Raw genomic sequence first — 57671 nt, 5'->3', positions numbered from 1 at the left:
TCATCTTCCGCACCCGTGAGTTCGAGCAGATGGAGATGGAGTTCTTCGTCGAGCCCGGCACCGATGAGGACTGGCACCAGTACTGGATCGACGCCCGTACCCAGTGGTACCTCGACCTCGGCGTCAAGCCGGAGAACCTGCGCCACTACGAGCACCCGAAGGAGAAGCTCGCCCACTACTCCAAGCGCACCGTGGACATCGAGTACAAGTTCGGCTTCCAGGGCTCCGACTGGGGCGAGCTCGAGGGCGTGGCCAACCGCACCGACTTCGACCTGTCCGCCCACGCCAAGCACTCCGGCGAGGACCTGAGCTACTTCAACCAGGCCACCGGCGAGCGCTATGTGCCGTACGTGATCGAGCCCGCGGCCGGTCTGACCCGCTCCCTGATGTGCTTCCTCGTGGACGCCTACGACGTGGATGAGGCCCCGAACACCAAGGGCGGCGTCGACAAGCGCACCGTGCTGCGCCTCGACCCGCGTCTGGCCCCGGTCAAGGCCGCCGTGCTGCCGCTGAGCAAGAAGCCTGACCTGCAGAACGTGGCTCAGAACCTGGCGAACGACCTGCGTCAGAACGAGTGGATGATCGACTACGACGAGTCCGGCGCCATCGGTCGTCGCTACCGTCGTGAGGACGAGATCGGCACCCCGCTGTGCGTGACCGTCGACTTCGATACGCTCGACGATCAGGCCGTGACGATCCGTGATCGCGACACCATGAACCAGGAGCGTGTGGCGCTCGACAAGGTGGCCGACTACGTGGCCGCCCGCATCGGCGAACACCGTACGCACGTGCCGCTCAAGCCGGTGTCCATGGGCGGCGACGCCTGGCCGGACAGCGTGCACATTCAGGAGGCCGGCGGCCTGTACTAAGCGGCCGCCGCTATGCCGATCGGTGCGAACGGTTTGTGTGATCGCACTGGTCGGCGTTGATCGCATAGTGGCCTGGTCGTGGGAAGCGCCTGCGTGTTCCCCACGGCCATGACATCGCAAGACATCGCATGACATTCGACTGGTGGGGTGCGCCCGGAGGCGCTTCCCGCCAGTTCGTTTCATAGGCGTTTTCTCGCGGACCGCGGGAGACATCCGAGAAAAGGAACCATGGAAGCAGAAGCAACCGTCAGCAGCATTCCCGCCGCCGAGCCCGCCGGGGTGGCCGAGTCCGTCGCGTCCGCCGTGACCATGCCGCCGGTGGACCTTGGCCCCGTTCACGTCGCGACGCCGGTGGTGTTGTCGCCCATGGCGGGTGTGACGAACTGGCCGTTCCGCGTGCTGTGCGAGGAATATGGTCCCGATGGTCTGTATGTGGCCGAGATGATCACGGCGAGGGCGTTGGTGGCGAGGAATCCCAAGGCCCTGCGACTGTGCCGTTTCGCGCCGAGTGAGAAGATCCGCTCCCTGCAGCTGTACGGCGTGAGCCCGTCGATTGTGGAGATGGCGGCTCGCATCGTGGTCGACGAGCATATGGCCGACCATGTGGATCTGAACTTCGGCTGTCCGGTGCCCAAGGTGACTCGTCGGGGTGGCGGTTCCGCGCTGCCGTGGAAGACGGAGCTGTTCCGCGAGATCATCCGCCGCGTGGTGAAGGTGTGCGCTCCGGAGAACATTCCGGTGACCGCAAAGATCCGCGTGGGCATCGACCATGAGCATGAGACGTTCCTCGAGGCCGGCCGCATCGCCCAGGAGGAGGGCTGCGCCGCGGTGACGCTGCATGCGCGCACCACGGCCGAATACTATGGCGGGCATTCCGACTGGAGTCGCATCGGCGAGCTGGTGGATGAACTTGACATTCCCGTGTTCGGCAACGGCGACATCTGGAGCGCCGAGGACGCCCTCGCCATGGTGCGCCAGACCAGTTGCGCCGGTGTGGCTATCGGTAGGGGGTGCCAGGGTCGTCCGTGGCTGTTCGCCGATTTGAAGAACGCCTTCGCCGGTTCGCCTGAGCGGGTGAATCCCACGTTGGGTGAGGTGGGACAGGTGATGATGCGCCACGCGACGCTGCTCACCGAGTTCTACGACGGCGACGAGACCATGGCCGTGCACGATCTGCGCAAGCATGTGGCGTGGTATCTCAAAGGGTTCCCGGTGGGGGGTAGCACGCGCCGAGCGTTCATGGAATGTGAAAACTTGGAGGATGTTCGTCGGCGCATCGACGAGCTCGATCCGAGCATTCCGTTCCCCGAGGCGGCGGAAGGCAAGCCCCGAGGCCGCGTACGCTATGCGAAAAAGGTTCATCTTCCCTACGGATGGCTGGATTCCCAGGAGCTGACCGAGGAACAGCGTCGGGACGTGATCAGCGCGGACCCGTTGGACGCCTCGTACTGATCAAAAGCGCGTACACGCTATAAAATAAACACGTTTAGACGGTAATACTGCGATAGAGTTAGACATAACCGTGAGTGACAGGAGCATACAGTGAGCGACATTGCCCAGGCTGAGAACTTCAGCGATAAGACCCTCATCAAGGTCGTCGGTGTGGGCGGAGCCGGCGGCAACGCGGTGAACCGCATGATCGCGGAGGGCCTGCAGAACGTGGAGTTCGTTGCCATCAATACGGACGCCAAGGATCTGCTGCGTTCCGATGCCGATGTCAAGATCTCCCTTTCCGATGCGTCCAGCCGTGGCCTTGGCGCCGGTGCCGACCCGGAGAAGGGCGCCAAGGCCGCCCAGGACCACCAGTCCGATATCGAAGAGGCGCTCAAGGGCGCCGATATGGTCTTCGTTACCTGTGGCGAGGGCGGTGGCACCGGTACCGGCGCCAGCCCGCTCGTGGCCCGCGCCGCCCGTCAGCAGGGTGCGCTCACCATCGCCGTGGTCACCCGTCCGTTTAGCTTCGAGGGTCCGCGTCGTTCCGCGTCCGCGGATTCCGGCATCGAGAACCTGCGCAAGGAAGTCGACGCCCTGATCATCATCCCGAACGATCGTCTGCTGGACCTGTCCGATCGCTCCGTCAGCGTGATCGACGCCTTCAAGACCGCCGACTCGGCACTGCTCGCCGGCGTGCAGGGCATCACCGATCTGATCACCATGAACTCCTACATCCACGTGGACTTCTCCGATGTCACGGCGATCCTCAAGGACGCCGGCACCGCACTGTTCGGCATCGGTTCCGCGCGGGGAGAGGACCGCGCCAGCCAGGCCGCGGAGATCGCCATCAGCTCCCCGCTGCTCGAGGCCAGCATCGAGGGCGCCCACGGTGCGCTGCTCAACATCGCCGGCCCGACCGACCTCACCCTGCAGGAGGCCAACGAGGCCGCCGAGCTGGTGCGCGAGGCCATCCACCCCGAAGCGCAGATCATCTGGGGTCTGGCGCTCGACGACTCCTATGGCGACGAGGTGCGTGTCACCGTCATCGCCGCCGGCTTCGACGCCAAGAAGGGCGTGGAAAGCTACCGTCCGGCCGACCGCTCCGACGTGAAGGTGCCCCAGCTGCCCGAGCTGCACCTGACCAACGGCGCCGTGCAGTATGCGCAGAAGCCCTCAGGCGAGGACCAGCAGCCGGCGCATAAGGCCGCGGCTCCGGCTCCGGCCCAGCAGGCCGCTCCGCAGCAGCAGCCGATCCAGACTCCCGCGGCTCCGGTGAACCCGGTGCATCAGGCTCCGCAGCAGCAGACCCCGGCCCACACGGCCATGCCGTCGTCCACGACCATGCCGGCCGTTCCGTCATATGACGATGCGACGAACGAGCACGTCGCCGTCCCGCGCACCCCGAGGATCCCCGATTCCGAACTGGGCGATCTGGACATCCCCGACTTCCTGCGCTGATCGATAGTACTGGAGGGTTATCATGGCCGGTTTCATGAAGAACGCGATGACGTATCTCGGCATGGCGGACGTTGTTGACGACGATGACGATGTCGTGCCCGAGGAGACCGTGGTGGACGAGTCTCCCTCGTTCGATTCGGATCGCAGCGTGACGCCGGCCGCTCCCACACCCGCTCCGGCGGCGGCCCCCAGCCGCTCCCGCACCACACCGTTCAAGGGACAGCTCAATCGGATCACCACAATCCACCCCAAGTCCTATGAGGAGGCACAGCTGGTGGGCCGCGCCATCCGCGACGGCGTGCCCGTGGTGCTGAACCTCACCGGCGTGGAGGAAAGCACCGCGTATCGCATCGTGGACTTTTCCGCCGGCGTGGTCTTCGGCGTGCGCGGATCCATCGAACGCGTGACGCCCCGCGTGTTCCTGCTCAGTCCGGCTCAGGTGAACATCAAGGTCGAGGAGACTCCGTCGTCCTCGAACTCCGACATCTTCGGCGCCTGAGCGGCACGAATCCGACCTCGCGGAACATCGAATTCCTAGCTCCCGTCCGTTTCCCATTCGGCGAACGTTCAGGGAGCGCGGGCCGGTCCCTGATACGGTGAAGGCATGAGTTTTGTTGTTCTTCTGCGCCTTCTGCTGAGTTTCCTGATCGACGCCTATATATTCGTGCTGTTTGCACGCATGATTCTCGATTGGGTGCGTGTGTTGGCTCCCCGGTGGTATCCCAGGGGAGTGGTGTATTCCCTGATCGACGTGATCTACCGACTGACCGAGCCGCCGCTGCGATGGCTCCGCCGCTACATCAAGCCGCTGCCGCTCGGCGCGATCTATCTCGATGTGAGCTTTATCGTGCTGTATTTCGCACTGGTGCTGCTGCAGGTGCTGATCTAGGTTCCGGGCCGTGCCGACACGGTCCGGCGCGAGCGCCCATGGCGGGATGCCGAAGGCCTGAATGAGGGGTGGGCGAAGACACCCCCGAAAGCCACGCGCAAATGGCGCAACGCCTAGACAGTCACGGGCTACGTGCTAGCATGGTTCCGATACGTAATTTCATAAGCTCCCTATGAGCTGAGAGTGAGGTTGGGATCTGCAATGGCCCTGTTGACACCGAATGATATTCGTAACCATATTTTCCAGACGGTACGTTTCAAGGAAGGCTACGACATCGACGAGGTCGATGACTTCCTCGATGAGGTTACCGAAACGGTGGAGGCACTGGGAAGTCAGGCTGCCCAGTCGGGTTCCACCCAGTCTCTGGGACCGGATGTGGCCGCGCTGAACGAGAAGATCTCCCAGCTGACCAACGAGAACAGCCAGCTGAAGGACCAGCTGGCCCAGGCCCAGCAGACCGCTCTGGAAGCCAAGACGAATGATTCCGAGCAGGTGCAGGCGCTGGCCAGCCAGAATGCCCAGCTGAAGAGCCAGGTGGATCAGCTCAACGCCCAGATCGACCAGCTGACCGCTCAGTCCGCCAAGAGCGACGGCGCCGCCAGCCAGCTCGAGGCCGAGCGTCGCCGTGCCTCCGAGGCCGCCAACCAGCTGCAGGCCGCCAACGGCCAGATCCAGACCCTGAACGGTCAGCTGCAGTCCGCCAAGCAGCAGATCGCCGCGCTTCAGCAGGCCCAGAACACCGCCAACGGCCAGAACAACGACCAGATCGCCGCGCTGAACCGCGAACTCGAGGCCTCCAAGGCCCGCGAGGAGCAGCTGCGCCAGCAGCTCTCCAAGGTCGAGCCCTCCACCGAGACCGGCAGCCTTCGCAAGATCGCCGGTGCCGGTGCCGGCGCCACCACCGAGCCCGAGCGCGCCACCGCCATGCTCGCCCTGGCCATGCAGCTGCACGACCAGTACGTCGATAAGGGTAAGGCCCAGCGTGACCAGCTCATCGCCGACGGCCAGGCCAAGCACGAGGACGTCATCCAGAAGGCCGACGCCTACTCCAAGCGCATCCACCAGGATGCCGACGCCTACTCGCAGCGCGTGCATACCGAGGCCGACGCTTACGGCAAGAAGACCCGCAACGATGCCGACGTCTACCAGGCCAAGACCCGTAACGAGGCTGACGACTACTCCGCCAAGACCCGCAAGCAGGCCGACGAGTACTCCAAGAAGACCCACTCCGAGGCCGATGCCTACAGCAAGCAGACTCGTACCGCCGCCGAGCAGTACGATGCTCAGGTGCGCAAGGACACCGAGGCCGAGGCCAAGAAGATCCGCGACGTGGCCGACGAGTACGATCACCGCACCCGCAGCGCCGCCGACGACTACGCCCAGCAGGTCAAGGACAAGCTGTACACCGACTCCAAGGTCATCGAGGGCAACATCGAGGGCCTCAAGCAGTTCGAGGCCGAGTACCGTAGCCGCCTGACCGAGTTCCTCGGCCAGCTGACCACGCAGATCTCCGACACGAACAACTACCAGTCCATGCAGGACTTCAACGGCGGCAACCGCTGATCGTTCCCGACTGTATGACTGAGAACACTGTCGCAAGACGGCCGCGTACCCGCGTGGCCGTCTTCGCATGCGTGGCCCTGGTGGCGTTGGTCCTCGACCGCATCACCAAGAACATGGCACTCGCCTCGTTAAATACCGATCATGACATCAGCGTGATTCCCGGACTGCTGTCACTGAGACTGCTGCACAATCCCGGCGCGTCACTGGGCATGGGATCCTCCACCACGTGGCTGATCTCCCTGCTCGCCATCGTTGCGTCGATCGCCCTGCTCGTGGCCGGCGTGATGACCACGGACAAGCGTTGGGCCATCTGCCTCGGCCTCGCGTTCGGCGGCGCCGTCGGCAATCTCATCGACCGTGTCATGTACGCCACCGGGTTCCTCGACGGCAGGGTGGTCGACTTCCTCAACTACGGATGGTCCGTGGGCAACGTGGCCGATATCTGGCTGATGGTCGCCGGTATCGGACTCGTACTGCTCATCGTCCTTTCCGTGCCGTTCCGGCCGACTCGGGAAGGAGCCGCCGACACCGCACCGCACGCATACGACAAGACGGAGGCGCGCTGATGCCCATCGTTCCAGCACCCGACGCCCTGATCGGCAAGCGTTTCGACGTGGCCGTGGCCAAAATGACGGGGGAATCCCGATCCAAGGCCAGCGATCTGATCACGACCGGACAGGTCAAGCTGCTCGGTCGATCCTGCGACCGATCGACCACGCTGCTCGCCGGCGACATGGTCGAATTCGACATCGTCAAGCAGGAGCGTCAACCCGAACCCATCGCCGACGATATGGCTATCGTCTACGAGGACGACGACGTGGTGATTGTCGACAAGCCGGTGGGTGTGGCCGCACATGCGTCCGTGGGATGGACCGGCCCTACCGTGTTGGGCAGTCTGCTGCATCGTGGCGTGCACATCACCGATTACGGCGCCGCAGGACGTCAGGGCATCGTCAGCCGACTCGACGTGGGCACCAGCGGACTCATGCTCGTATGCAAGTCCGAACTCGCCTACAAGGAGATGCGTCGGCAGTTCTCCGAACACGAGGTCATCAAGACATATCATGCCGTCGCGCAGGGAGATCTCGCCCAGGACAAGGCCACCATCGAGGCGCCGATCGGCCGCGCCAAGGTGTCTGATTTCCGGTTCACGGTCACGCCGAGCGGCAAGCCGGCCGTCACGCACTGGGATGTACTCGAACGGTTCGGCGAGGCCACGCTGGCCAAGATCAACTTGGAAACCGGACGCACGCATCAGATCCGCGTGCACTTCTCGTCGATCGGCCATCCGCTGGTGGGTGACCACATGTACGGCGCCAATCCGAAGCTTGCCGAGGAACTGGGACTCGAACGCCAGTGGCTGCACGCCATGGAACTCGACTTCCGGCACCCCCGCACCCGCATCTGGACGCATGTGGCCTCGCGCTATCCGGCCGATCTGCAGCATGCGCTCGACGTGCTGCGCGCGCGTCACGCCAGTCGTACGGACGGTGCGACGGACGATTAGACGAATGGGCCCGATATTCGCAGGGTGACGTAGCCGAGCACGAGCAGACTGAGTACGATGCCGACGATCGCCATCCAGCATCCTCTGGGCCGTAGCCCTGTCAGTCGATTGGGGAGTCGGCATGAGACCACACCGACGATGCCCGTGACCAGTGACAGCAGGCCGCCGGGCACCAGAAACAGACTCAGCAAGGCCACCACTATCATTTCGAGAGCGCCGTAGTCCGTATACGAATTCTGTCGGCGTAATTCCAGGAATAGGCCCGCGACGAACCAGACCGTCAGCATGCATGGTATCGCGGCGGCGAAGGATATGATCGAGCACACGGACCAGGGGCGGGGATTGGGAACCGGAGCGGTGGCGTAGGCGGTCATGCCGGGCTGCTGGGGCAGCGGCTCAGGCGCCACGTACGGTGTGGAGGACGAATGTCGGAAGGGCTGCTCCTCGTTGGACGCACCGGGCATGCCCGTGCTCGGTATGCCGTCCGGCATGCCGTCGTTGTGAATGGGTACTCGCTCGTAGTCGCTTTCGGGAAACGGGGATGGGAAGGCCATGGTCGGTCCTTTCGATGATTGCGTAGTCGTCTCCTGGGAATGGATCGGTCGATCCGAGGCTCCGTCGTCGGAACCGTCCACGCCATCGTCGCCCATGTGCGGACCCGGCCGCAAGAGCGGCCGGCCAATGTGGTCGAACGTGGGAAACGCCTGAAATCACAACGAAAACTGCTACGCCGAGCCCGTGAGGTATGGTGGAATCTATGGCTGAATCGGGAAAGAACTTCGTACAACTGCACAACCATACGCATTACTCGCTGCTCGACGGTGCGTCGAAGATCCCGAATCTAGTGAACCGGGTCAAGGAACTCGGCATGCCGGCCGTGGGCATCACCGACCACGGCAACATGCACGGCGCATACGAGATGTGGAGCACCGCGGTGAAGGCCGGCGTCAAGCCGATCATCGGCATCGAGGCGTACGTGACGCCTGAGACCGCTCGTCAGGACAAGTCCCGCGTGCACTGGGGCACCGAGGCGCAGCGACGCGACGACGTCTCCGGCGGCGGTCTGATCACCCACCTGACCATGTGGGCGGAAACCGACGAGGGACTGGTGAACCTCACCAAGGCCAGCTCCGTGGCCAACCTCGAAGGCCGCGTGATGCGCTACCCGCGTATGGACAAGGAGGTGCTCTCCACCTATTCGAAAGGCGTGATCGCATCCTCCGGCTGCCCGTCCGGCATCATCCAGACCAGGCTGCGACTCGGCCAGTTCGACGAGGCCCTGCGCGCCGCCGGCGAGATGCAGGACATCTTCGGCCGCGACAACTTCTACATCGAACTCATGGACCACGGTCTGAAGATCGAAACGCAGGTGACCAAGGACCTGCTGACCATCGCGAAGAAGCTGAACGCGCCGCTGCTCGCCACCAACGACTCCCATTACGTGCTCGAAGAGGACCGCGGAGCCCAGGACGCCATGCTATGCATCAACTCCGGCAGCCGGCTCGACGACCCCGACCGCTTCAAGTTCGACGGCTCCGGCTACTACATCAAATCCGCCGAGGAGATGCGCGAACTGTTCAAGGAGCTGCCCGAGGCGTGCGACAACACGCTCGAGATCGCCGAACGCTGCAACGTGATGTTCGACGACAACGAGGACGGCGCGTTCATGCCGCAGTTCGACTGCCCCGAAGGCTGGGACGAGACCTCCCTGTTCCTCAAGAAGGTGGAGGAGGGCCTCGAGAAGCGCTACGAGGGCAACGTGCCCGAACATGTGTCCAAGCAGGCCGACTACGAGTGCGGCGTGATCTGCCAGATGCAGTTCCCCGGCTACTTCCTCGTGGTGTCCGACTACATCAACTGGGCCAAGGAGCACGGCATCATGGTGGGGCCGGGCCGAGGCTCCGCCGCAGGCGCCATGGTGGCCTACGCCATGGGCATCACCGAACTCGACCCGCTCGAGCACGGCCTGATCTTCGAGAGGTTCCTCAACCCGGAACGCGTGTCCCTGCCCGATATCGACGTGGACTTCGACCCCGACGGCCGCATGCGCGTGCTCGACTACGTGGCAGACAAGTACGGCCACGACAAGGTGGCCCAGTGCGTGATCTACGGCACCATCAAAACCAAGCAGGCGCTCAAGGACTCCGCGCGCATTATGGGCTACGAGTTCTCCGTGGGCGAGCGCGTGACCAAGGCGCTGCCTCCGGCCGAGACCGGCGGCAAGGACATCAAGCTGCACGACATCTTCGATCCGAACGCCAAACGCTACGCCGAGGCCCGCGAATACCGCGAACTGTACGAATCCGACCCCGACGTCAAGCGCATCACCGAGGAGGCCATGGGCATCGAGGGCCTGATCCGCCAGACCGGTGTGCACGCCTGCGCCACGATCATGGGATCCGAGCCCATCACCAACACGTCGCCGCTCCTGGAACGCACCGACGGCACCGTGACCACCACGTTCGAATACCACACGTGCGAAACGCTCGGCCTGGTCAAGATGGACTTCCTTGGCCTGTCCAACCTTACGGTGATCCGCGACACGCTGCGCAACGTGGAGAACAACGGCAAGGAGCCGATCGACTACACCAAGATCCCGCTGGACGACGAGGAGACCTACAAGCTGCTCTCCCGCGGCGACACGCTCGGCGTGTTCCAGCTCGATGGCGACGGCATGCGATCGCTGCTGCGCACGCTGAAGCCCACCAACTTCAACGATATCTCCGCACTCATCGCCCTGTACCGACCGGGCCCTATGAGCATGGAGTCGCACACCAACTACGCCAAGCGCAAGAACGGACTGCAGAAGATCGAGCCGATCCACCCCGAACTCGACCAGCCGCTCAAGGAGGTGCTCGACGAGACCTACGGTCTGATCATCTACCAAGAGCAGGTGCAGTCCGCCGCGCGAATCCTCGCCGGCTACTCGCTCGGCAAGGCCGACGTGCTGCGACGAGCCATGGGCAAGAAGAAGCCCGAGGTGCTGGCCAAGGAGAAGGTGCCGTTCTTTGCCGGCATGAAGGAACACGGCTACTCCGAGGAGGCCGCCGAAGCCATCTGGGAGATCCTGGTCCCGTTCTCCGGCTACGCGTTCAACAAGGCGCACTCCGCCGCCTACGGACTGATCTCCTATTGGACCGCCTACCTCAAGACCCACTATCCGGTCGAATTCATGGCCGCCCTGCTGCAGGGCGCGTCCACCAACAAGGACAAGACCGCCCTCTACCTCGGCGAAGCCAGGCGCATGGGCATCCAGGTGCTCTCGCCCGACGTCAACGAATCGGTCTACGAATACTCGGCAGTCGGCGACGTCGTGCGATTCGGCCTGGGCGCCATCCGCAACGTCGGCGAGAACGCCGTCAAGGAGATCATCGAGGAACGCAACAGCCCGCGCGGCAAGTACGTGAACTTCATGGACTACATCAAACGCGTGCCGCTCGCCGCCCTCAACCGCAGACTCGTCGAATCGCTGATCAAAGCCGGCGCGTTCGACTCCATCGACCCGAACCGCCGCGCGCTCTTCCAGATCCACGAGACGGCCATCAACCAGATCGTGCCGCTCAAACGCAAGGAGGCCGAAGGACAGTTCGACCTGTTCGCCGACCTCGACGGGGGAGACGACGGCACCGACGACGCGATGGGCGACGCCGACGTGCAGATCCCCGACGTGGAGGAATGGGACAAGAAGACCAAGCTCAACTTCGAACGCGAAATGCTCGGCCTCTACGTCTCCGACCACCCGCTCAGCGGCATGAGCGCCGTGCTCGCCGGCCTGCGCGACATGTCCATCGCCCACCTGATCGACCGCGCCAAAACCATGCCCGACCGTGAGCAGGTGGCGCTCGCCGGCCTGATCACCGGCGTCGACCGACGCGTGTCGAAGAAGGGCAACCCGTGGGCGATCGTCACGATCGAGGATCTGGAAAGCTCCATCCAATGCATGTTCTTCGGCAAGGCGTACGAGTCGGCCGCCGCCGAAATGGCCCTCGACACCGTGGTGCGCATCCGCGGTCAGGTGGAGGTGCGCGACGAGACCGTATCATTGCGCGCCACCGAAATGGAGGTGCCCACGCTCGAGGCGGAGGACGAGCGTTCGCTGGTGATCATGCTGCCCGAGGCGGCCATCGATCATGCCCATGTGGAGCGTCTGGCGGGAATCCTGCACCAGCATCCCGGCTACTGCGAGGTGAAGCTCGCTGTCGTGGACGCCAAGGGCGGGGTGACGATGCTGACGCTCGGTGACGGGTTCCGCGTCAAGCGCGACACGTCGCTGTTCGGCGAGATCAAGACCGTGTTCGGTCCGGCCTGTCTGGCCGCCGCCTGACACATCGCCGCCCGACGGTCCGCCGTCGTATGGGCATATCACATGGTTACAATGGCGCACATGCGTGAAGAGGAAACCATGGAAAACACTGTACGAAACGATGCCGTGACGACCGTGACGGCATCGGACGGCGATGTCGACGCGGTCGGCGGCGCCCCTGCGGACGATCATGTGAAGACCGTCGCCGATCTGTTCGTCGAATGCCTGGTCAACGAGGGCGTCGAGGTGATCTACGGCATCCCCGGCGAGGAGAACATCCCGCTCATGGAGGCCATCGAGCGTGACGGACGCATCCGGTTCGTGCTCACCCGCCACGAGCAGGGCGCCGGATTCATGGCCGCTACGTACGGCCACCTGACCGGCAAGCCCGGCGTGTGCCTAGCCACGCTCGGCCCTGGCGCGCTGAACCTCACCCTGCCGGTGGCGCAGGCGAACGCCAGCACCACGCCACTCGTGGCGATCTGCGCGCAGGGCAGCGTGGGCCGCCTGTACAAGGAGTCGCATCAGATCGTCGACTTGGTGTCGGTGTTCAAGCCACTAACCCAGTGGTCGTCGATGATCATGACGCCGGAATCCACGCCCGAGATGATCCGCAAGGCGTTCTCCCTCTCGCAGCACAACCGTCCGGGCGCCACCTGCCTGGTCCTGCCGGAGGACATCGCGGAGATGCCCGCCCCGGCCGGCGCCAAGCCGCTGCCGCTGCCTAGGCCCACCCATCTCATGCCGGCCGACGACACCATCGACGAGGCCGTGGCGCTGATCCGCGAGGCGAAGCGTCCGGTCATCCTGGCCGGCAACGGCGTCACCCGCGCCCACGCGCAGGACCGTCTGCGCGAACTGGCGGAACTGCTCAACGTACCGGTCGCCACCACGTTCGAAGGCAAGGGCGTGTTCTCCGACAAGCTGCCCAACGCGCTTGGTGTGGTCGGCTTCATGCACAAGGACTACGAGAACTTCGCGTTCGACACGGCCGATCTGATCATCGCCGTCGGATTCTCGATCCAGCAGTTCGACCCGAAGAAGATCAACCCGAACGACGACAAGACCATCATCCACATCAACACGTTCGTGGAGGATACGGACGCGCACTATTCGACCGCACTCAACATCATGGCTGACATCGACCAGACGCTCGCCGTGCTGATCGGCCGACTGCGGTGGGAGGGCATCACGTTCGGCGACTCGCATCCGGCGATCCGTGAACTGCTCAACCGTGAATACACGTCCTGCGCCGCCGACGATTCGTTCCCGATGAAGCCGCAGCGCATCGTGTACGACACGCGCAGCGCGGTGGAGGACGACGACGTGGTACTCGTCGACACGGGTGCGCTCAAGATGTGGATGGCGCGACTGTACCCCACGTACAAGTCCAACACCTGCGTGATCGACAATTCGCTGTCCACCATGGCGTGGACGCTGCCGGGTGCGGTGGCCGCGTCCATGGCCAATCCGGGCCGTCCCGTACTCGCTGTGATGGGCGACGGCAGCTTCATGATGAACGTGCAGGAGATCGAGACGGCCGTGCGCTGCGGCTGTCGCATGGTGATCCTGGTGTGGGTGGATGAGGCGTACGGTCTGATCAAGTGGAAGATGGACATCCACGACGGCAGCCACGAGTACGTGGACTTCAACAATCCCGACGTGGTGGCGCTCGGCGCGAGCTTCGGTGCGAAGGGTCATGAGATCGAAAGTGCCGAAGAGCTCTATCCGGTGCTGCGTCACGCGCTGCGTTCCGGCAGCGGCGTGGACATCATCGCCTGCCCGGTGGACTATCGCGAGAACATGCGACTCATCGAAAAGCTCGGCGACATCGACTTCTCCGGCTGATTCTTCGTCCGATTCCGCGGCTGAGACACGTTCCGCCGCTTCTCCATCCTCGGGTCTACGATGGTCCGGTTGACTGCACGAACGGGCCATACGGATGATACGGACGAGGAAGGAGCGGTGGCGAATGAGCGCTGACGGTGTCGAAACGAAGACGGGCGGCAGGGTCGTCGGACGGGCGTTCCGTGCGGCGTTCCCACTGACCGTGCCGATCGCCGCGGGATTCCTGTTCCTCGGCTGCTCATATGGATTGCTCATGCACGCCAAGGGATTCGCGTTCCTCTACCCGGTGTGCATGGCGTACTTCATCTTCGCCGGCTCGATGGAATTCGTCACTGTGAACCTGCTGCTCAGCGCGTTCAATCCGATCGTCGCGTTCATGTTGTCGCTCATGGTCAACGCGCGACACCTGTTCTATGGTCTGTCGATGCTCGGCAAGTACAAGAACATGGGATGGAAGAAGCCGTATCTGATCTTCGCGATGTGCGACGAGAGCTTTGCCATCAATTCGAGCGCGAAGATCCCGGCAGACGTGGACCGCGGATGGTTCATGTTGTTCGTGAACCTGCTCAACCGGTGGTATTGGATCGCCGGCACGGCGCTCGGCTGGCTGGTCGGCGGACTGCTGCCGATCAGCACGCGCGGCATCGAGTTCGTGCTCACCGCGCTGTTCCTGGTGATCTTCCTCGATCAGTGGATGGGCACAAAGGGCGCAATGCGCGCCCACATGCCTGCGATGATCGGCGTGCTCGCGTCGGCCGTGTGCCTGGCGCTGCTTGGCCCGGACAATTTCATGATTCCGTCCCTGGTCTCCATGCTCGTGCTGTTCGTGGTGCTGCGGCCGTGGCTGGATGAGCTCAAGACCGGCGACGGTGTGAATCATGACAATCCCGACCATGGCAATCCTGCCGATGACAATGTGGAGGTGACGGCATGACCATGACCATATGGCAGAGCGTGATCACCATCGCCGTGGTGGCGATCGGTACGATGATCACCCGATTCCTGCCGTTCATCGTCTTCCCCGAGTCCAAGCAGCCGCCGCGTTTCATCGAGTATCTGGGACGCGTTCTGCCCTTCGCCATGACTGGTCTGCTCGTCGTGTACTCGCTCAAGGACGTGTCGCCCATGACCGGCAGCCACGGGATCCCCGAGCTCATCGCCATGGCCGTGATCGTGGCCCTGCACGCGTGGAAGCGCAATATGCTGCTTTCGATCGCCGGCGGCACCATCCTTTACATGGTTCTCGTCCAGCTCGTCTTTGTATAGGCGGTGAAGGCCCACGCAGCTTATTATCGAGTCAGGAAATTCTCGACTAACGCGATCATGGTGTCTTTCTCCGTTGGGGCGGATAGGGCGATCATCAATGTCATGGCGGTGAGAGCATTGCCTTCCACCAGAAGTTTGTCGCCATCCCGTAGGATGCCGTTCCGGTCGAGGAAGTAGATGAACAGTGCGGCGGCACAACGTTTGTTGCCGTCCGAGAATGGATGGTCCTTGACGATCTGATACAGCAGGTTCGCCGCTTTGCATTGCATTGACCGGTACAGTTCTTCTCCGGAGAATGTTTGATACAGTCCGGTGACGATACCCTGGAACGAGCCGTTGCGCTCACGGCCGAACAGATCGGACTGCGTATAGAACGGCATTGATCTAACGAATGACATGGCATCCTCATAGGTGAGACGCCAATGGGATTCATCGCCCTTGGGGGAGAGAATCTCCCCGGTGTCATATTCGTTGAGCAGTTCAAGACTGGGCAGATACTGATTGAGGATTTCCGCGGTCCCGGCGATTTCCGGTTCGCTGGAGCGTTGCAGTACCTTGACCACGGTTCGAAGCGCGTCGAGACGCTGCCGATTGATGGTGTAGCCTTCGATCAGGTGCTGTTTGAGTACAGAATTCGCCCAGCGACGGAAATACACGCCCTCCTTCGACTTCACGCGGTATCCGACGGAAAGGATCATGTCGAGGTTATAGTGCGCGACCTGCCTTTCCACGATTCTGTCTCCTTCGTTGTGAACTAGTGCAAAATTTGCACTAGTTGGAAGGCCTTGCAATTCCTCGGTTTGTGCGTTTTTGATATGTCGTCGGATGGTCGTCACGTCGCGTCCGAACAGCAGCGCCATCTGCTGTTGCGTCAGCCATACGGTATCTTGATCGACTTTCACGTCAAGGTGCACGGTGTGATCCGCGCTTTCGTAGAGTTCGATCTGCTGCTTCAGCTCCTCGGTGGTCATGAATTGCTCCTTCGCATGGTTCTCCTAGACGCTGCCGGCTCCCGTTTTGGCCTTCCGTGGCGGTAACGCAAGCGGTATCCGGCGGCGATACGTATATAGAATATGTGTTCTATAGAATATCAGATATTTTGTTCTCTGTCGAACTAATGTACTAAATAGTATTTTGTCCTATTGCGGCGATTCGTCAACCCGGCCATTGTCTGTCGGGTTAGTGGGAAAGTTGTTCGCCTGTCGATAAATCGGCCCGAAACGGGAAATCCGACGGACATAAACTTCCTTGCGACGTTATTGTTAGCGGTCACTGGAAAAAGAGGCGAAGTATGAGCAGTGGCAAGTCGATGTTGGTCAGCGAAATGGTGGGGGAGTTCATCGAGCCGAATCCGCATCTGAGGGTGGAGGCGTTCGACGGATCCGCATTCGGTCCGGAGGATGCCGATCTGGTGGTCAAGGTCACCTCGCCGAACGCCATCTACCAGCTGCTGATGCACCCCAACGAGATCGGTGCCGTACGCGCCTACGTGCTCGGCGACTTCGACATCAAGGGCATCGATTACGCCGACCCGTACCCCGAACTGCGCAAGCTGCTGTCCCTCGCCCCCTACGTGAAGAAGCCCACGCCGGCCGCCGTGGCCAAGGTCGCCGCGGCCATCCTGTCCCACGGTCTGCACCGCCCGCCAGTGCCCCAGACCGAAGGCCCGTCCAAGTTCGCGCGCATCAAGTCCGGCCTCCTGCCGCATACCGAGAAGGCGGACTCCGAAACCGTGAGCTACCACTACGACCAGTCCAACGAGTTCTACGCCGACTTCCTCGGCCCCTCCATGACCTACACATGCGCCGTGTTCGACAACGAGAACATGAGCCTCGAGGACGCGCAGGCCAACAAGCTGCGCCTCATCCTCGACAAGCTGGGCCTCAAGCCCGGCGAGCGCCTGCTCGACATCGGCTGCGGCTGGGGTTCCATGGTCATCACTGCCGCCCGCCGCGGCATCAAGGCGCTCGGCGTCACCCTGTCCAAGGAACAGGCCGCCTACGCGCAGGAATGGATCCGCCGCGAAGGACTCGAGGACCTGGCCGAGGTGCGCGTGCAGGACTACCGCGACGTGCCCGAACACGACTTCGATGGCATCTGCTCGATCGGCATGATGGAGCACGTGGGCGTGAAGAACTACCAGAGCTACTTCGAGGAGATGTTCCGCCTACTCAAGCCCATGGGCCGCCTGCTCAACCACCAGATCACCATCAGCCACGACCGTCCGGACGGCAAGCCCGGCACCGACGAATTCCTCGACCGCTACATCTTCCCCGACGGCGACCTCGGCGCCCCCGGATTCATCGAATCGTGCATCCATGACGCCGGATTCAACGTGGTGCATCAGGAGAACCTGCGCCAGCATTACGCGCTCACCCTGCACCACTGGAACCACAACCTCTCCGAGCACTGGGACGATGCCGTCAGGCAGGTCGGCTTCGAACGCGCCAAGGTGTGGGGCCTGTACATGGCCGCATGCTCGCTCAACTTTGAGATCGACGGCATCCAGATCCACCAGTTCCTCGCCGTCCGTCCCGACCGCGTGGGCCATCCCGACGGCAAGTGGTACCCCCTGCGCCAGTGGTGGAAGGCGTGACGGTCTGATTGGGAAGCTTAGGTTCTTCCTTGCTTAAGCTCGCTATTGCGATGAATCTGGTGGCTCCCCTCAGTCACACGTTGCGTGACAGCTCCCCTCAGAGAGGGGAGCCATAGATCTCGTCCCCAGAAGTTCGGCTCCCCTCTCTGAGGGGAGCTGTCTGTGCAGCAGACTGAGGGGAGCGAGTGCCCCGACGGCTATTGGGGAACTAATCCTCCTCGTGCCAGTGGGGGTTCTGGCCGAAGGTGTAGCCCTCGGGATTGTCCATCGCGGCGATGTCCCTCATATCCTGCTCGTCAAGCTCAAAGCCGGTCAGATCGAGGTTCGCACGCTGACGCTCGCGGTTCATCGACTTCGGAATCGCCACATCACCCAGCTGCAGATGCCAGCGCAGGATCACGGCAACGGGGGAGACGCCGTGCTTCTCGGCGATGCGCGTGATATCCGGGTCCTTCAGCATCTGGTTGGCGCGTCCCAGCGGGCTCCACGCCTCGGTGATGATGCCGTGCGCGTCGTCGTAGGCGCGCTGCTCGCGCTGCTGGAAGAACGGATGCAGCTCCACCTGATTGACGGCCGGGGTGACGCCCGTGGCGCGAATCAGCAGATCGATATGCCCGGGCAGGAAGTTGCTCACGCCGATGTGCTTCACGATGCCCTGCTTCTGCGCGTCGACCAGCGCCTGCCACGCCTCCACGAACTGTCCCTGTGACGGGTTCGGCCAGTGGATCAGATACAGGTCGATGTAGTCGAGGCCCATGCGCGCCACCGACTCCTCGATGGTCGCGCGTGCCTGATCGTACTGATGATGACGTCCGGGCAGCTTCGACGCGACGATGATGTTCTCGCGCGGCACCTCGGATTCGCGGATCGCCTTGCCGACCACGCCCTCGTTCTCGTAGTTGAACGCCGAGTCGATCAGACGATAGCCGACCTCGAGTGCCGACTTGATCGCCTCCACGCCCGCGAATCCATTGACCTTGTATGTGCCGAATCCGATGGCCGGCAGCTCCAGTCCGTCATGTGCCCTGCGCGCGGGAATCGCCGGCGGCTCCATCAATGCCATGATCGCTCCTTCGAATAGTGATAGATGGTGATGTACCGCGTTTGTGTATCGGTACACCTCACCTTGTACTCTACGCCTGCGAGGAACCAGACCCGAAACACTCCGGAAAATCCGGTTTCTCCGAACTGTGAGACGATCGGCGGAAAAGTGCGGTTTTCGTCACAACCGGTTTCTACCATCGGGAACATGGCAGAGAATATTATGCGAATCATCGACCTTCGTGGTCAGAAACTGTCCCGTGCCGAGCTGCTGGCCGCGATGCCGCGCGCCGCCATGGGCACCTCCGAGGCCACCGATCTGGTGCGCCCGATCCTCGACGACGTCAAGGAGCGCGGTGCCGCCGCCCTGCGTGACTTCGAGGAGAAGTTCGACCACGTGCGTCCCGCCAACCTGCGTGTACCCAAGGAGGCCATCCAGGCCGCGCTGACGACGCTCGACCCCGAAGTGCGTGCCGCCATCGAGGAGTCCGTGCGCCGTGCCCGCGCCGTGGCCGCCAATCAGGTGCCCAAGGACTTCCACACCGATCTCGCCCCCGGCGCCCGCGTGGCCGAACGCTGGATCCCGATCCAGCGCGTGGGCCTGTACGTGCCCGGCGGCAAGGCCGTGTACCCGAGCTCGGTGATCATGAACGCCGTGCCGGCACAGGCCGCTGGCGTCGAATCGCTCGCCATCGCCACCCCGCCGGCCCGTGACAACGAGGAGGGTCTGCCGAACAAGACCATCCTCGCCACCTGCGCCATCCTCGGCGTGGACGAGGTGTACGCCGTCGGCGGCGCCCAGGCCATCGCCATGTTCGCTTACGGCGCCAAGGGCTCCGAGCCGCAGGACGGCGACGTGCTGTGCGATCCGGTCGACAAGATCACCGGCCCTGGCAACATCTTCGTGGCCACCGCCAAGTCCCTCGTCTCCGCCTTCGTGGGCATCGACGCGGTCGCCGGCCCCACCGAGATCGGCATCATCGCCGACAAGGACGCCAACCCGAGCCTGCTGGCCGCCGACCTCATCGGTCAGGCCGAGCACGACGAGCTCGCCGGCTCCGTGCTGTTCACCGACTCCGAGGAGCTCGCCGCCAAGGTGCAGGAGAACCTCAACTACCGCGTGCCGCGCACCGAGCACGCCGAACGCGTGCACACGTCCCTGTCCGGCACCCAGTCCGCCATCGTGCTCACCGACGGACTCGATCAGTCCATCGACGCCGCCAACGCGTACGCCGCCGAACACCTTGAGATCCAGACCGCCAACGCGGACGAGGTCGTCAAGCGCATCAAGAACGCCGGCGCCATCTTCCGCGGACCGTACTCGCCGGTCCCGCTGGGCGACTACATGTCCGGCTCCAACCACGTGCTGCCCACCGGCGGTACCGCCCGCTTCGCCGCCGGCCTCGGCGTGCACACCTTCATGAAGCCGGTCGAGGTCATCGAATACGACGAGGAGGGCCTCAAGGAGCTCGCCGCGCGCATCAACGCCTTCGCCGTCTCCGAGGATCTGCCCGCCCACGGCGAATGCGTGCTCAGCCGCTTCGTCAAGGACCCGTACGATAAGGTGACTCTGGACGCCCAGGAGAAGGAAGCAGGACTCAAATGAGCATTCCGGCAAACCTGCCGCTGCGCAACGATCTGAAGGGGGAGGAGCCGTACGGCGCCCCCCAGCTCGACGTTCCCGTCTGCCTCAACGTGAATGAGAACCCGTACCCGCCGGCACCCGACGTGGTTGACACCATCGCCCAGCGCGTGCGCGAGATCGCCCCCACGCTCAACCGCTATCCGGATCGCGAGCACATCGCCCTGCGCAAGGCGTTCAGCGACTACCTCGCCAAGGAGTCCGGCACCCGTCTCGCCGTCGAACAGCTGTGGGGCGCCAACGGCTCCAACGAGATCATGCTGCAGCTGTTCCAGGCGTTCGGCGGACCGGGCCGCAAGGCACTGAGCTTCACGCCCACCTACTCCATGTACCCGGAGTACGCGCGCGACACGTTCACCGAATGGGTCACCGTGCCGCGCAACGACGACTTCACGATCGACATGGACGCCGCCATCGAGGCCATCCGGACCGTCAAGCCCGCCATGGTGCTCGTCACCAGCCCGAACAACCCCACCGGCACGCCGCTGCCGATGGACCAGACCAAGGCCCTGCTCGCCGCATGCGAACAGGCTGACGTCGACGGTGCGGACGAGGGCGTGCACCCGATCCTCGTGGTGGATGAGGCCTACGTGGAGTTCCGCACGCCCGGCGTGCCCTCCGCCGTCAGTCTGGTCAACGAGCATCCGAACCTGGCCGTCAGCCGCACTATGAGCAAGGCGTTCGCCTACGCCGGCGCGCGCGTCGGCTACATCGCCGCCAATCAGGGCATCATCGACTCCATGCGCATCGTGCGCATGCCGTACCACCTGAGCGCCGTCACCCAGGCCGCCGCACTGGCCGCACTGGAGCACACCGACGAACAGCTCAGCACGGTCGCCCACCTGCGCGAGACCCGCGAGGCCACCGCCGAATGGCTCGCCTCGCTCACCTACAAGGGCCGCAACCTGACCGTGGCGCACTCGGAATCGAACTTCGTGTACTTCGGCACGTTCGATGACCGCGACTTCATCTTCAACGAGTTGCTCAAGCGCGGCGTGCTCATCCGCGACGTCGGCCACGAAGGCTGGCTGCGCGTGTGCATGGGCACCGACGAGGAGATGGCCGCGTTCCGCAAGGCGTTCCTCGAAGTGCTCGACGAGGCCCAGAAGGCCTGAAAGGAGTCATCACTCATGGCAAGAACCGCCACGATCAAACGTGAGACCAGCGAATCCCGCATCGAGCTGTCGCTGAATCTCGACGGCACCGGAAAGACCAACATCGACACCTCCGTGCCCTTCTACAACCATATGATGACCGCGCTCGGCAAGCATTCGCTCATCGACCTCGACATCAAGGCCCACGGCGACACCGACATCGACGTGCACCACACCGTCGAGGACACGGCCATCGTGTTCGGCGAGGCCCTGAAGCAGGCGCTCGGCGACAAGCGCGGCATTCGTCGATTCGCCGACGCCACCGTGCCGCTCGACGAGGCGCTGGCCAAGGCCGTGATCGACATCTCGGGCCGTCCGTACGCCGTGTGCACCGGCGAACCGGAAGGTTTTGAATACGCGATGATCGGCGGCCACTTCACCGGCTCCATGGTCCGTCATGTCATGGAATCCATCGCGTTCCACGCCGGACTGTGCCTGCACCTGCAGCTGATTGCCGGCCGCGACCCGCACCACATCGCCGAAGCCGAATTCAAGGCCGTGGCACGCGCCCTGCGCTTCGCCATCGAACCGGATCCGCGCATCCAGGGGCTCATCCCCAGCACCAAGGGGTCGCTATGAGCGACGAGACCACCCCGAACACGCCGAACGACAACGCCGGCGACGACCAGAACGCGAATCGCGATCCCGACTCGCTGAGCGACGAGGAGATCAACGCCGCGCTGGCCGGATTCGAGGACGAGCTGAACGGTCTGGGCAATGACATCGGCGACTTCGACGACGAGCTCCAGGGACTGCTGGGCAACAAGGCCAAGGCCGCGGTGCTCATCACCCAGCTGAGCGCGCCCGACCTGCTCGCCGCGTTCTGCCAGCTCTCCGACATCTCCGCGCACTGCGTGGGATCGGACCAGGGCGCCATCGCCGTATTGCGCAACATGGACGGTGACGGCCCCGAAACCGCGGCACGCGACCTGACCACCGTGGTCTCCGGACTGTCGGTGGTGTTGGCCGTCAACCGCGCCGACAAGCTCGAGGCCACGCTGTGGGTGAACGGCAAGCCCGGCAACCAGTTCGCGCCGCCCGTGCTGTTCATGTCCACGCCGTCGTTCGTGGAGGATCTGCTCATCGGCACCAGCAGCATCGACGACGTTCGCGCCGCCGGCTACCAGATCGTCGACGCGGGCGACTATGACCGTGCGACCGCGCTGCAGGTGATCGCCAAGCACACGAAATTCGGTCGCGGCGGATCCACTCGAAACTCCAGCGTGAAATAAGCACGCCACGACGTACGGGATCCGATGGGAAAGCCATCGGATCCCGACAATGCTGCAATGCAGAAAGGCTTGAAATGACATCGGTTGTTGTCTTCGACTACGGATTCGGCAACGTGCGCTCCATGGTGCGTGCTCTGGCGAACCTCGACATCGACGTGACCCTGACCAGCGACTACAAGCAGGCCATGGAGGCCGACGGCCTCGTGGTGCCTGGCGTGGGTGCGTTCGCCGCCTGCGTGGAGGGACTCAAGACCGTGGGCGGCGACCGTGTGGTGCGTGAACGCCTCGAGGCCGGCCGTCCCGTGCTCGGCGTATGCGTGGGCCTGCAGGTCATGTTCGAAAGCGGCGTCGAAGGCGGCACCCCCGCCGACGGCCTCGGCTACATCGGGGGAGTGGTGGAATCGCTCGATGCCGACGTGGTGCCGCATATGGGCTGGAACACCGTGGACGCCGCAGAAGGTTCGACGCTGCTGCACGGACTGGAGAACGAACGCTTCTACTTCGTCCACTCCTACGCCGTGTCCCACCCCACACCCGATGGCGTGAACGCCTCGGTGATCGCCGGAAACCCGGATACGAAGTTCACGTGGTGCGAGTACGGCCGCAGCCGTTTCGTCGCCGCCGTGGAGAAGGGCGCGCTCAGTGCCACCCAGTTCCATCCGGAGAAGTCCGCCGACGCGGGCGCCCAGCTGCTGCGCAACTGGATCGCCACCTTCTGACCCATCACCATGGCCTTCCCCTTGAGGGGAAGGTGGCCGGCATTAGCCGGTCGGATGAGGTGCCCGACACGACGCGTTCCATAATCGCCACGCCCGTTGCCACCTCCATCACCATCATCCTCATCATCTCCGATGAAAGGAAACCATCATGCTTACCCTTCTTCCCGCCGTCGACGTGCGTGACGGCAAGGCCGTGCGCCTGCGTCAGGGCGAATCCGGCTCCGAAACCGACTACGGCAGCCCGCTCGAGGCAGCCCGCACCTGGGTCGAATCCGGTGCGAAGTGGATCCACCTCGTAGACCTCGACGCCGCATTCGGCACCGGCAACAACCGTGAACAGCTGCGCGGCATCGTCGGCGAGCTCGGCGACAAGGTGAACATCGAAATGAGCGGCGGCGTGCGTGACGACGCCTCGCTGGATGCCGCCCTCGAGGCCGGTGCAGCCCGCGTGAACATCGGCACCGCCGCGCTGGAGAACCCGGAGTGGACCGCCGAAGTCATCAGGAAGTACGGCGACCGTGTGGCCGTCGGCCTCGACGTGCGCGGCCACACGCTGGCCGCCCGCGGCTGGGTCAAGGAAGGCGGCGACCTGTTCGAGACCATGAAGTTCCTCGACTCGGTCGGCTGCTCCCGCTACGTGGTCACTGACGTGGCTCGCGACGGCATGATGAGCGGTCCGAACATCGAACTGCTGCGCGAGGTGGCCGAACGCACCGACGCCAAGGTGACCGCCTCCGGTGGCATCTCCAGCCTCGACGACCTGCGTGCCATCAAGACGCTCGACGCTCTGGGCGTCGACTCCGCCATCCTCGGCAAGTCCCTCTACGCCCGCGCCTTCACCCTGGAGGAAGCCCTCGAAGTCGCCAACGCGTAACAGGGCGACAGAGGATCCGGAATCGGGGGATTGGAATCGCCTGCGGCGATACAGTGCTGTGTTTCGCTACCGCGAAACGGGTCACCTCATCCGACCGGCTACGCCGGTCACCTTCCCCTCAAGGGGAAGGCGACATAATGCCTTTCAGCTGAACCGGCAACCAGCCGGCTTCCCCTTGAGGGGAAGCTGTCGGCGCAGCCGACTGATGAGGTGACCAGTCGACGACAGTCGACACGACACGGCATCGCCGCGGGCGATTCCTATATTCGCCAGCTCACATACAAACAGGGGTGGTGCAGGCTCGCATGAGCCGCACCACCCCGTTCGCTATCTAGGCCCTTACCACCTCAGTCTCGGCGATGTCGCCATCCCTCCGCTACTTCGCGCAGGGCAGATGGCCGGACTTGATCGCGGCCATGAAGACCTTGTAGTCCTCCTCGTTCTGATCGGCGTACTCCTTGGCGAACGTGATGATCGCGTCGTCGAAGTTCGTCTCTTCACCCATATAGCCGTCGATGGCGATGGCGTCACCGGTGCGCGCATGCGCGTGGGCCAGCGCCCAGGCACTCATACGGGCCGTGTTGATGATGCCCTCCTTGCCGGCATTGTCCAAGTCGATCGAACCCTTGCCGTTCCACAGCTGACGCACGTAATAGTCCTTGCGCAGGCCATCGCGCGTAGTCATACTCGTCCAGCCGAGCAGCACGTCCGCCGTGGTCTGGATCAGCTTCTGCCCCTGCACCACGCGCTCGCCATGCGTGGCATACCGGCTCGTGCCCACGAACCGTTCCAGCACCGAGGCCTCCGCCTCCTTGATCTGCAGCACCAGCGCATCGTCCACGTCGCGGCCACTGAGCAACAGCACCCACACGCGCGTGCCCACGGAACCCACGCCCACCACCTTGCGGGCGGCGTCATGATAACGGTGATACGAGTCCAGCACGCGCAGACGATCGTGATACAGGTTCTCACGATACCCCTCGAACAACGTCTTGATCGTCTCGTCCAACGGACCCTCATGATCGTATCCGGTGAGCTTGTCGATCGGCACGAGCTCCGGCGGCATCCAACGGAATCTCGGCTCGCCGTTCTTCATGTACGCGAACTTCTGCGCCGCATGGTTCGAATCCATCGACACGGCCTTGACCACCGTGCGGCGCAGCGTCTTACTGGGCATGCCGTTGCGTTCGAAGTCCTGAATCGTCTTGGCCACATCCAGATGCGCATACCAGATGTCCAGATTGTCCATCTGCGCGAACTCGTGCATCGCCTCATGGTAGGCGCGCACGCACTCCGACACCGCACGACGTCTCGTCTCCGTATCGAATCCACGATCGCGCGCGCAGATCTCCACGCTCGTCACCAAGCGTTTCACATCCCACTCCCACGGACCGGGCAGCGTCTCGTCGAAATCGTTCACGTCGAACACCAGATGCTGGGTAGGGGACATGAAGATGCCGAAATTCGCGATATGCGCGTCGCCCACGCACTGCACGGGAATACCGCTGATCGGCGTCGTCGCCAGATCCGAAGCCATGATCAGCGCCGTACCACGGTAGAACGTGAACGGCGAAACGCTCATCCGCGCGTAGCGCAGCGGAATCAACTCCTGCACACGTGCCGCCGACTGCTCCTCCAGCAGCTCGATCTTCTCCTCACGGCCGGGCTTCACCGTCCACGCGGCGTGCGACGAACGAGGCGCGTTCTTGCGCGCCGCCACGCCCGCGGCCCGCCGATCCTCCGGATTATCGGCCTGATGCCAGTCGAGAACTATCGGCGGTTGTGCCTGTGTGCCAGTCGAATCGGCCATGAGCGGTATTATCCCCAATCTTCCACATCGAAACAGCGAAACAATTCCTCCACTACAATACGCGCCCGATCCTCCCCACAACGTCGGTTTGCCGATCGTTGAGTAATTTTTCCTTCCCGCATACGGAATTCAGCCGCCGTTCACACGACGATGTGACGAAGTTCATAGTCGATCTGATGAACACCGACCGTATTCTCATCATGTGGTCGATATAGTGAGAAATATGAGCGAAGAGCACAATGAAGTCAACAACACGATCGGACGGGAATCGACGGTGGTTCCCGGACGGTTCGGAGAGCCATTCGCCATCGACGACGAACACGTACTCGTATCACGCGGTGACGGTACAGCCGTGCGTTCACGTCCACTGTTCCTCTGCCTGCACGGGTGGGGCGCCAACGAGGAAGACGCCGAAGACCTGATCCAGATGGTCGCGCCGCTCAGCGACTACGTCGCCCTGCGCGGACCCTACACGCTTGAGGAGCCGAAAGGCACCTACATTCCCGGCGCATACGCGTGGTTCCACGACAACATCATCAGCGGCGACGACCTCGACTACGACGCCTACGCCGCCGCCAAGGCCGTCGACGACTGGGTGACCACGCACGTGCCGGACGATCGCGACGTCGTGCCGATCGGATTCTCACAAGGCGGCACCATCGCCGTCCACCTGCTGCGCATCCACCCCGAACGCTACCGTGCGGCCGTCTCCTTCTCCGGCTATCTCGCCCCCGGACGCGTGCCCGGCACCGCCCCCGCCGACGACCGGCTCACCGAACTCGATCGGCCCGTGTACTACTGCTACGGCAAAAAAGAGTCCGTCGTCCCCAAATACGAGCTCTACGCCTGCGCCGCATGGCTCGAGGAACACACCTGGCTCAACACCAAGAGCTACCGCAACCTCGACCACGCGGTGAATCTCGACGAATTCAACGACGTCCGCGACTGGCTCATCACCAACGATCTCGCCTCCGGAGTCATGTAAGCTCACAGCGTCGCGCGATCGTCTCACCATGTGACACGCGCGACGTTCTGTTAACGCGTTGCGAAACAAACCCATGGGACCATGGCCCCTATGGACAGACAGCAAGAGTTTGCTTTGCGCACGGTCGAGGAACGCGACGTGCGCTTTATTCGTTTGTGGTTCACCGACGTTCTCGGCACCCTCAAATCCGTGGCCATCGCTCCCGCCGAGCTCGAAGCCGCGTTCGAGGAAGGCCTCGGATTCGACGGATCGGCCATCGAAGGCCTCACCCGTGTCTCCGAAGACGACATGATCGTCAAGCCCGACCCCTCCACCTTCCAGATCCTGCCCTGGCGCGGCGGCCCGCAGGGCACCGCCCGCATGTTCTGCGACGTGCTCACCCCCGAAGGCGAGCCCAGCATGGGCGACCCGCGCTACGTGCTCAAGCGCACCCTCGCCAAGGCCAAGGAAAAAGGCTTCACCTTCTACATCCACCCCGAAATCGAGTTCTACCTCTTCGAACAGCAGGATGACTGGTCGCAGGCCCCCAAGCCCGTCGACGAAGGCGGCTACTTCGATCACGTGCCGCGCAGCCCAGGCATGGACTTCCGCCGTGCCACCGTGAACATGCTCGAACAGATGGGCATCTCCGTCGAGTACTCCCACCACGAGGCCGGCCCCGGCCAGAACGAGATCGACCTGCGCTACGCAGACGCCCTCACCATGGCCGACAACATCATGACCTTCCGCACCGTCGTCAAGGAAATCTCCCTCGAACGCGGCATCCACGCGAGCTTCATGCCCAAACCGCTCGCCGACCACCCCGGCTCCGGCATGCACACCCACCTCAGCCTCTTCGAAGGCGACGCCAACGCCTTCTACGAGGCCGGTCAGGAGTTCAACATGTCGCTCACCGCGCGCCAGTTCGCCGCCGGCATCCTCCACCATGCCGCCGAAATCACCGCCGTGTGCGACCAGTTCGTCAACTCCTACAAGCGCCTCTGGGGCGGCAACGAAGCCCCCAGCTACATCTGCTGGGGTCACAACAACCGCTCCGCCCTCCTCCGCGTGCCGCAGTACAAGCCCGGCAAAGGCAACTCCTCCCGTATGGAATTCCGCGCCCTCGACCCCGTCACCAACCCGTACCTCGCCTACTCCCTCCTCCTCGCCGCCGGCCTCGACGGCATCGAGAAGCAGATGACCCTCGGCGAGCCCACGAGTGACGACGTCTGGGAGCTCACCGACGAGGAACGTCAGGCCATGGGCATCCAGCCCCTCCCCGACTCCCTCGACACCGCCCTCAAGATCATGTCCAAATCCGACTTCGTCGCCGACGTCCTCGGAGAACACGTCTTCCGCTACTTCCTCCGCAACAAGCGCAAGGAATGGGACGACTACCGCATGCAGGTTACTCCCTACGAGCTCAAGCACTACCTCCCTCGCCTCTAGGGCAAAAACGAACACCACGGAGCGTTATCGGTTGGCCAGAGAGTTCGACGTACCGTCGTACGCCTTCACTCTCTGGCCAACCGATACCGCACGCGTGGTGTTCGTTTTTTACTAATTAAGGGTGTTTCGCTTCCGCGGCGCCGATACCGCACGCGTGGAGCGATTTTTATGCTGGGAGCATTGAACCCTCACCTTTTTCCTTCCCCTTGAGGGGAAGGTGGGCGGCGCAGCCGGTCGGATGAGGTGACTCCTCCCACAGTGCAAGGCATATGAAGGCAACTGTGGTGAATCTCACGGCAACGAGAGTGGCGCCGAAACGACTTCGCGGCCTAGGGTGGATGTGTTCGTAGGAAGAAACACCATTTCACCCATTGAGGATAGAGAGTCCCAGCATGTCTTCTGATCAGACACAGGAAACCGCCAATCATCCCACCACCCCGGAAGCGGCCACCGCGGCGGCAGCGGCCGCAGCAACAGCCGCCGCAGCCGCAGCAACGGCAGCGGCCACGGCAGCCGACGCGGCCAACAGCGCCGCCACCACGGCCGCCACCGCCAGCGCGGCCACGGCAGCGCCCCAGACCGCCGCATCCCCGCTGCTGACCGCCGCCCCCAAGCTCGATCCGCTGTTCCCCGGCAACATCTTCGTCAGCACCGTGCTCGACGCGCTCAACAGCAAGAAGACCATGACCGGCAACCTGGTCAGCAAATACATGCAGCGCGCCATCATGGCCGGCCTGTTCGTCGGCATCTTCTTCACCGCATTCTTCGTCATCTCAGCCACGTTCGCCGCGGCCGGCCCCGGCATGGCACTCGCCGGCAAGGTACTCGGCGCCTGCACGTTCGGCTGGGCGCTCGTCCTGATCTACTACACCAACTCCGAACTGCTTACCTCCAACATGATGATCGTGTCGATCGGCGTCTACCACCACCGCATCGGCGCCCTACGCAGCCTGTACATCCTCGGCCTATGCCTGATCGGTAACCTGATCGGCGGCCTCATCGTCGCGATCCTCATGCGCGGAGCCACCATCATCAGCGGCGACGTCTTCACGATCATGTCCACCGCGGTGGCCACCAAGACCGGATACCTCGCCCAAGGCATGCCGGGCATCATCGACCTGTTCGTCCGCGGCATCTTCTGCAACTTCTGCATCAACATCGCCATGCTCATGTGCTACAACGGCAAGCTCGTCAACGACTTCACCAAATGCATCATCATGATGGTGGCCGTCTTCGTGTTCGCCTACCTCGGCTTCGAACACTCCGTGGCCGACTCCGTGCTGTTCCTCATCATGGGACTGTTCGGCGTGGGCGACCCGCTCACGGAAGTGGCCGCGATCATCGTCGTCATTCTCGGCAACTTCGTCGGCGGCGGCCTGCTCATCGGCATCAACTTCGCCGTCATGAACGACCAGCACCACCATGGTCACGGTCACGGCCACAACGGTGACCGCCACAACATCGGACGCCGGTAGGCCGTGTCCAAGCGCTGACGGAAGCGGGGGAGTGGAGCCTCACGGGGTTGGGACCCTCCCTCAGTCACACCGCGTGTGACAGCTCCCTCCCATGGAGGGAGCACACGCGCCGCGAGGCTCCATGGTTTCGTGCTCCCTCCGAGGGAGGGAGCTGGCCGCCGAAGGCGGACTGAGGGAGGGCTCATCTCCCGATCACATCCCATATTCCCTAAACCTCGATATTTCCGAACGGTCAGCACGTTCAGCAATACCAAGCGGGAACCGCAGCCAATCACCCCCGCTACTTCAGCGCCTTGGTGATGCGCTTGAGACTCACCGGCTTGGGCGTGCCCAGCTCCTGCGCCCACAGGGACACATAGAACTCCTCGAGCATCCAACGGGCCGTCTCGGCCTTGTCCATCATCTCGTCGTGACGCGGTCCGGCCGGCTGCTTGCGGGCGGCGTCAAGCGCCTTGTCCACCAGCTGCTTCGCCTCGTCGGCCTGCCACGCCCAGTTCACGTCACGCGACTTGTCGACCTTCGCCTTGTCCAAACGCAGCAGATCCGCATGCAGATACCGATCTATGGAACGCAGCGCGTCCGGCGGAACACTGCCCACGAATCCCGGCTTCACCAGCGTGGCGATATGCTCGCGGATCGACTGCAATACGGCCAGCAGCGGCAGCGACGCCGGACCCGACACCGCCTTCTCCACCTCCGCGTACCGGCGCAGGATCGCGATCACGTCATGCGCCACCTGATACACCGTGTCCTCGTACACCTGCATCACGTCGCTCACCGCGTCCGCTAGCTGCGCGTCGTCACGAATCGACCCGACGTTCGGCAGCAGACGCTTGACCGCCGCCAGCTGCAGATCCTCCACCAGGTCTGCCGTGGACTTGTACGGTGCGGACGCCAGCATCAGCGCCTCGCCGCCCAGCCACCGCGACGAAATACGCTCGGCCGGCAGTCGCAGCGCATCCAACGCGGCACTCCACAGCATCGACGCACGCGATACCGTGGTCGCACCCGCCTTGTGCAGCAGATTCGCCGACTGCACTACCTTGCCCTGATCGGCCGCAGCCGTGGCCTGCTTCTTCACCGTGGCACGAGCCGACTCGGCGGCTTCCGCGGCGAACCGCTGCTGCAGTTCCAACAGCGACTTGCCCGTCGCGATCACCTGCATGCGCTGCGAATGCCCGCGACGGCCACGGCCACCGCGACCGCCACGACGATCGGGCACCGGCTTCTCCACCGCGAACGTCATTTTCAGATGCTTCGGCAGACGCTCCCACTGCTCGCCGCCGAACACCTCGGGATGCAGCTGCGCGCCCACCACATGAATCGCCGCCTGCGTGAACACGTGCGCGAAATCAGGCCACGCGGCCACACCGGTCGTCGCATCCACCGGAGCGGGGGAGGGACAACCCTGCTCGCCGGAACCCGGCAACGCATCATACTGATCGTCGATCCACGCGCGGATCGCACGAGCCGTATCCGGCGCCGGCACGAACTGCACACGCAACGCCTTGGGCAGCGACTTGATCGTCGTAACGATCAGCTCATCCAACAGACCGGGCACGGTCCACGTGAACTGCTCCGGACTGATACGCGACAGGAACTTCAACGGCACGTGCACGGTCACGCCATCGTCATCGGCGTTCGGATCGTACACGTACGTGAGCTTCAGATCGATCGGCGTGCCATCCGAGCCGAGCGTATGCCAACGGTCGGGATAGTCGTCCAGACTCACCTCGTCCGCGGTCTGCAGACGCTCTACCTTCGACGGGTCGAAATCCAGCAGCGTCGGATCCTCATCATGATGATGCCGCCACCACGATCCCAGCTTCGCCATCGACGTGATGTCCGCCGGCAGCTTCGCATCGTAGAAGTCGACCAGATCCTCATCCGTCACACGATCCGCCATATGACGGGTACGGCTCGCCTCCTCGTCGGCCGCCTCCAGCACGTCACGATTGTTGTCGATGAAATCGTCGTACGGGAAGCGTTGCTGGATCTCGCCGCCCACCAGACCCTCACGGATCAGGAACTCACGCGCCTCCACCGGATTGATCGAACCCCACAGCACCGGCCGATCCTGCACGATCGGCAGACCGTACAACAGCACCTTCGCGCTCGCCACGGCCGCGCCCTTCGACGCCGACCAATGCGGTTCCGCATACGTGGTACGCGTCAGATTGCCAGCCAACGGCTCCGCCCACGCCGGATCGATCGCCGCCGACGAGCGCGCCCACAGGCGCGACGTCTCCACCAGCTCCGCCGCCATCACCCACTGCGGTGTGGACTTGGCCACCGCCGACGCGGGGAACAACGCGAACCGCGTGCCGCGCGAACCCATGTATTCGTTGCGCGACTGCTTCTGCGCACGCTTCATCGCCTTCGCACGCGCCGCACCACGCAGACCAGCGAAATCCGACGCCTTCGGCTCACGAATCTGCTGCATGCCGATGCTCGACAGCAGGCCGGACAGCATCGCCTTGTGAATGCCGTCCGCATCCCACGCGCACTTCAGCGAATGCGCCGCCTGCTGGTTGATCGGCAGCTGACGAACCTCCAACGGCGGGCGCGACAACGGCTGCGGCTCGCCCACGTTGAAGTTGAACTCGCGGCACATCTGCTCCAGCTGACGGTACAGGTCCTTCCACTGGCGCATGCGCGGGAAACTCATGAACTCCGTCTTGCACATGCGGCGCAGCGCCGAATTCGACGGATCGCCCTCCGCCTGGAAGAACCGATCCCAGATATTCAGCGCCGTCAGGAAATCACTCGACTCGTCCGCATACCGGTTATGGATGCGATCCGCCTCCTCACGCTTGTCCTCCGGCCGTTCACGAGGATCCTGCAGACTCAGGAACGCTACCACCACCAGAATCGCCGCCAACGTGTTCGGCGTATCGTTCGACGCCTGCACCACCATGCGGGCCAGACGCACATCGATCGGCAGACGCGCCAGCTGACGGCCGATACGGGTCAGGCGGGCGTCGCCCTGCTTGCGGGAGATCGCCCGCAGCTCTACCAGATCGTTGAAACCATTCGCCACTGACTTCGTATCCGGCGGATCAATGAACCCGAAATTCGTCACATCCGACGCCGTCTTCGCCACACCCACCGACAGCATGTGCAGCACCACCGACGCCAACGCCGTACGCAGAATCTCCGGCTCGGTGAACCGCGGACGCGTCTCATAATCCGTACGCTCATACAGACGAATCGCAATACCGTCCGCAATACGACCGCAACGGCCCGCACGCTGATCCGCGCTCGCCTGACTGATCGGCTCGATCGGCAGACGCTGCACCTTCGCCGCCTTCGAATAACGGGAGATACGCGCCATGCCCGGATCCACCACATACCGAATGCCCGGCACCGTCAGCGACGTCTCCGCCACGTTCGTCGCCAGCACGATCCGCTGATGCGAATGCGGCTCGAACACACGATGCTGCTCCTTCGACGACAGCCTCGCGAACAACGGCAGGATCTCGATCGCATCCGGCCGACGCATATCCACCGCACGCTGGCCGAAATGCCGGCGCAACGCCGTCTCGAACTCATGAATGTCGCGCTCGCCGGCCGCGAACACCAGAATGTCGCGCGGGCCACGCTCATGCGAGGAATGGATCACCAGCTCGGCGCAGGCGCGGGCCACTGCCGTCGGCATGTCCATGTCCGGATCGTCATCCTCCTCGCCGGGACGAATGTCCTCGAACCCCGGCACATGACGCATCAGCGCGGGCGCGGACCCCAACGGCTCATATACGATCTGCACCGGATACGTGCGGCCCGACACCTCGATCACCGGCACATCCGTATGCAGCACCTTGGCGAAATGCTCCTGGAACTTCACCGAATCAATGGTCGCCGACGTGATGATCAGCTTCAGATCGCGCCGCTTCGGCAGCAGCGCCGTCAGATAGCCGAGCAGAAAGTCGATGTTGAGACTGCGTTCATGCGCCTCGTCGATGATGATCGTGTCATACGCCGACAGTTTCGGGTCGCGCTGGATCTGCGCCAGCAGAATACCATCGGTCACCACGCGCAGACGGGTCTTCGGTGACGACTCGTCGGTGAACCGCACCTGGAAGCCCACCTCATCGCCCAGCCGCACCTGCATCCCCGACGCGATACGCTCGGCCACGGTACGCGCCGCAATACGCCGCGGCTGCGTATGCACGATCTGATGACCATGACTGCCCCTGCCCATCTCCAGCAGGATCTTCGGTAGCTGCGTGGTCTTGCCCGAACCGGTCTGACCGGAGACGATGACCACCTGATGAGAGCGAACCGCCTCGGCGATCTCGTCCTTGGCCGCACTTACCGGCAGTTCGGATGGATACTCGAATTTCACTTGCCCCTCTGTTCTGTTCCTAAACTCCAGGAACGGCAACTCCGGTGAACGGCTGAACGACGTCCGCCGGCGCCGATCGTTCACATGCTACGCGCGCAGCACCTCGATGACGCGATATCCCTTCGACGACGCATACTTGTCCACGGTGAACTCCGCTCCCAGCTGATCGGCCAGCCACGGAATCAACGAATCCGAACCCAGATTGCGCTGCACCACCAGATACGCCTCACCGCCATGGTTCAGCCGCGGCAGATACGTCATCAGCAGCTCGTGCAACGCCTCCTTGCCGATACGGATCGGCGGATTCGACCAGATCACGTCAAAACCGGCGTCAGCGGGGAACTCATTGGGGAACGCGTCCGCCGTCACCGTGCGCACATTCGCGTAGCCGTTACGCTTCGCATTGCCTTCAGTCAGCTCCAACGCGCGTTCGTTCACATCGACCGCCCACACCTCAGCCTCGGGCGACTCCAACGCCAGCGACAACGAAATCGGACCCCAACCACAGCCAAGATCAAGGAACATGCCATGCTCCGGCGGCTCCGGCGCATGCCTGAGCAGCACCGACGTGCCCAGATCCAAGCGGGAACCGGAAAACACGCCATGGCTCGTCTCCACCGTGACCTCACGGCCACGCAGCGTCACCTGCAACGTACGACGGACATCCTCCGACGACGGCGTGGCAGAAAAATACTGTTCATTGCCGGTCCTCTGCCCATTCGTCCTATCTGCCTTGCGTGCCATGACCATTCACTCCTTGATCGCTTGACTGCTGCCGACCATCCCGGCCGTCACCCGCATTGCTCGCCCGACCGCTTGATCGCTCGCCGCGCCAACGTCCCATGTCTTCTCACACGATGATAATAAGAAGCCGGAATAGAGCGTACAACGAGAGGTGCCAGTGGCCAACAGCGAAACAAACGGCAGGGAACAGCAGACGGAACAGGGCACGATGGACGTGCTCGCCGAGCACTCCGAAGTGCTGCAGGACGCGTCGGGGGACACGTTCGGACCGGGCAGCGAGGAATGGGCGGAACGAGAATCCCGCAACCAGCTCAAACACGTCACCGGACTTGGCGAACTCCAGGACGTCACCGAAGTCGAATACCGTCAGGTACGACTCGAACGCGTCGTGCTCGTCGGCGTCTGGTCCAGCCAGGAGACCACACAGGCCAAGGCCGAGGAATCGTTGCGAGAACTCGCCGCGCTCGCCGAAACCGCCGGCGCCCAGGTGATGGACGGTCTGCTGCAGCACCGTCTTCGCCCTGACTCCGCCACATACGTGGGTTCCGGCAAGGCCAAGGAGATCGCCGGCATCGTGGCACAGCTCGACGCCGACACCATTGTGGTGGATGCCGACCTGCCGCCGTCGCAGAGGCGTGGCCTCGAGGACGTGGCCAAGGTGAAGGTGGTGGACCGTACCGCCGTGATCCTCGACATCTTCGCCCAGCACGCCACCAGCCGTGAGGGCAAGGCGCAGGTGGAGCTCGCCCAGCTCGAATACATGCTGCCCCGACTGCGCGGTTGGGGCGGTTCGCTGTCCCGACAGGCCGGCGGTCAGGCCGCAGGCCAGGCCGGCGGCATCGGCTCCCGAGGCCCGGGCGAGACCCAGATCGAAATGGACCGTCGCGTCATCCGCACCCGCATGGCCCGGCTGCGTCGCCAGATCGCCCAGATGGCCCCCGCCCGCGAAGTCAAGCGCGGCTCCCGCCGCCGGCATGAACTGCCGTCCGTCGCCGTGGTCGGCTACACCAACGCCGGCAAATCCTCATTGACCAACCGGCTTACCGGATCCGCCGAACTCGTTGAGAACGCGCTGTTCGCCACTTTGGACACCGCGGTGCGTCGCGCCCGCTCCGTCAACGGCCGCCATTACACGTTCGTCGACACCGTCGGCTTCGTGCGCCGGCTTCCCACCCAGCTCATCGAGGCGTTCAAGTCCACGCTGGAGGAGGTGGGGGAGGCCGACGTGATCCTCCACGTCGTCGACGGCTCCCACCCCGACCCCTTCTCCCAGATCGACGCCGTCAACGACGTGCTCGCCGACATTCCCGGCGTGGAAGGCATCCCGCGCATCCTTGCCTTCAACAAGATCGACATGATCGACGATGTGGCACGGGAACGACTCCGTCAGCTCGACCCCGACGCGTTCCTCGTCTCCGCAGCCACAGGCGAAGGCGTCGACGCCCTGCGCGATGCTGTGGAGTCGCTGCTTCCCGTACCCGACGTCCACGTCAGCGCGCTCCTGCCCTACGATGCCGGATCCCTCGTCTCCGAAGTGCGTGAATACGGCATGGTCGACCATGTCGAATACCGTCCCGACGGCGTGTACGTCGAGGCGAACGTCGATCCTCGTCTTGCCGCGCGCATCGTGGACCGGTCCATCGACGAGGAGTGACCATATCGATCATCGTCGTGGACGAATCATGTCGCCGCCCGTTGCGAGACGATTGCCGGGGAGTGTTGCAATCGTTAACATGTGCACGCTAACGTCGGAATCACGGCAAACGATCGACATGAAAACGACGCCGAAGCGAAAACTTGGCAACAATAGTCAGATGGTGACGTTATAGTAATTCCGAAGTTGGCTTGATTTGCCGATATTTGGAGTTAGTCAAAGAGAGGTGCCTTCTCATGGCAGAATCAACGATTCGTCCCACAAAGCTTGCGATTATTGGTGCTGGTGCCGTCGGCTCCACCATGGCCTTCGCTGCCGCCCAGCGCGGTATCGCTCGCGAGATCGTGCTGGAAGATATCGCCGCCAAGCGCGTCGAGGCCGAGGTGCTCGACATGCAGCACGGCTCCAGCTTCTATCCCACCGTCTCCATCAGCGGATCCGACGACGTCGAGATCTGCCGTGACGCAGACGTCGTCGTCATCACCGCCGGCGCCCGCCAGAAGCCCGGCCAGTCCCGTCTCGACCTCGCCGGCGCCACCATCAACATCATGAAGTCCATCATCCCCGGTGTCGTCAACGTGGCCCCCAACGCCATCTACATGCTCGTCACCAACCCGGTCGACATCGTCACCCACGTGTCCATGAAGCTCTCCGGTCTGCCCGCCAACCAGATCTTCGGCTCCGGCACCAACCTGGACTCCGCCCGTCTCCGCTTCCTCATCGCCCAGCAGACCGGCGTCAACGTCAAGAACGTCCACGCCTACATCGCCGGCGAGCACGGCGACTCCGAAGTCCCGCTGTGGGCCTCCGCCACCATCGGTGGCGTCCCCATGTGCGACTGGACCCCGCTCCCGGGCCACGAGCCGCTCGACGCCGCCAAGCGCGAGGAGATCCACCAGGAAGTCAAGAACGCCGCCTACCGCATCATCGAAGGCAAGGGCGCCACCAACTACGCCATCGCCATGTCCGGCGTCGACATCATCGAATCCATCCTCAAGGATTCCAACCGCATCCTCCCTGTCTCCTCCCTCCTCCACGACTTCCACGGCATCTCCGACGTCTGCATGTCCGTGCCGTCCGTCCTCAACCGCCAGGGTGTCAACACCCGCATCAACACCCCGCTCTCCGACCGTGAGCTCGCGGCCCTCAAGCGCTCCGCCGAGACGCTGAAGCAGACCGCCGCCCAGTTCGGCTTCTGATAAAAATCGACGCTACGGAGCGTCGCCGGCGTTGCGGAATGTTCGACGTACCTTTGTACGCCTTCACATTCCGCGCCTTGGCGACGCACACGTAGCGTCGATTTTTATGTTGTGATCCGCTCCACGGAATGTCATCTGCGTTGCCGCAGACTTCGACGTACCTTTGTACGCCTTCGTCTGCGCGCCTTGATGACACACGTGTGGAGCGGATTTTTATTTGGTGCTGGCGCTACGGAGCGTCACCGGCGTTGCGGAATGTTCGACGTACCTTTGTACGCCTTCACATTCCGCGCCTTGGCGACGCACACGTAGCGTCGATTTTTATGTCGTGCCGTCTCCTCTGATGCGGGGCTTCCGACGAAGCCGGGTGGGGGCCTCGGCCAAAACAGGGAAAGGCTCGAAACCATTGTGGTTTCGAGCCTTTTTCGTTGATTCTCAGACCTTACGAAGTACGGTGACTACCTTGCCCATGACTACGGCATTGGTGCCGTCAATGGGCGTGTACGCCGGATTGTGGGGAATAAGCCACACATGGCCCTTCTCATTACGGAACGTCTTCACCGTGGCCTCGCCATCCAGCAGTGCGGCCACAATATCGCCGTTTTCGGCGGTGTTCTGCGCGCGAACCACCACGAAATCACCGTCACAGATGGCCGCATCCACCATGGAATCCCCATGGACCTCCAGCATGAACAGATTACCGTCGCCGGTCAATCTCTTCGGCAGACGCATCACATCCTCGACATGCTGTTCCGCGGTGATCGGCACGCCAGCGGCAATGCGGCCGACCAACGGCACATCGCGCGACTGCGCCAACGAGGCCTCACGCTCCTCGATCGCCTCCTGACTCGGAAAACGGACGATCGCCGAACCATCGGGAGAGCGTTCGATCGTATCCCCGTCCCAATCGGCCAGCAATTCGATGGCACGCCCCTTGTTCGCATTGATACGAATATATCCCTTGTCCTCAAGGGCGTGAAGCTGATGCTTCACCGATGACGGGCTTTTCAGGCCAACGCTTTCGCCGATCTCACGGAATGAAGGGGCGAACCCCTTCTGCAGAATATGCTCGCGAATGGCCTCCAGAATATGTCGCTGACGGTCAGTGAGATCCTCCCCGCCGAATACGGGACCGCCGCCTTTCGGCGAAAAGGGAATGGTACGCACGTCGAACTCCTTTCAGTTGGTTCAACTGTACATCGAAATGTTCGAAACTCAAAACAGATGTTCTATATCGGGTTGCGTGGATCGTACATATGTGGCACAATTGCAACTAACGTTCGATAGAACGTGTGTTCGAGAAAGGTGTGTTATGACGGATATGCATTTCACATTGGAGGCAAAACCCTTGAATTCCAAGGCGTTGCGGTCGGGATTCGTCGCAAGGCGGGTGTTGGATACCACGGCAACGGATGTTCGATCGACGGTTGATGATGTTCGATTCCAGATGGTTGTCTGGGGGCGTCGGGCCATCGGATTGCTGATGGTCGTGCTGGTCATCCTGACGTTTGCGGCAATGGGCGGCAGGGGCGACACGCGTTCCGAATCGAAGTCGACGGAGGTGGTGAGCTATACGGTGGCTCCGGGGGACACGCTGTGGTCCTATGCGTCCCGTATCACGCCGGAAGGGGACGACGTGAGCGAGACGGTGGAGGAGCTCAAACAGCTCAATCATCTGCAGACGTCATCGTTGCAGGTGGGGCAACGCATTATGGTCCCGGTCCGGTAATGGTACCTGTCCGAGATAAGGACACGATGGCCGATTTCGTCGATGGCTCGTGCAAGACACGCGGGTGGTGCGCACCAACGTTTACTCTTGATGGTATGCATTGTCCTTTCTGTAAGAACTCGGATACCAAAGTCGTCGATACCCGTGTGGGGGAGGACGGCTATTCCATCCGTCGCCGGCGTGAATGCCCGAAGTGCTCGCGACGATTCACCACGGTCGAAACGGCCACGCTGATGGTGATCAAACGATCGGGGAACGTGGAGCCGTTCAATCGTGACAAGGTGATCACCGGCGTTCGCAAGGCCTGTCAGGGACGGCCCATCAAAGAGGAAGATCTCAAGCAGCTGGGTCAGCGCGTGGAGGAGGATCTCCGTGCGCGGGGACTCGCCCAGGTGCCGTCCGACGAAGTAGGTCGGGCCATCCTCGGACCGTTGCGTGATCTCGACGAGGTGGCCTACATGCGGTTCGCCAGCGTATATCAGGAATTCAACAATCTCGAGGACTTCGAGCGTGCGATCAAGGAGCTGCGAGAGCAGGAATCCTCGGCCAAGAGCGAGGCCAAGGCTCGGAACGAAACCAAAGCCTGAGCCTGCCGTAGGCCGAATCGCCGGATCAGCCATTGAACGAGATGTCGGCGATTCGGCATCCGGCTGCGCAATCGCATAATCGGAGCCATATGATTTTGGGCGCTTCCCCGAACAGGGAAAGCGCCCAAATGATTACAAGGGAATGATTACAAGGATCGCAAGCCGATCACGAACATGCCATTACAGCACACGCACACGAATGGTGCCCTGCAGGTTCTTGAGCTTCTCCAACGCCTCAGCGCTCGGACGGCTGGACACGTCGGTGACCACGTAGCCGAGTTCGTCCTCGGTGGCCAGCGCCTGAGCGGTGATATTGATGTTCTCCGCGCCAAGCACATGGTTCACGTTCGCCAGCACGCCCGGCAGATTGTCATGAAGGTGAGCGATGCGCACCGCGCCCTGGCAGGGGTTCATGTTCAGCGTCGGCAGGTTCACCGACAGCGAGGTGACGCCGTTGCTCCAATAGTCGAGCAGCTTGTGCGACACGAAATGACCGATGGCCTCCTGGGCCTCCAGCGTTGAACCGCCGATATGCGGAGTGAGGATCACATTGTCCTCCTCGCTCAGCGGCGTGGAAAACGCATCGCCCGACTTCTTCGGTTCCACCGGGAACACATCCACCGCGGCTCCGGCGATATGACCGGAATCCATGTGGCTCTTCAACGCATCGAGATCCGCCACGAAGCCACGGGACAGGTTGATGAACACCGAGCCCTGCTTCATATGTTCGAACTGATCCTCGCCGAAGAAGTTCGTGTTCGACTTGCGGCCGTCCACATGCAGCGTGACGGCATCGGACTTCTCCAGCAGATCATCAAGGGTCTCGGCACGTTCGGCATTGCCCAGAGCCAGCTTCTCTTCGATGTCGTAGAACACCACGTGCATGCCCAACGCCTCGGCGAGCACGGATACCTGGGAACCGATGTTGCCGTAGCCGATGATGCCCAGGGTTTTGCCACGTACCTCGTGGGAGCCGGCCGCGGACTTGTCCCATACGCCGCCGCGCACATGGTGGGAGTGGGCGGGCAGGCGACGCATCAGCGAGATGATGTCCGAAATGACCAGCTCCACCACGGAACGGGTATTGGAGTAAGGCGCGTTGAACACGGCGATGCCACGCTTGCCCGCGTACTTCAGATCCACCTGATTGGTACCGATGGAGAAGCAGCCCACGGCGGTCAGATTCGGCCGGGCGGCAAGCACCTTCTCGGTGACGTTCGTCTTGGAACGCACGCCGAGAAGATCCACGCCGTCAAGTGCGGCAATGAGTTCGTCCTCATCCATGGCGCCCTTCGTCGTCACCACTTCGAAGCCGTGCTGACGCAGGTTCTCGGACGCGAACGGATGGATGTTCTCAAGTAATAAGGCTTTAGGCATACCGCTACCCTACATCGGCAGGTGGTCCGCGTCATCCTGCGTCCGCACGATGACCAGCTTCTGCGTGGGGCGGGTCATCGCCACGTACAGATCCGATGCGGCGACCTGACGTGCCGGAGCATTGTCCTCGATCAGACCGGGCTGCACCACCACGACGGCGTCGAATTCCAGTCCCTTGACATCCTGAGGCGTGCACAGGCTGATCTGGGCATCCCAGGCCTTCTGTTCGCGCAGTGCCGTGGTGCGGGTCTCTCCCAGACGCTGGGCAACGGACTTCCAGACGTGCTCGCCCACCGCATCGATGATCTCGGGATCGGCGATCACGGCCACGCGACCGGTGCCGTCATCGGACACGAACCGGGTAGCCAGATCGGCGGCGTAGTCGGCGGCGGTGTCCAGCATCTCGTCCTCATGCTGCACCACTACGCGTTCCACGGAATCCTGAATCTTGCGCACGGCCTTGACCGTGGAAATATACAGGCCCTCCTGCTCGGCGAATCGTGACGCGAGGTCGGACACTTCCTGCGGGTTGCGGTAGTCGATGGTCAGCTCGTTGAGATCCCAGCCATCCTTGCCGAATAGCTTGTCGAGCGTGTGCTGCCAGGAGCGCGAGCCGGCCAGAGCCGAGGTCTGCGCCACATCGCCTACGATGGTGAACGAACGCGACGGGCAGCGGCGCATCAGCATACGCCAATCCATGGGGGTGAGCTCCTGGGCCTCATCCACCACCACATGCCCGTAGGTCCATTCACGCTGACCCGCGGCCTTCTGCGCGGCGGTGCTGTCGTCCAAGCCGTTGATCTGATCGAGCAGCATGTCGGAAGTGACGATGCCCGAACCGATGCCGGCCTGAGCGAGCGTATCCTTGGCGAACTGCTCATCCTGCAGACGCTGCGCGTTCTTGCGGGCGCGGGCATCATATTCGCGCGGATCCTCGCCGAGCAGTTCGAGCGCCTCGTCGAGCAACGGAATGTCAGAGGGCGTGAGTGGCGAGCCCTTGGGACGATACAGTTCCTTGAGATCATCCTCGCGCAGCCACGGCGCGTAGCGGCGCAGCTTGTTCGGCTTGGCCCACATGTCGTCGAGCATCCACTGGGCGGTCATGGGCAGCCAGGCGAGATTCAGCGTTCGGCGCACCTGATCATCCATGCGCAGCATGGAATGGGCAGTCGACAGCTCGGAACGGTCGGGATCGTAGTCCAGCAGTTCGGCGTATCGGGTCACCATGGCCCGCAGCATGGACTCGACGAAGGTTTCGCGGGCCTTGTTGTGTGGCTGGCGGGTGCGCTTGGCGTCGTTCTGCGCGGTGATGATGTCCTCGGCGCGCATCGGCACCTTGATGCCGTTGACCCGTATGGTCGGCAGATCGTCGGGGACGCGTACGCGAGCCGCCACGGCGTTGGCGATGACGGTGGCCATACGACGATCGCCCTTGAGCGCGGCCGCCCGCGGCGACTCCGTTCCCGTAGCCTGTACGCCCGGAATCAGATTGGCGATGGTGCGGGATACCACGCCGGTCTCGCCCAGCGACGGCAATACCTGATCGATGTAATGCAGGAACGACGGGCTGGGTCCCACCACCAGCACGCCCGAACGCTGCAGCTTGTCACGATGCGTATACAGCAAATACGCCGCACGGTGCAACGCCACCGCGGTCTTGCCGGTGCCGGGGCCGCCCTGCACCACCACCGCGCGGTTCAGCGGCGTACGGATGATGCGATCCTGTTCGGCCTGGATGGTGGCCACGATATCCGTCATCTTGCCGGTTCGGCGGGAGCTGAGCGACGCGAGCAGCGCGCCCTCGCCGGTCAGCGTGCCTGCGGAGGAGGCTTCGCTCACCTGTTCCGAATGCACGTCGAGCACCTCGTCCTCGATGCCGACCACCTCACGGAATCGCAGTGTGATATGACGACGCATCACGATGTTGCCACGATGCGCGGGAGTCGCCTCGTAGAACGGACGGGCGGCTTCGGCACGCCAGTCGATGAGAATCGGGTTGTAGTCGGCGTCGGACAATCCCAGACGTCCGATGTAATGCTGGACGCCGTTTTCCTCGTCAAGACGGCCGAACACCAGACGATCCTCCACGGCACGCAACTGGGTGAGCCGGTTCTCGTACATCGTGGCGAAGGAATCGCGTTCGGCGCGCTGCGTGGGGGAGCCGTGCGCTCCCGTGGCCCTGACCTTGTCAAGACTGTCCTTGGTCTGCTTGCGCATCTCATCAAGGCGTCCGTAGACACGATCGACCGTCTGCTGCTCGTCACGCAGCTGTGAGGAATAGTTGGACATGAAAGACTGCTCCTTGGCGGGGCCGGAAAAGTTCGGCAATCCACTATACTCGCAGGCCCATAAAACCCGTTCCGGAACCGGACCATGCCGGGGCCGCGCCCACTTTGCGCCGCCGGCCCATGCATTTGTGGCGTTATTGGGGTGGAAAAGCCCAATCGGTGGGGAGGATTGGGGATAAGTGGGGTAAAGTGGTGAACTGTTGGTCGCGAGTCATGGCAAAACGGGGCAAGGAGGTGCGCGCGATGGTCGACAGCGAACCAGCAGCCGCGCCGGCAGAGGCCCCGATAGAGCTTCCGCCATTGCTGCTGGGCACCTACACCCCGAAGATCGATGCCAAAGGAAGGCTTGCCCTTCCCGCAAAGCTCCGCAGCCAGCTTGGACACGGACTGGTGATGGCCAGGGGACAGGAACGCTGCATCTACCTGCTGCCCTACAGCGAATTCCGAAGGGTGGCCGCGCAGATCCAACGCACATCGTTGGGCAACAAGGCCGCACGCGACTATCTGCGCGTGTTCCTGTCGGGAGCCGTTGACCAGGAGCCCGACAAGCAGGGCAGGGTGGTGATACCGCCCATGCTGCGCGACTACGCAGGGTTGGGAACCGATGTCGTCGTCATCGGCGTCGGCACACGTGCGGAGATATGGAACAAGGACGCTTGGGAAGCCTACCTGACCGAGCAGGAACAGGGCTATGCGGACATAGCCGACGACGTACTACCGGCAATGGAGTTCTAACACACATGGATATCACAGCGATTCACCAACCGGTGCTGCTGGACGACTGCGTGCGTCTGGTGACTGAGGCCGCCACCGCGCCCGGATCCGTCATCGTTGACTGCACACTCGGACTCGCCGGCCATTCCACGGCATTCCTCAAGGCCGCGCCGAACGCCCGCCTCATCGGCATCGACCGTGATGAGGAGGCGCTCGCACTCGCCACCCGTCGTATGCAGGACGAGGGTCTGGCCGATCGTTTCACTCCGGTGCATGCCGCCTTCGACGCCTTCGCCGACGTGCTCGCCGATCAGGGCATCGATCAGGTACACGCTGTCTTCATGGATCTGGGCCTGTCGAGTCTGCAGATCGACGAGACCGAACGTGGCTTCTCCTACTCTCATGACGCCCCATTGGACATGCGCATGGACACCACGCAGGGCATGACGGCCGAACGCGTGCTGGCCGAGTACTCCGTGGATCATCTGCGCTGGATCTTCCGCGAATACGGCGAGGAACGGTTCTCCGGTCCGATCGCCAAGGCCATCGTGGCCGACCGTGAGCGTGAGCCGTTGCGCACGTCGGCGCAGCTCAATGCGTTGGTCGATCGGGTGGTTCCCAAGGCGCACCGTCCCGCCGGCAATCCGGCCAAGCGCGTGTTCCAGGCGTTGCGCATCGAGGTCAACGGCGAGCTGGACAAACTGGCGTCGACGCTGCCGCAGGCCGCACTGCATCTCGCCGTCGGTGGTCGTCTGGTCGTCGAGTCGTATCATTCGCTCGAGGACAAGACCGTCAAGCGGTTCATGGCCAACGGACTGAAGGTGGACGTGCCCGCCGGCATGCCGGTGATCCCCGACGACGCCCAGCCGTTCTTCAAGGACCTGACCCGAGGCGCGATCAAGGCCGACGAGCAGGAGATCGCCGCCAATCCAAGATCCGCGTCCGTGCGTCTTCGCGCGGTGGAGCTCACCCGCGTGCTGCCCGAACGCTGGGCATCCAGCTTCGCGTCGGGCGAGCACCGATACAGCTATCGCGAGCCTGAGAAGTCGCAGGGTCGTTCACGTTCGCAGGGCCGCGCCGGACGGGCGTCCGGCAAGTCGGGCTCAGGCAAGGCAAGGAGGGGCCGTAGATGAGCGCATCCCCCAGAGTGGCGCGTTCTCGTTCCAAGGCGCAGGAACGCAGCACCCGTCCAACCACATCCACCCGGGACAGGCTTCAAGTGACCACTTCGTCGAAAACCGGTACCAATACGTTCGCAGGTCGCATGCGCGGTCTGGTGGGCGGCGTGCATCCCCGTCGCATGCGGCTGTTCCATTTCGTGGGAGCGCTGGTGTTCCTCGGAGCCAGCCTCATTGGCTCGCTGGTGCTGCGCACGCAGATGATCGAGGATTCGTTCGCCATCACCGACACCCAGCAGTCCATCGGCCGCCTTACCCAGGACATTCAGGAGAAGCAGACCGAACTCGACGCCCTCGAGGCGTCCCTACCCAGCAAGGCGCAGAAGCTCGGCATGGTCCCGGGCTCCGATGCGTTGACCATAGATCTGAGCGGCTATGCCGCATCCAATGACGCGAAGGGAAGCAAGTGAGACGTAAGGTTCGCCGCACCCACGGTGACATCTTCCGCCGGCGGTCGCTGGCCGTCGGCATCATCCTTGCCCTGGTGGCTTCGATCTGCGTGGGCAAGCTGTCGTACATGCAGCTGTTCGCCGCCGGTTCGGTGGCCCAGGCCGCCACCGCCAGCCGTACCGTGACCAAAACGGTGAAGGCGCAGCGCGGCACGATCGTCGACACGAACAACGTGGTGCTGGCACAAAGCGTGGAACGGTACACCATCTACGCCGACCAGGTGGCTGCGGCCGACTTCACGCCCGTCGACTGCAACGGCAAGAACGAAAGCACCTGCCATGCGATCGACGGCAAGAACGTGGACGCCACGGGACCGTCCGCCGTGGCGAAGCTGCTGGCACCGGTGCTCGGCATGAACACCATGGAGCTCGGCGGCAAGCTCGTGGGCACGAACCGGTACGTGGTGCTGAAGAAGAACGTGGTCCCCGAGGTCATGCGCGCCATCCAGAAACTGCATCTGAGCGGTGTGATCGGCTATGAACTGACCTCCGACAGGCAGTATTCGGACGATGGTCTGCTCGGCACCATCCTCGGCGGTGTGGACGCGACCGGCAACGGCGTGGCCGGCATCGAGAAGATGGCCAACAAGTCGCTGATCGGCAAGGACGGTTCGACCAGCTATCAGCGTGGCGCCGGCGGCCAGCAGATTCCGGGAACCGTGACCGAATCCGTCTCCCCGGTCAACGGTGGCACCGTCAAGCTCACCATCGACTGGGACGTGCAATGGTACGTCAAGAAGGCGCTCAAGGACGCGCAGGACAAGACGCACGCCGAATGGGGCATCGCCGTGGTGCAGGAGGTCAAGACGGGTAAGATCCTGGCCATCGCCGACACCGACAACTACGTGGCCGGCACCGATGAGGCGAAGATGAACGCGTCGAAGGCCGTGACCGCCGTGTTCGAGCCGGGCTCGACGGGCAAGCTCATCACCGCCGCCGGACTGCTGCAGGAGGGCATTCACAAGCCCACCGATCAGTTCCAGGTGCCCTATCAGATCCAGCTCGACGGCCAGACCTACCACGATTCGCATGAGCATGGCGTGCAGAACCTCACGCTCGCCGGCATCCTCAAGGAATCCTCGAACGTGGGCACCGTCATGGCGTCCTCCGACTACAGTCTCGAAAAGCGCTACGAGTACATCACCAAGTTCGGCATCGGGCAGAGCACCGGACTGAACTTCCCCGGCGAATCCAACGGTCAGATCGTCTCGTCGTACAAGGACTGGGACAAGCGCACCCGCAACACCGTGCTGTTCGGACAGGGCTACTCCGCGTCCGCGCTGCAGATGACCAACGTGGTCGCCACCATCGCCAACAAGGGCGTGCGCAACGGCCAGTCGATCATCGAATCGTCCACCGACGCCCAGGGCAACGACACCACGCCGTCGGTGAAGAAGTCGCAGCGTGTGGTGAGCGAGGATGTGGCCGCCGAACTCATGAACATGATGGAATCGATGGCCGAACAGTACAAGTCGGTGCTGAACGTCGAAGGCTATCGTCTGGCCGGCAAGTCCGGCACCGCGCAGGTGGCCGATTCCTCCGGCGCGCTCAACAGCATCATCGGCGATTTCATCGCGGCCATTCCGGCCAACGATCCGCAGTATGTGATCACCGTCGCGCTCAAGGATCCCGAGGGCACCTACGGCGGCACCACGGCCGGACCGGTGGTGGGTACGATTGGTGAATTCCTTATGCAGAAGTACGAGGTCCCGGCCTCGCCCGAACGCACCGATGCTATTCCTACAGAGTGGTGATTCGGCCGTGTCCAACAATCCTGATCACAAGCCGACGGCATACCGGCCGGCGGCAACCGACGCCAAGGGGTACAGATGAGCGCACTGAGTGAAGCAAGCACGGAACATCTCACCATCGCCGATCTACGTGAACGGTATGGTCTGACCACCAACGCGAAGTTCGCGGGCAAGGTCACCGTCACGTCCATCGCCGACGATCTGAAGTCGGTGATGCCGGGCGCGTTGTTCATTCCCAAGCCCGAGGATCTCACCGCCGATGCCATCGCCCAGGCCGAGGCGAAGGGCGCCTATGCGATGCTGCTGCCCACGTCGGCACAGGACACCGGGCTCGAAGCCAGCGTCCCCATGCTGTACGGCGATCTGAGCGCCGAGGAAATGGGCCGTCTTGCCTCCGACATGGCCGGGCACCCCTCCAACTCCGTGGCCGTGTTCCTGGTGGCGGGCGAGGATTCCGTGGAACAGGGCGCGGATCTGGCCGAACTGCTGCACGTGCTGGGCAACCCCGTGGGACAGATCGGCTACCGTCACTCCGTGTCGTTGGAGCGGCACCTGGTGGAGGAATACCCGTTGAACGCGCTCGACGTGCAGCGTATTCTCGCCGTGTTCGTCGAGGACGGCGCATCCGCCGTGGTGATCGGCGCCGATGACCGCACGCTCGCGCCCGGCGCGCTGGAATCCGTGATCACCGACGTGTGCGCGCTCGGCGAATCCGAAGCGGACGACGATGCGCAGCCGTCACTCAAGGAGACGATGGAACGGTATGGCGCAAAACTGCGTGAACGCACCCATCTGGCGCATCGGACCGCGGAAAGCGACGATATGGCCCACCATTACGACGGTCAGCTCGACCCGGCGTCCAGCCGTCGGCTGTCGTTGGCCATCGCCATGGTGATGAAGGCCGGCGTGCGCAAGGGCAACATCAAGAGCGCCCTGCGCGTGTCGAAGGAAATGAGCTGACGTATCCCGAGGACGTCCAACGGCGTCTTCGTGGTGCGTAAAGGCGTTCATCGGAACGCAAAGAGACAGGATCCACAGAAGAGGTAGACATCTCATGATGGTCATGACAGTAAAGGAAGCGGCCCTGGCGGTAGGCGGCAGGCTGCACGTGCGGGACGACGAACAGGCCGGTCGTCCGATCGGCACGGTGGTGACCGATTCCCGACAGGCGGGCGAAGGGGCCTTGTTCGTGGCCATCGCCGGCGAACACGTGGACGGTCACGATTTCGTGGCCAAGGTGGGTCAGGCCGGTGCCGCCGCCGCGTTGGTGGACCACGAGATCGCCGACGCCGACGTGCCGCAGATCGTCGTGGACGACACCATCAAGGCTCTGGGCCTGCTGGCCAAGGCCAACATCGAGCGCCGTCGCGCCGCCGGAACGCCGTTCACCGTGATCGGCATCACCGGTTCGGTCGGCAAGACCACCACCAAGGACCTGCTCAAGGCCCTGCTGTCGTCCCAGGCCCCCACCGTGGCGCCCGTGGGCTCGTTCAACAACGATATCGGCATGCCGATCACCGCGCTGCAGGTGGACGAGCACACCCGCTACCTCGTGTCCGAAATGGGAGCGAACCATCTGGGCGAGATCGCCTACCTGACCTCGCTGGTGCGTCCCGACGTGGCCGTGGTGCTCAAGGTGGGCGTGGCCCATCTGGGTGAATTCGGCTCCGTGGAGAACATCCAGAAGGCGAAGAGTGAGATCGTGCGCGCGCTGGACGCCGACGGCGTGGCCGTGCTCAACGCCGACGACGAGCATGTGGTGCCGATGGCCCAGCTTGTGGACGGCAAGGTGCTGTGGTTCGGCATGGGCGACGGCGCCGCATCGAAGGCCTCCGACGTGCGCATGGACGGTCTCGACCGCGCCACCTTCACGCTGGCTCTGCCCGGACAGGCCCCGGCCGACGTGGCTCTGGCGATTCCCGGCCGTCACAATGTGATGAATGCGCTGGCCGCCGCCACGGTCGCCTGGCATCTCGGCGTGCCCACAGAGGACATCGTTGCCGTGCTGGAGAAGCAGTCCAGCATCAGCCCCCATCGCATGGCCGTCTCCACGCTCAAGCGCGAGGGAGCGGAGTTCACCGTGATCGACGATTCGTTCAACGCGAACCCCGACTCCATGAAGGCGGGCCTCGACGGTCTGGTCGGATGGTCCGGTGAAAACACCGACGGCAAGCCCTACCGCGTGGCCGTGCTCGGCTCCATGCTCGAGCTGGGTGGCGATGAGGCCGGTCTGCACCGTGGCATCGGCGAATACGCAGCCAAGCTGGGCGTCGACGCCGTGATCGCCGTGGGCAGCGAGCACGACGCCAATCTCGACTCCCTCGCCGCCGACATCGTCGACGGCGTGAAGGCCGCGAACGATCCGCACGCCGAGCTCGTGCACAACGTGGACGACGCCGATCGCGCCGTGATCGATCTGGCGCTGGCCCATCCGCATGCCGTGGTGCTGCTCAAGGGCTCGCACGCCTCCGGACTGAGCGCGCTCGCCACGCGCTGGGAACGCAACGACGACCTGCCCGCCGCGCGTAAGAACGGCGGCAACGAAACCACGAAGAATGGAGAAGCACTGTGATTTCGCTCCTTATCGGTCTTGGGGTGTCGCTGATCGTCACCCTGGTGGGTACGCCGCTGCTCATCAATCTGGTGCACAAACTGCACTACGGACAGTACATTCGTCAGGATGGTCCGCAGTCCCATCTGGTCAAGCGCGGCACTCCTACGCTGGGCGGCGTGGTGATCAACCTCGCCATCGTGCTTGGCTGGGCCGCGTCGGCGCTGTACCGCTATATCGCCTATCGTGACGTGCCTTCCTGGACGGCGTTGCTGGTGCTGTTCGCCATGCTGTCCATGGGCCTGCTGGGCTTCATCGATGATTTCGCCAAGGTGCGCAAGAAGCAGAACGAGGGCCTGTCGGTGGGCGGCAAGTTCTTCGGCCAGTTCGTGTTCGCCACCATGTTTGCCGTGCTGGCGCTGCTCATGCCCACCAAGAACGGCTTCCCGAGCGCGCAGGCCGGTATTTCGTTCGTCGAGCACCGCATCGTCTCGTTCGAGTTCGCCGGCCGTGCGGTGGCGATCGTGCTGTTCGTGATCTGGGTGAACTTCCTGATGACGGCGTGGACGAACGCCTTCAACCTCACCGATGGTCTTGACGGTCTGGCTTCCGGCAGCTCCATGGTGGCGTTCATCGGCTATGCGATGATCGCGTACTGGGAGAGCTACCATCTCAAGGGCGCCGGCCACTCCGGCTTCGCCTACTCCGTGTCCGACCCGCAGGATCTGGCCATTCTGGCCGCGTGTGCAGTGGCCGCATGCTTCGGATTCCTGTGGTACAACACGAATCCGGCCAAGATCTTCATGGGCGACACCGGTTCGCTGGCGCTCGGCGGTCTGTTCGCCGCGCTGTCGATCACCACGCACACCGAGGTGCTCGCCGTGGTGCTCGGCGGTCTGTTCGTGATGGAGACCTGCTCCGACGTGATTCAGGTGGGCTATTTCAAGATGACCCATAAGCGCGTGTTCAAGATGGCGCCGATCCATCATCATTTCGAATTGTGCGGATGGCAGGAGAACACCGTCGTCGTGCGGTTCTGGATGATCGAGATGCTGTTCGTGCTGGTCGGTCTGGTGCTGTTCTACTCTAACTGGCTTGTCGGCTCCGGTCTGTTCTGACCGTATGCGTTGCGTGCGCCGGTCGGGTCGTGACGACGCCGGCCGTTGATCGCTGGTCTCCCGTCGCGCCGTATCGATATCGGCTCTGTATCGGCGGGAGACTAGCCTGACGTTGGTATGAAGAATCCTAAAAGGAGGGGTCCGTTGACCAAGGTAGAGGATTTTCAGGGCAAGACCGTGATGGTGGCCGGACTGGGAGTGTCCGGTGTGAGTGCGTGCGATCGGCTGAGGGATGCCGGCGCCACCGTGCTCGCATTCGACGAGCGTAAGCCGGACGCCGATCTGCACCGGTTCGAGGACATCGACTTTGATGCGCTTGACGCCATCGTCACCTCGCCGGTGTTCGCACCGTCCACGCCGTTCCTTGCCGAGGCCGCCCGTCGTGGCATCGACACGATGAGCGAGGTCGAGCTCGCGTGGCGTCTGCGTGTGCCGTCCGCGTCGACCGGCAAGCCCGCCGCCTGGGTGGGCATCACCGGAACCAACGGCAAGACGTCGACCACGGAGATGACCTCCGAGGTGCTACGCGCCGCCCATCTCAAGGCTCCCGCCGTGGGCAACATCGGCACGCCGGTCTCCTCCGCGTCCGTGGACCCAGCCAACGATGCGCTGGTGGTGGAGCTCAGCTCGTTCCAGATGCACTACACCGATTCGCTTGAACTTGACTGCGCCGCGATCACCAATCTCGCCGACGATCATCTCGATTGGCATGGCGGATTCGACAACTATGCGGCCGACAAGGCGAAGGTCTATCGCGGAGTCAAGCGCGCGCTGGTCTACAACGCCGACGATGCCCGCGTGACCGCGCTGGCCGAGGCCGCCAAGCCCGCCGAAGGCTGCCGTAGGGTCGGCTTCACGCTTGGCGCGCCCGCCGCCGGACAGATCGGCGTCGAGGACGGCTGGATCGTGGATCGCAGCGGTCTGCGCGACGAGGACGCCGCCGAGCGCATGGCCAGGGTGCTGGACTTCACGCACCTGTGCGAACCGGACGGCACCGTCTACCCGCATCTGCTGGCCGACGCCCTGTGCGCGTTGGCGCTGTCCCTGGGCATGGGCGTGTCGGCGGCCACCGCCATCGGCGCGCTCAAGCAGTTCGCCCCCGGCGGCCACCGCATCGCCAAGGTCGCCGAAGCCAAGGTGCCCGGCGGTGTCATTCGATTCGTCGACGACTCCAAGGCCACGAACGCGCATGCGGCCCATGCCTCGCTGTCCAGCTTCGCTCCCGGCTCCGTGGTCTGGATCGCCGGCGGTCTGGCCAAGGGTTCGCGCTTCGAGGACTTGGTAGCCGATCAGGCGCACACGATCAGTGCCGCCGTAATCATCGGCGTGGACCAGCAGACCATGCTCGACGCGTTCGCCGCCAAGGCGCCGGAGATTCCGCTGACCGTGATCGACCCCGAGCCGAAGGACACGGTCATGGACCGTGCCGTCGAAGCGGCCGGCGCCTATGCCAAGGCCGGCAGCGTGGTGCTCATGGCCCCCGCCTGCGCGTCCATGGACCAGTTCAAGTCGTATGCGGACCGTGGTGATCGTTTCGCCGCGGCCGCGCAGCAGTGGGTGGCGGCGCATGCCGAGTAGTCCGAACGGCAAGCCCGCCCGTAACGCCCGATCCGGTGGCACTCCGTCCAAATGGAACGCGGTTGCCGTCGGATCGTCGCGCGGACGCAGCCCCGTCCGGATCGGCCCCGACGATACCGATGATGCGGATCTCAAGGGGCTTGACAAGGCCGTGGCACTGGTCACCAACGGTTCTCCGGTGGCCAAGGGCAAGCCGGGCGGAACGCCGGCCAAGCCGGTCGACTACAGCGGCATCCGTTGCCTGCTCAATCCCGTCTGGTGCTATTACGGATTCATCATCGCGGTGACCGGTCTGACGTTGTTCGGTCTGCTCATGGTGTTCTCCAGTTCGGCGGTCGACATGATCTCCAGCAGCAAGCCGACCTGGTACGAGCTGGTCACGCAGACGGCGTTCGCCGTCGTCGGCGTGGTGGTCGGCTTCGTGCTGGCTGCGTTCCCGGTGAAGGGGTTCCGCAGACTGTCGATGATCGCGATGATCATCGGCGTGGCATTGCAGCTGGCCACCAAGATTCCCGGCATCGGCTCGGAGGCCGGCGGCAACATCGGCTGGATCATCCTCGGCCCGGTCCGTTTCCAGCCCGCCGAAATTCTCAAATGGGTGCTGAGCATCTGGATGCCGGCCGCGCTGCTTGCCGCACGGTCGAAACGTACCGTCAAACGCAAGCCTCTGCTGGCGTTCAACGCGCCACCATGGTTGGCGAAGGTCGGAAAAATCGTGGAGATCTTCATTCCCCGATCCTATTGGGTGCCGATCTGCGGTTTTCTGCTTGCCTTCACCGCGGTGATCCTCGGACACGATCTGGGAACCGCCATGATCGTGGTGCTCATCGGTGCCGTGGTGCTGCTCGTCGGCGGGTTCCCGCTGCGCATGTTCGTCTTGCTCGGCGGTGTGGGCGCCGCGGGCATCCTGCTGATGTTCGTCACGGGCAGCTCCAATCGTATGAGCCGCATCATGGCCACGTACGGCGAATGCTCGAGCGAGGATCTGACCGGTGTGTGCTACCAGTCGATCCACGGCACCTACGCGTTGGCGTCAGGCGGTCTGACCGGCGTGGGGCTTGGTAATTCCCGTGAGAAGTGGAACTATCTGCCGGCGGCGCACAACGACTTCATCTTCGCCGTGATCGGCGAGGAGCTTGGATTCCTCGGAGCCTGTGCGGTGATCCTCGGCTTCGTGGTCATGGGTTGGTGCATGATCGCCATCGCCGTGCGTCATCAGGACGCTTATGCCCGCATGGTGATCATGGCGTTCACTATCTGGTTGGTCGGACAGGCGCTGGTCAACATCGCCGTCGTCGTCGGCATTCTGCCGGTCATGGGCCTGCCGATGCCGTTCATATCGTCAGGCGGCACCGCGCTGATCATGTGTCTGGCGGCCGCGGGAACCGTGGTGAGCATGGCGCGATCCCAGACCGAGATCAAAGCGGCCGTGTCGAAATCGTGACACGACGTGACACGACGCATGACGCCCGGGGTTGACCGCCTCGGGCGCTATGCTCGTAACCATGTCTGATCGAGTAAGCATCGTGCTCGCCGGTGGCGGCACCGCAGGTCATGTCAATCCGCTGCTGAGCATCGCCTCCGAAATTCGCAGAATCCGTCCGGATGCCGCCATCAGCGTCATCGGCACCGAAGTCGGTCTGGAGAAGCGGCTCGTGCCCGCGGCCGGCTTCGAAATGGACACCATCGAAAAGGTGCCGTTCCCGCGTTCGATCAACGCCGACGCCTTCAAATTCCCGATGCGGTGGATCCACGAAACTGGTAGGGTCAAGCGCATTCTCACCGAACGTCACGCCGACGTGCTCGTCGGTGTGGGCGGCTACGCCTCGGCCCCCGCCTACTACACGGCCCACAAGATGGGCATTCCCGTGGTGATCCACGAACAGAACGCGCGCGCCGGCATGGCGAACAAGCTCGGCAGCCGGTGGGCCGACTTCATCGGCACGGTCTACGACAACACCGGTCTGACCGCCCGTCCCGGTGCGGTCATCGAACGTGTGGGACTGCCGCTGCGTCCCGCCATTGCCCAGGTCGCCGAAGCCATGGAACAGGATCGCGCCGCGGCCCGCGTCGCAGGCGCCACTGCGCTTGGCCTCGATCCGAACCGGCCCATCGTGCTGGTCACCGGCGGTTCCTTGGGCGCACAGAGCCTCAACATCGCCGTATCGAACACCGCGAAGGAACTGCTTGACGTCACCCAGATCATCCACCTGACCGGCAAGGGCAAGATCAGTCAGGTCCGCAAGCTCGTCGAGGCCTCCGCCGGTGCGGACGTCCTGTGCGGCATCGGACCGGACAGTGCCGGACAGGGCGACTACCACACCGCCGAATATCTGGAGCGCATCGATCAGGCGTTCGCCTGCGCCGATCTGGTCGTCTGCCGCTCCGGCGCCGGCACCGTGGCCGAAATCGCCGCACTGGGCCTGCCCGCCGTATACGTGCCGCTGCCCATCGGCAACGGCGAACAGCGGTACAACGCCGAACCTGTAGTGGAGGCCGGCGGCGGCTTCCTGGTCCGCGACGCCGACTTCACCAGCGAATGGGTCGCAGGCCACGTGCCCGCATTGCTGTCCGACAAGGACAGACTGCGTGGACTCGCCCAGGCCGCATGGACCTACGGCATCCGCGATGCCGCACACACCATGGCCGAACGCGTGCTGTCCTTCGCCGACGCCAAGCGCTGACGGATCCGGGAGATGCATCCCGGATCCAATATCCCGTCCTCGTTCATAATGGAATGAGTTGTTTTCCGTTTCATAAGGAGAATTCGTCGTGTCTGACCACGCTTCCGACAACACCATCGTGCTTGAACCCACCAGCAGGCCGCCGCATGCCGACACACTGCGCGTGCAGGACCTCGGCCGTACCCACTTCATCGGCATCGGTGGCGCCGGCATGAGCGTGCTGGCGGAGATCCTGCACGAGCAGGGCGTGGACGTGCAGGGTTCCGATCGCGAGCTCGGCCCCAAGGCCGAACGTCTGCAGGCGCTCGGCATCACCGTGATGATCGGCCAGAAGGCGGAGAACGTGCAGGGCGTGGACACCGTCGTATGGTCCAGCGCCATCAAGCCGGACAACCCCGAAATCGTGGCGGCCGTGGCCGAAGGCGCCCGCCTCATGCACCGCAGTGACATTCTGGCCCTGCTCATGAGCACCTCGCGCGCCGTGACCGTGGCCGGCGCTCACGGCAAGACCACCACCAGTGCCATGATCTCCCAGATTCTGGTGAATGCCGGCACCGGTGAACTCGCCGACCCCAGTTACGCGATCGGCGGATCCATTCAGGGACCGGACGGCACCACCATCGACGGCGGCCACGCCGGCAAGGGCAGCGTGCTCGTCGCCGAGGCCGATGAATCCGACGGCAGCTTCGCGAAATACCATCCCGAGATCGCCGTGATCACCAACGTGGAGGCCGAACACCTCGACCATTACGGCACCGCCGAACACTACCGTCAGGCGTTCGTCGACCACTCCCATCACGCCACCGGACATGTGGTGTTGTGTGCCGACGACGAGGGCGCGCTTGCCGTGCTTCGCGCGATGAGCCCCGAGTCCGCGGCCAAGGCCGTCGCCTACTCCACCCACACCGCCGACGAGATCGGCGATCTCAACGGCGCATCCCTGGTGCACATCGATCATGAGGCCGAGGCCGCCGCGTCCGATACCGTCGACGCCGTGGAATCCTTCGTCCTGCATCTGCCGGCCGGGCTCGGCGGCACGGACTCCGAGGCTGCCGACATCACCGTCGGTCTGCGTATTCCCGGCATCCACAACGCCCGCAACGCCGCAGCCGCCATCACCGCGGCCACGCTGCTGGGTATGGACCCTCATGACGCCGCCCGTGCGGCCGGCTCGTTCCGCGGCGCCGCGCGTCGCTTCGAGATCCGTGGCGAGCGCGCCGGCGTGACCGTCGTGGACGATTATGCGCATCATCCCACCGAAATCGCCGCCATGCTTGATGCCGCGCGTCGTCGTTTCCCCGAGTCCACCGTGCATGTGCTGTTCCAGCCGCACCTGTTCTCGCGCACCATGTTCTTCGCATCCGAATTCGCCCATGCGCTGGCCAAGGCCGACGACGTGATCGTCACCGGCATCTTCCCCGCCCGCGAGAAGCAGGCCGACTATCCGCAGATCGGCCCGCAGACCGTGGTCGATGCCGCCGGAGACATCGACCATGATCCCGCAACGTGGATCCAGGCCGTGCCGGATATGTGCCAGGCGGCCAAGATGCTGGCCATGCGTTCCAAGGCCGGCGATGTGATCTTCACCGTCGGCGCCGGTGACATCACCAACATGGCCGAGGTGCTGCTGCG

46 protein-coding genes (2 of these 46 cut by a window edge) are annotated in these 57671 nt (G+C 63.4%); 37 read left to right on the top strand and 9 right to left on the bottom strand.

The window, feature by feature from the left end; genetic code table 11:
* The 8 genes from D2E23_RS03965 to D2E23_RS03930 all read left to right on the top strand — a co-directional run.
* On the top strand, positions 1 to 869 hold the 3' portion of the coding sequence (locus D2E23_RS03965) for a glycine--tRNA ligase (RefSeq protein ID WP_126029698.1). It extends 607 nt beyond the left edge of the window; only the last 869 of its 1476 coding nucleotides appear in the window; its start codon lies off the left edge, out of view; the stop codon is at positions 867 to 869.
* Positions 870 to 1178: 309 nt separating this feature from the next.
* Positions 1179 to 2321: a tRNA dihydrouridine synthase DusB gene (gene dusB, locus D2E23_RS03960; protein WP_240541530.1), complete on the top strand. Its 1143-nt coding sequence runs from the start codon at positions 1179 to 1181 to the stop codon at positions 2319 to 2321.
* Positions 2322 to 2411: 90 nt separating this feature from the next.
* Positions 2412 to 3761 carry a cell division protein FtsZ gene (gene ftsZ / locus D2E23_RS03955; RefSeq protein ID WP_164520659.1) on the top strand — a complete coding sequence of 450 codons (1350 nt, stop codon included), beginning with the start codon at positions 2412 to 2414 and terminating at the stop codon, positions 3759 to 3761.
* A gap of 22 nt (positions 3762 to 3783) precedes the next feature.
* Positions 3784 to 4260, top strand: a complete 477-nt coding sequence (locus D2E23_RS03950; RefSeq protein WP_126029696.1) for a cell division protein SepF — start codon at positions 3784 to 3786, stop codon at positions 4258 to 4260.
* A gap of 105 nt (positions 4261 to 4365) precedes the next feature.
* On the top strand, positions 4366 to 4650 hold the full coding sequence (locus tag D2E23_RS03945) for a YggT family protein (protein ID WP_126029695.1): 285 nt from the start codon (positions 4366 to 4368) through the stop codon (positions 4648 to 4650).
* 201 nt (positions 4651 to 4851) lie between these two features.
* Positions 4852 to 6213, top strand: a complete 1362-nt coding sequence (locus D2E23_RS03940; RefSeq protein ID WP_126029694.1) for a DivIVA domain-containing protein — start codon at positions 4852 to 4854, stop codon at positions 6211 to 6213.
* A gap of 14 nt (positions 6214 to 6227) precedes the next feature.
* Positions 6228 to 6779, top strand: a complete 552-nt coding sequence (locus D2E23_RS03935; protein ID WP_126029693.1) for a signal peptidase II — start codon at positions 6228 to 6230, stop codon at positions 6777 to 6779.
* On the top strand, positions 6776 to 7720 hold the full coding sequence (locus tag D2E23_RS03930; protein ID WP_126029837.1) for an RluA family pseudouridine synthase: 945 nt from the start codon (positions 6776 to 6778) through the stop codon (positions 7718 to 7720). The genes D2E23_RS03935 and D2E23_RS03930 overlap by 4 nt, the downstream gene beginning before the upstream one ends.
* Here the strand turns inward: D2E23_RS03930 and D2E23_RS03925 are convergent.
* Positions 7717 to 8274 (bottom strand): hypothetical protein, encoded by a 558-nt coding sequence (locus D2E23_RS03925; protein ID WP_126029692.1) that lies wholly within the window; start codon positions 8272 to 8274, stop codon positions 7717 to 7719. The two genes, D2E23_RS03930 and D2E23_RS03925, sit on opposite strands and share 4 nt — an antisense overlap.
* Positions 8275 to 8477: 203 nt before the next feature.
* Between D2E23_RS03925 and dnaE the strand changes: the two genes are divergently transcribed.
* From dnaE to D2E23_RS03905, 4 genes are all read left to right on the top strand, one after another.
* Positions 8478 to 12044: a DNA polymerase III subunit alpha gene (gene dnaE / locus D2E23_RS03920; protein ID WP_164520658.1), complete on the top strand. Its 3567-nt coding sequence runs from the start codon at positions 8478 to 8480 to the stop codon at positions 12042 to 12044.
* A 78-nt stretch (positions 12045 to 12122) separates the two neighbouring features.
* Entirely contained in the window at positions 12123 to 13871 is a 1749-nt protein-coding gene (locus D2E23_RS03915) for an acetolactate synthase large subunit (RefSeq protein ID WP_126029690.1), read from the top strand.
* Positions 13872 to 13995: 124 nt separating this feature from the next.
* Positions 13996 to 14805, top strand: a complete 810-nt coding sequence (locus tag D2E23_RS03910; protein WP_126029689.1) for an AzlC family ABC transporter permease — start codon at positions 13996 to 13998, stop codon at positions 14803 to 14805.
* Complete coding sequence (locus D2E23_RS03905) at positions 14802 to 15137, top strand: branched-chain amino acid transporter permease (protein WP_126029688.1); 336 nt, start codon at positions 14802 to 14804, stop codon at positions 15135 to 15137. The genes D2E23_RS03910 and D2E23_RS03905 overlap by 4 nt, the downstream gene beginning before the upstream one ends.
* 23 nt (positions 15138 to 15160) lie before the next feature.
* Here D2E23_RS03905 and D2E23_RS03900 read toward each other — a convergent pair whose 3' ends face one another.
* Positions 15161 to 16108: a virulence RhuM family protein/type II toxin-antitoxin system death-on-curing family toxin gene (locus D2E23_RS03900; RefSeq protein WP_126029687.1), complete on the bottom strand. Its 948-nt coding sequence runs from the start codon at positions 16106 to 16108 to the stop codon at positions 15161 to 15163.
* A 320-nt stretch (positions 16109 to 16428) separates the two neighbouring features.
* Here D2E23_RS03900 and D2E23_RS03895 point away from each other — a divergent pair, with 320 nt between their 5' ends.
* A complete protein-coding gene (locus D2E23_RS03895; RefSeq protein ID WP_126029686.1) occupies positions 16429 to 17733 on the top strand; it encodes a class I SAM-dependent methyltransferase in 1305 nt (434 codons plus the stop codon).
* Between the two features lie 208 nt (positions 17734 to 17941).
* Here the strand turns inward: D2E23_RS03895 and D2E23_RS03890 are convergent, their stop codons facing one another.
* Positions 17942 to 18790 (bottom strand): aldo/keto reductase, encoded by an 849-nt coding sequence (locus D2E23_RS03890; protein ID WP_126029836.1) that lies wholly within the window; start codon positions 18788 to 18790, stop codon positions 17942 to 17944.
* 192 nt (positions 18791 to 18982) lie between these two features.
* On the opposite strand from D2E23_RS03890, the gene hisD reads away from it, so the two are divergent.
* From hisD to priA, 6 genes are all read left to right on the top strand, one after another.
* Positions 18983 to 20380 (top strand): histidinol dehydrogenase, encoded by a 1398-nt coding sequence (gene hisD / locus D2E23_RS03885; protein WP_164520657.1) that lies wholly within the window; start codon positions 18983 to 18985, stop codon positions 20378 to 20380.
* On the top strand, positions 20377 to 21531 hold the full coding sequence (locus tag D2E23_RS03880) for a histidinol-phosphate transaminase (protein WP_126029685.1): 1155 nt from the start codon (positions 20377 to 20379) through the stop codon (positions 21529 to 21531). The genes hisD and D2E23_RS03880 overlap by 4 nt, the downstream gene beginning before the upstream one ends.
* Positions 21532 to 21546: 15 nt before the next feature.
* The gene (hisB, locus tag D2E23_RS03875; RefSeq protein WP_126029684.1) at positions 21547 to 22149 is read left to right on the top strand and encodes an imidazoleglycerol-phosphate dehydratase HisB; all 603 of its coding nucleotides are present in this window, start codon (positions 21547 to 21549) and stop codon (positions 22147 to 22149) included.
* Positions 22146 to 22802 (top strand): hypothetical protein, encoded by a 657-nt coding sequence (locus D2E23_RS03870; RefSeq protein WP_240541498.1) that lies wholly within the window; start codon positions 22146 to 22148, stop codon positions 22800 to 22802. Before hisB ends, D2E23_RS03870 begins: the two co-directional genes overlap by 4 nt.
* Before the next feature lie 74 nt (positions 22803 to 22876).
* The gene (gene hisH / locus D2E23_RS03865; protein WP_126029683.1) at positions 22877 to 23521 is read left to right on the top strand and encodes an imidazole glycerol phosphate synthase subunit HisH; all 645 of its coding nucleotides are present in this window, start codon (positions 22877 to 22879) and stop codon (positions 23519 to 23521) included.
* Between the two features lie 145 nt (positions 23522 to 23666).
* Positions 23667 to 24395 (top strand): bifunctional 1-(5-phosphoribosyl)-5-((5-phosphoribosylamino)methylideneamino)imidazole-4-carboxamide isomerase/phosphoribosylanthranilate isomerase PriA, encoded by a 729-nt coding sequence (gene priA, locus D2E23_RS03860; protein WP_093960110.1) that lies wholly within the window; start codon positions 23667 to 23669, stop codon positions 24393 to 24395.
* A gap of 376 nt (positions 24396 to 24771) precedes the next feature.
* Here priA and D2E23_RS03855 read toward each other — a convergent pair whose 3' ends face one another.
* On the bottom strand, positions 24772 to 26205 hold the full coding sequence (locus tag D2E23_RS03855; protein ID WP_126029682.1) for a DUF2252 domain-containing protein: 1434 nt from the start codon (positions 26203 to 26205) through the stop codon (positions 24772 to 24774).
* A 223-nt stretch (positions 26206 to 26428) separates the two neighbouring features.
* Here D2E23_RS03855 and D2E23_RS03850 point away from each other — a divergent pair, with 223 nt between their 5' ends.
* From D2E23_RS03850 to D2E23_RS03840, 3 genes are all read left to right on the top strand, one after another.
* Positions 26429 to 27190: an alpha/beta hydrolase gene (locus D2E23_RS03850; RefSeq protein WP_126029681.1), complete on the top strand. Its 762-nt coding sequence runs from the start codon at positions 26429 to 26431 to the stop codon at positions 27188 to 27190.
* 90 nt (positions 27191 to 27280) lie between these two features.
* Entirely contained in the window at positions 27281 to 28618 is a 1338-nt protein-coding gene (glnA, locus tag D2E23_RS03845) for a type I glutamate--ammonia ligase (protein WP_093960113.1), read from the top strand.
* A 392-nt stretch (positions 28619 to 29010) separates the two neighbouring features.
* Positions 29011 to 30093 carry a formate/nitrite transporter family protein gene (locus D2E23_RS03840; RefSeq protein WP_126029680.1) on the top strand — a complete coding sequence of 361 codons (1083 nt, stop codon included), beginning with the start codon at positions 29011 to 29013 and terminating at the stop codon, positions 30091 to 30093.
* 280 nt (positions 30094 to 30373) lie between these two features.
* Here D2E23_RS03840 and hrpA read toward each other — a convergent pair whose 3' ends face one another.
* Positions 30374 to 34438 (bottom strand): ATP-dependent RNA helicase HrpA, encoded by a 4065-nt coding sequence (hrpA, locus tag D2E23_RS03835; protein WP_241227204.1) that lies wholly within the window; start codon positions 34436 to 34438, stop codon positions 30374 to 30376.
* 87 nt (positions 34439 to 34525) lie between these two features.
* On the bottom strand, positions 34526 to 35182 hold the full coding sequence (locus D2E23_RS03830) for a class I SAM-dependent methyltransferase (protein ID WP_206431987.1): 657 nt from the start codon (positions 35180 to 35182) through the stop codon (positions 34526 to 34528).
* Between the two features lie 208 nt (positions 35183 to 35390).
* Here D2E23_RS03830 and hflX point away from each other — a divergent pair, with 208 nt between their 5' ends.
* Both hflX and D2E23_RS03820 read left to right on the top strand, forming a co-directional pair.
* Positions 35391 to 36836 carry a GTPase HflX gene (gene hflX / locus D2E23_RS03825; RefSeq protein WP_126029832.1) on the top strand — a complete coding sequence of 482 codons (1446 nt, stop codon included), beginning with the start codon at positions 35391 to 35393 and terminating at the stop codon, positions 36834 to 36836.
* 236 nt (positions 36837 to 37072) lie between these two features.
* Complete coding sequence (locus D2E23_RS03820; RefSeq protein ID WP_093960118.1) at positions 37073 to 38035, top strand: L-lactate dehydrogenase; 963 nt, start codon at positions 37073 to 37075, stop codon at positions 38033 to 38035.
* 435 nt (positions 38036 to 38470) lie between these two features.
* Here the strand turns inward: D2E23_RS03820 and lexA are convergent, their stop codons facing one another.
* Positions 38471 to 39202, bottom strand: coding sequence for a transcriptional repressor LexA (gene lexA / locus D2E23_RS03815; protein WP_420829280.1), 732 nt, complete (start codon positions 39200 to 39202; stop codon positions 38471 to 38473).
* A 145-nt stretch (positions 39203 to 39347) separates the two neighbouring features.
* On the opposite strand from lexA, the gene D2E23_RS03810 reads away from it, so the two are divergent.
* The gene (locus tag D2E23_RS03810; protein WP_240541499.1) at positions 39348 to 39764 is read left to right on the top strand and encodes a LysM peptidoglycan-binding domain-containing protein; all 417 of its coding nucleotides are present in this window, start codon (positions 39348 to 39350) and stop codon (positions 39762 to 39764) included.
* A 95-nt stretch (positions 39765 to 39859) separates the two neighbouring features.
* A complete protein-coding gene (gene nrdR / locus D2E23_RS03805; RefSeq protein ID WP_126029829.1) occupies positions 39860 to 40351 on the top strand; it encodes a transcriptional regulator NrdR in 492 nt (163 codons plus the stop codon).
* A gap of 180 nt (positions 40352 to 40531) precedes the next feature.
* Here the strand turns inward: nrdR and serA are convergent, their stop codons facing one another.
* Positions 40532 to 41728: a phosphoglycerate dehydrogenase gene (gene serA / locus D2E23_RS03800; RefSeq protein WP_126029678.1), complete on the bottom strand. Its 1197-nt coding sequence runs from the start codon at positions 41726 to 41728 to the stop codon at positions 40532 to 40534.
* A 9-nt stretch (positions 41729 to 41737) separates the two neighbouring features.
* Positions 41738 to 44017 (bottom strand): HelD family protein, encoded by a 2280-nt coding sequence (locus D2E23_RS03795; protein ID WP_126029677.1) that lies wholly within the window; start codon positions 44015 to 44017, stop codon positions 41738 to 41740.
* Between the two features lie 242 nt (positions 44018 to 44259).
* Here D2E23_RS03795 and mraZ point away from each other — a divergent pair, with 242 nt between their 5' ends.
* The 11 genes from mraZ to murC form a co-directional block, all read left to right on the top strand.
* Positions 44260 to 44751 (top strand): division/cell wall cluster transcriptional repressor MraZ, encoded by a 492-nt coding sequence (gene mraZ, locus D2E23_RS03790; RefSeq protein WP_126029676.1) that lies wholly within the window; start codon positions 44260 to 44262, stop codon positions 44749 to 44751.
* A gap of 5 nt (positions 44752 to 44756) precedes the next feature.
* Positions 44757 to 45863 carry a 16S rRNA (cytosine(1402)-N(4))-methyltransferase RsmH gene (rsmH, locus tag D2E23_RS03785; RefSeq protein ID WP_126029675.1) on the top strand — a complete coding sequence of 369 codons (1107 nt, stop codon included), beginning with the start codon at positions 44757 to 44759 and terminating at the stop codon, positions 45861 to 45863.
* Positions 45860 to 46318 carry a cell division protein FtsL gene (gene ftsL / locus D2E23_RS03780; RefSeq protein ID WP_126029674.1) on the top strand — a complete coding sequence of 153 codons (459 nt, stop codon included), beginning with the start codon at positions 45860 to 45862 and terminating at the stop codon, positions 46316 to 46318. The genes rsmH and ftsL overlap by 4 nt, the downstream gene beginning before the upstream one ends.
* Positions 46315 to 48111, top strand: a complete 1797-nt coding sequence (locus D2E23_RS03775; RefSeq protein WP_241227203.1) for a peptidoglycan D,D-transpeptidase FtsI family protein — start codon at positions 46315 to 46317, stop codon at positions 48109 to 48111. The genes ftsL and D2E23_RS03775 overlap by 4 nt, the downstream gene beginning before the upstream one ends.
* 75 nt (positions 48112 to 48186) lie before the next feature.
* Positions 48187 to 49068, top strand: coding sequence for a UDP-N-acetylmuramyl peptide synthase (locus D2E23_RS03770; protein ID WP_126029673.1), 882 nt, complete (start codon positions 48187 to 48189; stop codon positions 49066 to 49068).
* 94 nt (positions 49069 to 49162) lie between these two features.
* A complete protein-coding gene (locus tag D2E23_RS03765; protein WP_126029672.1) occupies positions 49163 to 50680 on the top strand; it encodes a UDP-N-acetylmuramoyl-tripeptide--D-alanyl-D-alanine ligase in 1518 nt (505 codons plus the stop codon).
* Positions 50677 to 51777, top strand: coding sequence for a phospho-N-acetylmuramoyl-pentapeptide-transferase (mraY, locus tag D2E23_RS03760; protein WP_126029671.1), 1101 nt, complete (start codon positions 50677 to 50679; stop codon positions 51775 to 51777). The genes D2E23_RS03765 and mraY overlap by 4 nt, the downstream gene beginning before the upstream one ends.
* Positions 51778 to 51957: 180 nt before the next feature.
* The gene (gene murD / locus D2E23_RS03755; RefSeq protein ID WP_241227213.1) at positions 51958 to 53355 is read left to right on the top strand and encodes a UDP-N-acetylmuramoyl-L-alanine--D-glutamate ligase; all 1398 of its coding nucleotides are present in this window, start codon (positions 51958 to 51960) and stop codon (positions 53353 to 53355) included.
* On the top strand, positions 53345 to 54799 hold the full coding sequence (locus D2E23_RS03750; RefSeq protein WP_126029669.1) for a peptidoglycan glycosyltransferase FtsW: 1455 nt from the start codon (positions 53345 to 53347) through the stop codon (positions 54797 to 54799). Before murD ends, D2E23_RS03750 begins: the two co-directional genes overlap by 11 nt.
* A 61-nt stretch (positions 54800 to 54860) precedes the next feature.
* A complete protein-coding gene (locus D2E23_RS03745; RefSeq protein ID WP_126029668.1) occupies positions 54861 to 56039 on the top strand; it encodes a UDP-N-acetylglucosamine--N-acetylmuramyl-(pentapeptide) pyrophosphoryl-undecaprenol N-acetylglucosamine transferase in 1179 nt (392 codons plus the stop codon).
* Positions 56040 to 56127: 88 nt separating this feature from the next.
* Positions 56128 to 57671, top strand: partial view of a UDP-N-acetylmuramate--L-alanine ligase gene (gene murC / locus D2E23_RS03740; protein ID WP_126029667.1) — the 5' portion only. The gene runs 37 nt beyond the window's last position; the window shows 1544 of its 1581 coding nt (coding positions 1–1544); the start codon lies at positions 56128 to 56130; its stop codon lies beyond the right edge, outside the window.

The sequence above is a fragment of the Bifidobacterium callimiconis genome (genome assembly GCF_003952005.1).
In the GTDB taxonomy this organism is placed as follows: Bacteria; Actinomycetota; Actinomycetes; order Actinomycetales; family Bifidobacteriaceae; genus Galliscardovia; species Galliscardovia callimiconis.
The sequence above is the reverse complement of the archived record's forward strand: the minus strand, read 5'-3'. Positions and strand labels throughout refer to the sequence as shown.

Bases quoted from the DNA above. Each gene is read 5' to 3' on its own strand.
- hisH (WP_126029683.1), top strand. From the start codon at position 22,877: ATGACATCGGTTGTTGTCTTCGACTACGGATTCGGCAACGTGCGCTCC.
- D2E23_RS03765 (WP_126029672.1), top strand. From the start codon at position 49,163: ATGATGGTCATGACAGTAAAGGAAGCGGCCCTGGCGGTAGGCGGCAGG.
- mraZ (WP_126029676.1), top strand. From the start codon at position 44,260: ATGGTCGACAGCGAACCAGCAGCCGCGCCGGCAGAGGCCCCGATAGAG.
- D2E23_RS03830 (WP_206431987.1), bottom strand. From the start codon at position 35,182: ATGGCACGCAAGGCAGATAGGACGAATGGGCAGAGGACCGGCAATGAA.
- D2E23_RS03880 (WP_126029685.1), top strand. From the start codon at position 20,377: ATGAGCATTCCGGCAAACCTGCCGCTGCGCAACGATCTGAAGGGGGAG.
- serA (WP_126029678.1), bottom strand. From the start codon at position 41,728: ATGCCTAAAGCCTTATTACTTGAGAACATCCATCCGTTCGCGTCCGAG.
- hisD (WP_164520657.1), top strand. From the start codon at position 18,983: ATGGCAGAGAATATTATGCGAATCATCGACCTTCGTGGTCAGAAACTG.
- D2E23_RS03910 (WP_126029689.1), top strand. From the start codon at position 13,996: ATGAGCGCTGACGGTGTCGAAACGAAGACGGGCGGCAGGGTCGTCGGA.
- D2E23_RS03905 (WP_126029688.1), top strand. From the start codon at position 14,802: ATGACCATGACCATATGGCAGAGCGTGATCACCATCGCCGTGGTGGCG.
- D2E23_RS03900 (WP_126029687.1), bottom strand. From the start codon at position 16,108: ATGACCACCGAGGAGCTGAAGCAGCAGATCGAACTCTACGAAAGCGCG.
- D2E23_RS03795 (WP_126029677.1), bottom strand. From the start codon at position 44,017: ATGTCCAACTATTCCTCACAGCTGCGTGACGAGCAGCAGACGGTCGAT.
- dusB (WP_240541530.1), top strand. From the start codon at position 1,179: ATGCCGCCGGTGGACCTTGGCCCCGTTCACGTCGCGACGCCGGTGGTG.
- D2E23_RS03915 (WP_126029690.1), top strand. From the start codon at position 12,123: ATGGAAAACACTGTACGAAACGATGCCGTGACGACCGTGACGGCATCG.
- rsmH (WP_126029675.1), top strand. From the start codon at position 44,757: ATGGATATCACAGCGATTCACCAACCGGTGCTGCTGGACGACTGCGTG.
- D2E23_RS03940 (WP_126029694.1), top strand. From the start codon at position 4,852: ATGGCCCTGTTGACACCGAATGATATTCGTAACCATATTTTCCAGACG.
- D2E23_RS03820 (WP_093960118.1), top strand. From the start codon at position 37,073: ATGGCAGAATCAACGATTCGTCCCACAAAGCTTGCGATTATTGGTGCT.
- hflX (WP_126029832.1), top strand. From the start codon at position 35,391: ATGGACGTGCTCGCCGAGCACTCCGAAGTGCTGCAGGACGCGTCGGGG.
- D2E23_RS03855 (WP_126029682.1), bottom strand. From the start codon at position 26,205: ATGGCCGATTCGACTGGCACACAGGCACAACCGCCGATAGTTCTCGAC.
- ftsL (WP_126029674.1), top strand. From the start codon at position 45,860: ATGAGCGCATCCCCCAGAGTGGCGCGTTCTCGTTCCAAGGCGCAGGAA.
- nrdR (WP_126029829.1), top strand. From the start codon at position 39,860: ATGCATTGTCCTTTCTGTAAGAACTCGGATACCAAAGTCGTCGATACC.
- D2E23_RS03770 (WP_126029673.1), top strand. From the start codon at position 48,187: ATGAGCGCACTGAGTGAAGCAAGCACGGAACATCTCACCATCGCCGAT.
- D2E23_RS03810 (WP_240541499.1), top strand. From the start codon at position 39,348: ATGACGGATATGCATTTCACATTGGAGGCAAAACCCTTGAATTCCAAG.
- D2E23_RS03925 (WP_126029692.1), bottom strand. From the start codon at position 8,274: ATGGCCTTCCCATCCCCGTTTCCCGAAAGCGACTACGAGCGAGTACCC.
- D2E23_RS03950 (WP_126029696.1), top strand. From the start codon at position 3,784: ATGGCCGGTTTCATGAAGAACGCGATGACGTATCTCGGCATGGCGGAC.
- D2E23_RS03750 (WP_126029669.1), top strand. From the start codon at position 53,345: ATGCCGAGTAGTCCGAACGGCAAGCCCGCCCGTAACGCCCGATCCGGT.
- D2E23_RS03895 (WP_126029686.1), top strand. From the start codon at position 16,429: ATGAGCAGTGGCAAGTCGATGTTGGTCAGCGAAATGGTGGGGGAGTTC.
- D2E23_RS03935 (WP_126029693.1), top strand. From the start codon at position 6,228: ATGACTGAGAACACTGTCGCAAGACGGCCGCGTACCCGCGTGGCCGTC.
- D2E23_RS03850 (WP_126029681.1), top strand. From the start codon at position 26,429: ATGAGCGAAGAGCACAATGAAGTCAACAACACGATCGGACGGGAATCG.
- D2E23_RS03945 (WP_126029695.1), top strand. From the start codon at position 4,366: ATGAGTTTTGTTGTTCTTCTGCGCCTTCTGCTGAGTTTCCTGATCGAC.
- glnA (WP_093960113.1), top strand. From the start codon at position 27,281: ATGGACAGACAGCAAGAGTTTGCTTTGCGCACGGTCGAGGAACGCGAC.
- D2E23_RS03745 (WP_126029668.1), top strand. From the start codon at position 54,861: ATGTCTGATCGAGTAAGCATCGTGCTCGCCGGTGGCGGCACCGCAGGT.
- D2E23_RS03870 (WP_240541498.1), top strand. From the start codon at position 22,146: ATGAGCGACGAGACCACCCCGAACACGCCGAACGACAACGCCGGCGAC.
- dnaE (WP_164520658.1), top strand. From the start codon at position 8,478: ATGGCTGAATCGGGAAAGAACTTCGTACAACTGCACAACCATACGCAT.
- hisB (WP_126029684.1), top strand. From the start codon at position 21,547: ATGGCAAGAACCGCCACGATCAAACGTGAGACCAGCGAATCCCGCATC.
- D2E23_RS03840 (WP_126029680.1), top strand. From the start codon at position 29,011: ATGTCTTCTGATCAGACACAGGAAACCGCCAATCATCCCACCACCCCG.
- murD (WP_241227213.1), top strand. From the start codon at position 51,958: ATGGTGGCCGGACTGGGAGTGTCCGGTGTGAGTGCGTGCGATCGGCTG.